The organism is Nisaea nitritireducens (assembly GCF_014904795.1).
GTDB lineage: Bacteria > Pseudomonadota > Alphaproteobacteria > Thalassobaculales > Thalassobaculaceae > Nisaea > Nisaea nitritireducens.
This window is the reverse complement of the sequence record NZ_JACZFS010000058.1, coordinates 1-55178: the sequence shown is the minus strand read 5'-3', so window position 1 is coordinate 55178 and position 55178 is coordinate 1. Positions and strand designations below refer to the sequence as shown.

58 protein-coding genes (1 of these 58 running past the window's edge) are annotated in these 55178 nt (G+C 63.6%); 25 read left to right on the top strand and 33 right to left on the bottom strand.

The features are described from left to right. The 10 genes from IG629_RS18840 to IG629_RS18795 form a co-directional block, all read left to right on the top strand. Nucleotides 1–1409, top strand: the 3' portion of a protein-coding gene (locus IG629_RS18840; protein WP_226886926.1) for a stimulus-sensing domain-containing protein. The gene continues 310 nt to the left of window position 1, outside the view; 1409 of the gene's 1719 nt are visible here — the last part of the coding sequence; its start codon lies beyond the left edge, outside the window; the stop codon is at nt 1407–1409. Nucleotides 1410–1437: 28 nt separating this feature from the next. Continuing rightward, nucleotides 1438–1857, top strand: coding sequence for an HPr kinase/phosphorylase (locus IG629_RS18835; protein WP_193173463.1), 420 nt, complete (start codon nt 1438–1440; stop codon nt 1855–1857). 38 nt (nt 1858–1895) lie between these two features. Then, nucleotides 1896–2795 (top strand): RNase adapter RapZ, encoded by a 900-nt coding sequence (gene rapZ, locus IG629_RS18830; protein ID WP_319025126.1) that lies wholly within the window; start codon nt 1896–1898, stop codon nt 2793–2795. Nucleotides 2796–2861: 66 nt separating this feature from the next. Continuing rightward, nucleotides 2862–3287, top strand: coding sequence for a PTS sugar transporter subunit IIA (locus IG629_RS18825; RefSeq protein WP_193173461.1), 426 nt, complete (start codon nt 2862–2864; stop codon nt 3285–3287). Between the two features lie 4 nt (nt 3288–3291). Then, nucleotides 3292–3585 carry an HPr family phosphocarrier protein gene (locus tag IG629_RS18820; RefSeq protein WP_193173468.1) on the top strand — a complete coding sequence of 98 codons (294 nt, stop codon included), beginning with the start codon at nt 3292–3294 and terminating at the stop codon, nt 3583–3585. Between the two features lie 13 nt (nt 3586–3598). After that, complete coding sequence (gene ptsP / locus IG629_RS18815) at nt 3599–5371, top strand: phosphoenolpyruvate--protein phosphotransferase (protein WP_193173460.1); 1773 nt, start codon at nt 3599–3601, stop codon at nt 5369–5371. 39 nt (nt 5372–5410) lie between these two features. Further along, the gene (locus IG629_RS18810) at nt 5411–6592 is read left to right on the top strand and encodes an aminotransferase (RefSeq protein WP_193173459.1); all 1182 of its coding nucleotides are present in this window, start codon (nt 5411–5413) and stop codon (nt 6590–6592) included. Further along, nucleotides 6589–7059, top strand: coding sequence for a GNAT family N-acetyltransferase (locus tag IG629_RS18805; RefSeq protein WP_193173458.1), 471 nt, complete (start codon nt 6589–6591; stop codon nt 7057–7059). Before IG629_RS18810 ends, IG629_RS18805 begins: the two co-directional genes overlap by 4 nt. A gap of 97 nt (nt 7060–7156) precedes the next feature. Further along, the gene (locus IG629_RS18800) at nt 7157–7624 is read left to right on the top strand and encodes an antitoxin Xre/MbcA/ParS toxin-binding domain-containing protein (RefSeq protein WP_193173457.1); all 468 of its coding nucleotides are present in this window, start codon (nt 7157–7159) and stop codon (nt 7622–7624) included. Then, a complete protein-coding gene (locus IG629_RS18795; RefSeq protein ID WP_193173456.1) occupies nt 7621–8106 on the top strand; it encodes an RES family NAD+ phosphorylase in 486 nt (161 codons plus the stop codon). Before IG629_RS18800 ends, IG629_RS18795 begins: the two co-directional genes overlap by 4 nt. A gap of 17 nt (nt 8107–8123) precedes the next feature. Here the strand turns inward: IG629_RS18795 and IG629_RS18790 are convergent, their stop codons facing one another. Further along, entirely contained in the window at nt 8124–9305 is a 1182-nt protein-coding gene (locus IG629_RS18790) for a pyridoxal phosphate-dependent aminotransferase (RefSeq protein ID WP_193173455.1), read from the bottom strand. A 172-nt stretch (nt 9306–9477) separates the two neighbouring features. Between IG629_RS18790 and ahcY the strand changes: the two genes are divergently transcribed. Together ahcY and IG629_RS18780 are read left to right on the top strand one after the other, a co-directional pair. Then, entirely contained in the window at nt 9478–10779 is a 1302-nt protein-coding gene (ahcY, locus tag IG629_RS18785; RefSeq protein WP_193173454.1) for an adenosylhomocysteinase, read from the top strand. 88 nt (nt 10780–10867) lie between these two features. Further along, on the top strand, nt 10868–11671 hold the full coding sequence (locus tag IG629_RS18780; protein WP_193173453.1) for a DUF3108 domain-containing protein: 804 nt from the start codon (nt 10868–10870) through the stop codon (nt 11669–11671). A 30-nt stretch (nt 11672–11701) separates the two neighbouring features. Here the strand turns inward: IG629_RS18780 and IG629_RS18775 are convergent, their stop codons facing one another. From IG629_RS18775 to IG629_RS18670, 22 genes are all read right to left on the bottom strand, one after another. Next, nucleotides 11702–11938, bottom strand: a complete 237-nt coding sequence (locus IG629_RS18775; RefSeq protein WP_193173452.1) for a hypothetical protein — start codon at nt 11936–11938, stop codon at nt 11702–11704. A 21-nt stretch (nt 11939–11959) separates the two neighbouring features. Further along, nucleotides 11960–12136 (bottom strand): hypothetical protein, encoded by a 177-nt coding sequence (locus IG629_RS18770; RefSeq protein WP_193173451.1) that lies wholly within the window; start codon nt 12134–12136, stop codon nt 11960–11962. Next, on the bottom strand, nt 12136–12384 hold the full coding sequence (locus IG629_RS18765) for a hypothetical protein (protein ID WP_193173450.1): 249 nt from the start codon (nt 12382–12384) through the stop codon (nt 12136–12138). Before IG629_RS18765 ends, IG629_RS18770 begins: the two co-directional genes overlap by 1 nt. A gap of 49 nt (nt 12385–12433) precedes the next feature. Beyond that, nucleotides 12434–13468, bottom strand: a complete 1035-nt coding sequence (locus IG629_RS18760) for a hypothetical protein (protein ID WP_193173449.1) — start codon at nt 13466–13468, stop codon at nt 12434–12436. Then, a complete protein-coding gene (locus tag IG629_RS18755) occupies nt 13468–14319 on the bottom strand; it encodes a hypothetical protein (protein WP_193173448.1) in 852 nt (283 codons plus the stop codon). The genes IG629_RS18760 and IG629_RS18755 overlap by 1 nt, the downstream gene beginning before the upstream one ends. Nucleotides 14320–14325: 6 nt before the next feature. Continuing rightward, the gene (locus tag IG629_RS18750; protein WP_193173447.1) at nt 14326–15834 is read right to left on the bottom strand and encodes a hypothetical protein; all 1509 of its coding nucleotides are present in this window, start codon (nt 15832–15834) and stop codon (nt 14326–14328) included. Nucleotides 15835–15844: 10 nt separating this feature from the next. Further along, nucleotides 15845–18808 carry a coiled-coil domain-containing protein gene (locus tag IG629_RS18745; RefSeq protein ID WP_193173470.1) on the bottom strand — a complete coding sequence of 988 codons (2964 nt, stop codon included), beginning with the start codon at nt 18806–18808 and terminating at the stop codon, nt 15845–15847. 5 nt (nt 18809–18813) lie between these two features. Next, nucleotides 18814–19128, bottom strand: a complete 315-nt coding sequence (locus IG629_RS18740; RefSeq protein WP_449867059.1) for a phage tail assembly chaperone — start codon at nt 19126–19128, stop codon at nt 18814–18816. Further along, nucleotides 19125–19583, bottom strand: coding sequence for a hypothetical protein (locus IG629_RS18735; protein ID WP_051285324.1), 459 nt, complete (start codon nt 19581–19583; stop codon nt 19125–19127). The genes IG629_RS18740 and IG629_RS18735 overlap by 4 nt, the downstream gene beginning before the upstream one ends. Before the next feature lie 32 nt (nt 19584–19615). Then, nucleotides 19616–20785 (bottom strand): phage tail tube protein, encoded by a 1170-nt coding sequence (locus IG629_RS18730; RefSeq protein WP_193173445.1) that lies wholly within the window; start codon nt 20783–20785, stop codon nt 19616–19618. Nucleotides 20786–20827: 42 nt separating this feature from the next. Further along, nucleotides 20828–21220, bottom strand: a complete 393-nt coding sequence (locus tag IG629_RS18725) for a phage tail terminator-like protein (protein ID WP_193173444.1) — start codon at nt 21218–21220, stop codon at nt 20828–20830. An 11-nt stretch (nt 21221–21231) separates the two neighbouring features. Beyond that, complete coding sequence (locus IG629_RS18720) at nt 21232–21594, bottom strand: hypothetical protein (RefSeq protein WP_028467621.1); 363 nt, start codon at nt 21592–21594, stop codon at nt 21232–21234. Next, nucleotides 21591–22061 (bottom strand): DnaT-like ssDNA-binding protein, encoded by a 471-nt coding sequence (locus tag IG629_RS18715; protein WP_193173443.1) that lies wholly within the window; start codon nt 22059–22061, stop codon nt 21591–21593. The genes IG629_RS18720 and IG629_RS18715 overlap by 4 nt, the downstream gene beginning before the upstream one ends. Then, nucleotides 22058–22360, bottom strand: a complete 303-nt coding sequence (locus IG629_RS18710) for a hypothetical protein (RefSeq protein ID WP_193173442.1) — start codon at nt 22358–22360, stop codon at nt 22058–22060. Before IG629_RS18710 ends, IG629_RS18715 begins: the two co-directional genes overlap by 4 nt. Nucleotides 22361–22446: 86 nt before the next feature. Then, nucleotides 22447–23598 carry a P22 phage major capsid protein family protein gene (locus IG629_RS18705; protein ID WP_193173441.1) on the bottom strand — a complete coding sequence of 384 codons (1152 nt, stop codon included), beginning with the start codon at nt 23596–23598 and terminating at the stop codon, nt 22447–22449. 129 nt (nt 23599–23727) lie between these two features. Further along, nucleotides 23728–24345 carry a hypothetical protein gene (locus tag IG629_RS18700; protein WP_193173440.1) on the bottom strand — a complete coding sequence of 206 codons (618 nt, stop codon included), beginning with the start codon at nt 24343–24345 and terminating at the stop codon, nt 23728–23730. Nucleotides 24346–24434: 89 nt separating this feature from the next. After that, on the bottom strand, nt 24435–25229 hold the full coding sequence (locus IG629_RS18695) for a protein phosphatase CheZ (RefSeq protein WP_193173439.1): 795 nt from the start codon (nt 25227–25229) through the stop codon (nt 24435–24437). Between the two features lie 115 nt (nt 25230–25344). Next, a complete protein-coding gene (locus IG629_RS18690; RefSeq protein ID WP_193173438.1) occupies nt 25345–26550 on the bottom strand; it encodes a DUF4055 domain-containing protein in 1206 nt (401 codons plus the stop codon). Nucleotides 26551–26573: 23 nt separating this feature from the next. Continuing rightward, on the bottom strand, nt 26574–27275 hold the full coding sequence (locus IG629_RS18685; RefSeq protein WP_193173437.1) for a hypothetical protein: 702 nt from the start codon (nt 27273–27275) through the stop codon (nt 26574–26576). 74 nt (nt 27276–27349) lie between these two features. Then, the gene (locus IG629_RS18680) at nt 27350–28618 is read right to left on the bottom strand and encodes a DNA-packaging protein (protein WP_193173436.1); all 1269 of its coding nucleotides are present in this window, start codon (nt 28616–28618) and stop codon (nt 27350–27352) included. Beyond that, entirely contained in the window at nt 28575–29072 is a 498-nt protein-coding gene (locus IG629_RS18675; RefSeq protein ID WP_193173435.1) for a terminase, read from the bottom strand. The genes IG629_RS18680 and IG629_RS18675 overlap by 44 nt, the downstream gene beginning before the upstream one ends. Nucleotides 29073–29275: 203 nt before the next feature. After that, on the bottom strand, nt 29276–29692 hold the full coding sequence (locus IG629_RS18670) for a DUF6362 family protein (protein ID WP_193173434.1): 417 nt from the start codon (nt 29690–29692) through the stop codon (nt 29276–29278). 227 nt (nt 29693–29919) lie between these two features. Between IG629_RS18670 and IG629_RS18665 the strand changes: the two genes are divergently transcribed. Beyond that, nucleotides 29920–30636, top strand: coding sequence for a S24 family peptidase (locus IG629_RS18665; RefSeq protein WP_193173433.1), 717 nt, complete (start codon nt 29920–29922; stop codon nt 30634–30636). Nucleotides 30637–30715: 79 nt separating this feature from the next. Next, a complete protein-coding gene (locus IG629_RS18660; protein WP_226886925.1) occupies nt 30716–31126 on the top strand; it encodes a YbaN family protein in 411 nt (136 codons plus the stop codon). Nucleotides 31127–31147: 21 nt separating this feature from the next. Here the strand turns inward: IG629_RS18660 and IG629_RS18655 are convergent, their stop codons facing one another. Continuing rightward, nucleotides 31148–31663: a copper chaperone PCu(A)C gene (locus tag IG629_RS18655; RefSeq protein WP_193173432.1), complete on the bottom strand. Its 516-nt coding sequence runs from the start codon at nt 31661–31663 to the stop codon at nt 31148–31150. A 65-nt stretch (nt 31664–31728) separates the two neighbouring features. Then, on the bottom strand, nt 31729–32151 hold the full coding sequence (locus tag IG629_RS18650; RefSeq protein WP_193173431.1) for a DUF2946 family protein: 423 nt from the start codon (nt 32149–32151) through the stop codon (nt 31729–31731). A 72-nt stretch (nt 32152–32223) separates the two neighbouring features. On the opposite strand from IG629_RS18650, the gene IG629_RS18645 reads away from it, so the two are divergent. Then, on the top strand, nt 32224–33618 hold the full coding sequence (locus tag IG629_RS18645) for a class I SAM-dependent RNA methyltransferase (RefSeq protein ID WP_193173430.1): 1395 nt from the start codon (nt 32224–32226) through the stop codon (nt 33616–33618). Beyond that, nucleotides 33615–33866, top strand: coding sequence for a ribbon-helix-helix domain-containing protein (locus IG629_RS18640; protein ID WP_193173429.1), 252 nt, complete (start codon nt 33615–33617; stop codon nt 33864–33866). The genes IG629_RS18645 and IG629_RS18640 overlap by 4 nt, the downstream gene beginning before the upstream one ends. Here IG629_RS18640 and IG629_RS18635 read toward each other — a convergent pair. Further along, nucleotides 33852–37439 carry an AsmA family protein gene (locus IG629_RS18635; protein WP_193173428.1) on the bottom strand — a complete coding sequence of 1196 codons (3588 nt, stop codon included), beginning with the start codon at nt 37437–37439 and terminating at the stop codon, nt 33852–33854. The two genes, IG629_RS18640 and IG629_RS18635, sit on opposite strands and share 15 nt — an antisense overlap. Nucleotides 37440–37642: 203 nt before the next feature. Between IG629_RS18635 and IG629_RS18630 the strand changes: the two genes are divergently transcribed. After that, nucleotides 37643–38407 carry a sulfite exporter TauE/SafE family protein gene (locus tag IG629_RS18630; protein WP_193173427.1) on the top strand — a complete coding sequence of 255 codons (765 nt, stop codon included), beginning with the start codon at nt 37643–37645 and terminating at the stop codon, nt 38405–38407. A gap of 40 nt (nt 38408–38447) precedes the next feature. After that, nucleotides 38448–38738 (top strand): putative quinol monooxygenase, encoded by a 291-nt coding sequence (locus tag IG629_RS18625; RefSeq protein WP_193173426.1) that lies wholly within the window; start codon nt 38448–38450, stop codon nt 38736–38738. A 7-nt stretch (nt 38739–38745) separates the two neighbouring features. Here the strand turns inward: IG629_RS18625 and IG629_RS18620 are convergent, their stop codons facing one another. Then, complete coding sequence (locus tag IG629_RS18620) at nt 38746–39609, bottom strand: hypothetical protein (protein ID WP_193173425.1); 864 nt, start codon at nt 39607–39609, stop codon at nt 38746–38748. A gap of 263 nt (nt 39610–39872) precedes the next feature. On the opposite strand from IG629_RS18620, the gene IG629_RS18615 reads away from it, so the two are divergent. Both IG629_RS18615 and IG629_RS18610 read left to right on the top strand, forming a co-directional pair. Further along, complete coding sequence (locus IG629_RS18615; protein ID WP_193173424.1) at nt 39873–40286, top strand: DUF350 domain-containing protein; 414 nt, start codon at nt 39873–39875, stop codon at nt 40284–40286. Nucleotides 40287–40291: 5 nt separating this feature from the next. Then, nucleotides 40292–41128 carry a S1 family peptidase gene (locus IG629_RS18610; protein WP_193173423.1) on the top strand — a complete coding sequence of 279 codons (837 nt, stop codon included), beginning with the start codon at nt 40292–40294 and terminating at the stop codon, nt 41126–41128. 23 nt (nt 41129–41151) lie between these two features. Here IG629_RS18610 and IG629_RS18605 read toward each other — a convergent pair whose 3' ends face one another. Next, nucleotides 41152–43287, bottom strand: a complete 2136-nt coding sequence (locus IG629_RS18605) for a protoglobin domain-containing protein (RefSeq protein WP_193173422.1) — start codon at nt 43285–43287, stop codon at nt 41152–41154. A gap of 248 nt (nt 43288–43535) precedes the next feature. On the opposite strand from IG629_RS18605, the gene IG629_RS18600 reads away from it, so the two are divergent. Together IG629_RS18600 and putA are read left to right on the top strand one after the other, a co-directional pair. Then, the gene (locus IG629_RS18600) at nt 43536–44693 is read left to right on the top strand and encodes a PQQ-dependent sugar dehydrogenase (protein WP_193173421.1); all 1158 of its coding nucleotides are present in this window, start codon (nt 43536–43538) and stop codon (nt 44691–44693) included. A gap of 92 nt (nt 44694–44785) precedes the next feature. Beyond that, on the top strand, nt 44786–48673 hold the full coding sequence (gene putA / locus IG629_RS18595) for a trifunctional transcriptional regulator/proline dehydrogenase/L-glutamate gamma-semialdehyde dehydrogenase (RefSeq protein WP_193173420.1): 3888 nt from the start codon (nt 44786–44788) through the stop codon (nt 48671–48673). A gap of 12 nt (nt 48674–48685) precedes the next feature. On the opposite strand, the gene IG629_RS18590 is transcribed toward putA, so the two are convergent. Together IG629_RS18590 and IG629_RS18585 are read right to left on the bottom strand one after the other, a co-directional pair. Continuing rightward, complete coding sequence (locus IG629_RS18590) at nt 48686–49777, bottom strand: enolase C-terminal domain-like protein (RefSeq protein ID WP_193173419.1); 1092 nt, start codon at nt 49775–49777, stop codon at nt 48686–48688. Continuing rightward, nucleotides 49774–50544, bottom strand: a complete 771-nt coding sequence (locus IG629_RS18585) for an SDR family NAD(P)-dependent oxidoreductase (protein WP_193173418.1) — start codon at nt 50542–50544, stop codon at nt 49774–49776. The genes IG629_RS18590 and IG629_RS18585 overlap by 4 nt, the downstream gene beginning before the upstream one ends. Before the next feature lie 168 nt (nt 50545–50712). On the opposite strand from IG629_RS18585, the gene IG629_RS18580 reads away from it, so the two are divergent. The 3 genes from IG629_RS18580 to IG629_RS18570 all read left to right on the top strand — a co-directional run bounded on the left by IG629_RS18580 (nt 50713) and on the right by IG629_RS18570 (nt 53548). Next, nucleotides 50713–51822 carry an S-(hydroxymethyl)glutathione dehydrogenase/class III alcohol dehydrogenase gene (locus IG629_RS18580; RefSeq protein WP_193173417.1) on the top strand — a complete coding sequence of 370 codons (1110 nt, stop codon included), beginning with the start codon at nt 50713–50715 and terminating at the stop codon, nt 51820–51822. Nucleotides 51823–52121: 299 nt separating this feature from the next. Beyond that, nucleotides 52122–53330, top strand: a complete 1209-nt coding sequence (gene gltS / locus IG629_RS18575) for a sodium/glutamate symporter (RefSeq protein WP_193173416.1) — start codon at nt 52122–52124, stop codon at nt 53328–53330. Nucleotides 53331–53404: 74 nt separating this feature from the next. Continuing rightward, nucleotides 53405–53548, top strand: a complete 144-nt coding sequence (locus tag IG629_RS18570) for a hypothetical protein (protein ID WP_449867058.1) — start codon at nt 53405–53407, stop codon at nt 53546–53548. A gap of 227 nt (nt 53549–53775) precedes the next feature. On the opposite strand, the gene IG629_RS18565 is transcribed toward IG629_RS18570, so the two are convergent. From IG629_RS18565 to IG629_RS18555, 3 genes are all read right to left on the bottom strand, one after another. Beyond that, entirely contained in the window at nt 53776–54384 is a 609-nt protein-coding gene (locus IG629_RS18565) for a GNAT family N-acetyltransferase (protein ID WP_193173415.1), read from the bottom strand. Between the two features lie 192 nt (nt 54385–54576). Further along, nucleotides 54577–54930, bottom strand: coding sequence for a cupin domain-containing protein (locus tag IG629_RS18560; RefSeq protein WP_193173414.1), 354 nt, complete (start codon nt 54928–54930; stop codon nt 54577–54579). Between the two features lie 167 nt (nt 54931–55097). Continuing rightward, on the bottom strand, nt 55098–55178 hold an 81-nt coding region (locus IG629_RS18555; protein WP_193173466.1), incomplete at its 5' end, for an SDR family oxidoreductase.

Genomic DNA, 55178 nt, shown 5'->3' with positions numbered 1-55178 from the left:
CCGAAGCAACGCAACTGTCCAAGGAACTGGTACGCCGCATGGTGCGGCATGCCTCGGACCAGTTCGGCACCCGCTTGCGCCTGTTTGCGCCGGATGGTCACCTGATGGCTGACAGCAACAGTTTCGGGCGCTCGGGCGGGGTGGTGCAGATCCGGCCTCTGGCGCCGCCGCGCGAGGCCGGCTTCGATCCCGGCCACTGGGCCGATACGGCCTACGATTTGCTGGTGAACTGGTTGCCCCGGCGCGGCGACTTTCCGCGTTACAAGGAAACGGCTGCCCAGCGGGCGCAAGATTACCCGGAGGCTGTCGACGCATTGCGGGGGCTGCGGGCGCAGGCCGTCAGGACAGCCCCGGATGGCGGCCTTATCCTGACCTCCGCCGTGCCCGTGCGTCGCTACAAGCAGGTGCTTGGCGCCCTGATGCTGAGTGTCGACGGCCACGAGGTCGACAAGGCGATGCGGGACGTGCGGTTCGAGATCCTGAGCGTGTTCGCCTTTGTCTTTGCCGTCACCATTCTGTTGTCGCTCTATCTTGCCGGCACTATCACCCGGCCGGTTCAGCGGCTTGCTGCCGCCGCCGAGCGCATCCGCCGTGACCGTACCCGGGAGACCGAGATCCCGGCCTTTGAAGGTCGCGATGACGAGATCGGCGATCTGGCCCGGGCGATGCGGGAAATGACAGAGGCACTCTGGCAACGGATGGACGCCATCGACCGGTTCGCCGCCGATGTTGCCCATGAGATCAAGAATCCGCTGACCTCTGTGCGCAGTGCTGTGGAGACGGCGGCGCGGGTGCAGGATCCGGAAAAACAGAAGAAGCTGATGGGGATCGTGCTTGACGACGTGCAGCGCCTCGACCGGTTGATCAGCGACATCTCCGAAGCCTCCCGGCTCGATGCGGAACTGTCCCGCTCCGGCGCCGAGACCGTCGATCTGGCGGCGATCCTGGCAACCCTGGCCGAAGTCTATGACGCCGCGGACAACAGCCACGGCGTGCGGGTCGAGACAACCGTGAACGGCTCCACCGATCTCCGCGTCCGGGGTAGCGAGAGCCGTCTTGTGCAGGTGATCCGCAATCTGGTGGCCAATGCGATTACCTTCTCGCCCGAACGCGGATCGGTGCGTCTGACCGCGGGGGCGGACCCGGTGGATGGCCGCGAGGTCATCATCACGGTTGAGGATGACGGGCCGGGGATTCCCGAAAACAAGCTCGACGCCATCTTCGACCGGTTCTATTCGGAGCGGCCGACGGGCGAGAAATTCGGCACCCATTCCGGTCTTGGCCTCAGCATCTCCAGGCAGATCGTCGAGGCGTCTTCCGGTCGGCTCTGGGCGGAGAACCGCACCGGCGTCGATGGCTCTGTCATTGGCGCGCGGTTCGTCATACGGTTGCCCCGCGTGATCAATTGACGGCTAAAGGGACCACGGCGGGGATCCGATGGAACTGGTATATGGCACGACGGTCGCCATTGACGGCCGCGCGGTTCTGCTGCGCGGTCCGAGTGGCAGCGGAAAGTCCGATCTGGCTCTGCGCCTGATCGAAGGCGGGGCCATGCTGGTGTCCGACGATCAGACCCGGCTGGTCCGTGAATCGGGCCGACTCGTTGCCAGCGCACCGGATACGATTGCGGGACAGCTTGAAGTGCGTGGTGTGGGTATCGTGCCCGTGGCCAACACAAGACGGTCGCCGCTCGATCTGGTCATCGATCTGGTGCCGCCGGAGCAGGTTGAGCGTTTTCCGGAGGCCGGAGCCTGCACCTATCTGGAGCTGACGGTTCCTCTGATCGCGCTTGCCCCGTTCGAGGCATCGGCCCCGGCAAAAGTGCGTCTTGCGCTCACTCACTATCCGGCCAAATAATGCGGCCCTCGGAAATGCGCGTTGAGGGGGAGATAGACGTGCAGGCATCCGCTGATGCAACCGGACAGCCGCTCAGGGTTGTTCTGGTGACTGGCCTTTCGGGCGCCGGTCGGACCACAAGCCTTAAAGCACTGGAAGATGCCGAGTTCGAAGCGGTCGACAATTTACCCTTGTCGCTGCTGCCGGCGCTGCTGGCGCCGCGCGCCGAGCCGGGCGGGGATCACCGGATCGCCGTCGGGATCGATACCAGAACCCGTGATTTCACACCGCAGAGGCTGAGCGCCGAGCTGGCGGCCCTGAGACAAAGAGCCGACGTCACGCTGACCGTGGTATTTCTCGACTGCGATACGGACGTGCTGATCCGCCGCTTTACCGAAACCCGGCGGCGCCATCCACTGGCGATCGACAGGCCGGTGGCGGACGGCATTCGCACCGAGCGCGAATTGCTGGCGCCGTTGCGCGAGCAGGCGGACGTGACCATCGACACCTCCCGTCTGACCACCGCCGATTTCAAGCGGGTCTTTGCCGAGCAAGTCGGCATTGCCGGCAGCAGCGGTCTGACGATCACCGTCACATCCTTCAGCTTCCGCCGCGGTGTGCCGCGCGAGGCCGACATGGTGTTCGATGTCCGTTTCTTGCGTAACCCGCATTATGATGATCGGCTGCGCCCGTTCGACGGCCGAAACGCGGAGGTCGCCGACTATGTTGCGGCGGACTCTGAGTTTTCGGCTTTTTACGAGCGCCTCGTCGGATTTCTGACTCCCCTGATGCCGCGTTTTCTGGCAGAGGGGAAGAGCTATCTCACCATTGCGGTGGGCTGCACCGGTGGACGGCACCGGTCCGTATTCGTGGCGGAAAAGCTTGCGAGAGAGTTGAAGGCGGACGGGCTTGCTGTCACTTTGTTGCACCGCGATGTCGATCGCAGCGGGCAGGAATGATCCGCATGAAAAAGAGTCGGCGCGACGGGACAGTGCTTAGAACACTGCAGGCAAGGGGCTAACCAGATGGACGCGGAGGCGAACGAATTGCCGATTGGCATCGTATTGGTAACGCACGGAAAACTCGCGGACGAGTTCCGTTCGGCGGTGGAACATGTTGTCGGGCCGCAGGAGCATCTGGCCACTGTCTGTATCGGTCCGGAGGACGATATGGAACAGCGCCGGGCCGAGATTCTGGAAAGCGTCGGGGCGGTGGATCAGGGAAAGGGCGTGATCGTGCTGACCGACATGTTCGGCGGTACGCCGTCGAACCTGGCCATCTCGATCATGGAAAAGGCGAATGTGGAAGTGCTCGCGGGCGCTAATCTGCCGATGTTGATCAAGCTGGCGAGCGTGCGGAACAGCATGGATCTCGCGGCGGCGGCGAACGAGGCGCAGGAGGCGGGACGCAAATATATCCGCATCGCATCTCAGGTTCTCGCCGGTGAATGACGTGATGGGAAACCGGTCGGCGGCGTCGTCCGCAGTGGAACGGGATTTGACCATCGTGAACCAGCGCGGCCTGCATGCGCGGGCGGCGGCGAAATTCGTCAAGTTGGCTGATACATTTGCGGCGGAGATTTCCGTGACCAAGGGCGACATGACAGTCTCGGGGCGGTCGATCATGGGGTTGATGATGCTGGCTGCCGCGCCGGGCTGTACCATCCATGTCGCTGCCGAAGGGGCGGACGCACAAGACGCGCTCGACGCCATCGCCAAACTTGTGGACGATAAATTCGACGAAGATTGAGGATCTGACCGCCATGGTTAAACGGGTATCCGAAAAAGGCGGGGAACGGATCATTGACGGGGTCGGCGTTTCCGCCGGGATCGCCATTGGCGTTGCTCATGTCGTCGAGACCGGTCTCGGCCAGCTACCGGAATACGAACTGGAGGACGCGCATGTCGAGGCGGAAGCCGAGCGGTTCCGCGCGGCTCTGGTCAAGGCACAGAAGCAGGTCGGCAAGCTGCGGCAAAAAACGGCGAACATGCCGGAATCGGTCGCGGAGGAATTAGCCCCGCTGCTCGACGCGCATGCCGCGATGCTCGGCTCCGGCCGGGTGGGGGCGGGCACCGAGGCGCTGATCCGCAAACGCAAGATCAACGCGGAAGCCGCCGTTCAATCGGTCGTGCATGAAATCAGCGAAGCCTTCGCTGCAATGAAGGACCCCTATCTCGCGGCCCGGATCAATGACGTGCGGGATGTGGCTGGCCGGATTTTGCGAAATCTCGCGGACAAGCCCTATCAGGCCTTTTCCGTCCTGCCGAAAAACGCGGTGATCATCGCGGACGAGCTCAGCCCAGCCGATACGGCGCTGCTTGATCCGACCAGGGTGGCGGCTTTGGTGACAACGACGGGCGGGCCGGAAGGCCACTCGGCGATCATGGCCCGGTCGATGGGGCTGCCAGCGGTTCTTGGTGTGCAGGGATTGCTCGCAAAGGTCCGGTCCGGGGAACAGGTGCTGGTCGATGGCGAGCACGGCCGGATCGTCGTCGCGCCGAGTGACGCAACTCTGGCGGAGTTCGAACGGAAGGCGGAGGCGCGCAAGCGGCTGGAGCGTCAGCTCGCGCGGTTGCGGTCGCTGCCGGCGGAAAGCCGGGACGGGGAGTGCATTTCCCTGCTGGCGAACCTTGAATTGCCACGGGATGTCGAAGGGGCAATGCGGTCAGGGGCCGAAGGTGTCGGCCTGCTGCGCACCGAATTCCTGTTCATGAACCGGGACACGCTGCCAAGCGAGGACGAGCAATATGCCGTGTTGCGGGGCATCGTCGAAGGCATGGGCGGTCTGCCGGTAACGATCCGGACGCTCGATGTCGGTGGTGACAAGATTTCTTCGGCGCTCGGCGGCAAGATCGGTATTTCGCCCAATCCCGCGCTCGGGCTGCGCGGGGTCCGGCTGTCCCTTGCGGAGCCGAAACTGTTCGAAACCCAGCTTGCCGCAATCCTGCGTGCGGGCGCGCACGGCCCGGTCCGGCTGCTGCTGCCGCTGATTTCCTCAGCGGAGCAGATCCGTCAATCCAGGCGTATTCTGACAAAGGTGGTCAAACGCCTGAAGCGCAAGGGTGTCCGTATCGCCGATCCCATACCGCCGCTGGGTGCGATGATCGAGGTCCCGTGCGCAGCCCTGATGGCCGACAGCCTGGCCCGCGAGGTCGACTATTTCGCCATCGGGACGAACGATCTGACCAGCTATGCGCTTGCCATCGATCGCAGCGACGATGCGGTGGCCGGGCTCTACAATCCGCTGCATCCGGCGGTGTTGCGGCTGATCCAGTTCACCGTCGATGCCGGGCACAGGGCCGGTATCCCAGTCAGCATCTGCGGCGAGATCGCGGGCGATCCGCGCTATACGCCGTTGCTGACAGGGCTCGGCGTACGGGAGCTGTCGATGTCCTCGCACAGCATTCCGCGTGTGAAGCAGAGGGTGCGTGCGCTCGACACCGGTGCGGCGACGCGCCGGGCGCTGGCGATCATGGATCAGGGCGATGAGGGCCGGATCTCCGCGCTGCTGGACGATTTCAACGACAGTCTCTAGTCTGCGCCAATTCCCTTCCTGCTCCTTCGGGTGAGCCCCATGACTTTCGTCTTGAATGCCGATGTGCTCAGCGCAATCGAACCGCCGATTGCCGAGTCCCAGACCTGGATTGCCGGCCGGACCTTTCCGGCGGAAAAGCCGCTGCTGGACCTGTCCCAGGCCGTGCCGAGCTATCCGCCGGCAAAAGAGCTGACGGATCATGTTGCCGCCCGCGCGGCCGATTTCGAGACAGCGCAATACTCCATGATCCGCGGCGTGGTGGAGCTTCGTCAGGAACTGGCGGACCACGTCGCGACCCGCTATGGCGGGGTGATCGGGCCGGAGAACGTGCTGATTTCGGCTGGTTGCAACCAGGCCTTCTGCATGGCGGTTCTCGCCATTGCGCAGGCCGGCGATGCCGTGATGCTGCCAGTGCCCTATTACTTCAATCACCAGATGTGGCTGGAAATGCAGGGGATCGACCCGATCCATCTGCCGTTCCGCTTTGACCGGGCCGGTGTGCCTGACCCGGAAGAGGCCCGCAAGATGCTGACCGACAAGACCAAAGCCATCGTGCTGGTCTCGCCGAACAACCCGACCGGCGCCGTCTATCCGCCAGAAGTCATCGCCGAATTCCGCGACCTTGCCGCCGAACGCGGTATCGCGTTGATCTTGGATGAGACCTACCGGGATTTTCTGGAAGACGAGAACGGCCCGCCGCATGACCTGTTCAGGGACGAGAAGTGGGGCGAGACGCTGATCCAGCTCTACAGCTTCTCCAAGACTTTCAGTCTGACCGGCTACCGCGCGGGTTCCGTGATGGCCGGCGCCAAGACCATCGACGCGGTGACCAAGATCATGGACACGATCCAGATCTGCACGCCGCGTATCTCGCAATATGCTGCGCTCTATGGCCTGCGCCATGTCTGGCCTTGGGTGGCTGAGAAGCGGGATATGCTGAAGGGGCGCAAGGAAGCGCTGGAGGCGGCTTTCCGGTCAAACGATCTCGGCTATGAGCTGGTTTCCGCTGGTGCCTATTTCTCCTATGTCCGGCATCCATTCGAGGATCTGAGCGCGAAGCAGGTGGCCCGCAAGCTGGCGGACGAGCAGAATATCCTGTGCCTGCCGGGCAGCTTCTTTGGCCCCGGTCAGGAGCGCTTTCTGCGCCTGGCTTTCGCCAACGCCAAAGCCGAGGATATGCCAGAGCTGGCGAAACGCCTGCGGGCGAGCCTTGCCGCATGACCGGAGCCCGGCCCTATGATCCGGCACGCGACGATCTCGCCGAGATTGTCACTCTGGTTCATCGCGCCTTCGCGCAGTACCGGGGCAAGCTCGAGCCGGAAAGTGGGGCGCTGACGGAAACGGTCGACAGTCTGCGCAAACGGCTGGAAAAGAACCGGCTGTTTCTGGCTGAGGATGACGGCAGGATCAGCGGCGCCGTCTTCGCCACGCAAAAAGGAGACGCTGTTTATCTCGACCGGCTGGCCGTCGATCCCGACGTGCGCTGCCGCGGCATTGCCCGCCGTCTGATTGAAGCTGTCGAGGCCCATGCCCGCGCCACAGGCGCCGCCCGGATCACCCTCGGCGTTCGCCTCGTCCTGCAGCACAATATCGAGTATTTCCGGCGCTGGGGCTTTGTTGAAACCGGCCGTCAGACCCATGCAGGCTTCGACGCCCCGACCTCGATGGATATGGAAAAACGGCTCTGATTCTCCCATGCAATAGGCGTTGAAATGCATGGCAATTGAAGAATCGTCACTTGGCGCTTATATTATCGTCAAATGACGATCACCGGAGGCACATGCCATGGTCGCGCTTGATGTCTATATGAGCCCTGAAAACCTTCCGGGCACAGAAGCCGCCCGGGTCGGGAAACTGCTGGGCTTGAAAGAGTCCGCTTCTCTGGATGATATCCTACTGGCGGACCATGTGGCCTCGGGACTAGATGTGTCGGCGGCCGAGGCTCTTGGCACTCTCCTTGGCCGAGCCAGTATAGTCGGCCCGCTCATCCCGGAAGCGACACTGCGCCGTGCGAAAAAACAGCGCAAAGTGCTTTCGCGGGAAATGAGCGAGCGGCTCTATGAGGTTTCGCGTGTCATTGATGCCGCGAGCCGGCTCTATCGCGGTGACATGCCGGCAATCTCCCGGTTCCTCAATCGGCCCCATCCCCTGTTGCATGGTCGCGCGCCACTCGATCTCGCGCGGTCCAGCTCGGCAGGGACGGATGCTGTCATCAACCTGTTGCGGCGTGCGGAGTCCGGCTTCGCGGTATGACTGCGTTGCGGACATTGCCGGAGCCGTTGACGGGCTACAGGATCGGCGATCCGGACGGCGAATTTCCGATTTGGGATGACGGCGGAGCCCGGCAAGCGTTCGGCCGCTGGCACGAGGCCGGCTCAGGGGTGATTTATGCCTCGGAGCATTACTCGACCGCGATGCTGGAGAAGCTGGTGCATTTCGGCGGTGAGCTGCCGGGCAATCAGCATTTCATCGAAATCACGCTCCCGGCGGGACTCTCCTACGAGGTGATGAATCCGGATCTTCTCGATGGGTGGGCGAATATCTCCGGCATTGCCGCGCGGGAATACGGCCGGAAATGGTATGTGGAGAAACGCTCCGCAATCCTGATTGTCCCTTCGGTTGTCGCGCGTATGGAGCGCAATTTCGTCTTTCATACGGGACATGCCGATTTCGTGCGGGTTGATGTCGGACTGGAAACGCCGGTCTGGTGGGACGACCGGCTATTCGCGCGCTGAGCCCAAACGGCTCGTGTTTATCCGTGCTTCTGGATAAACGCAGACAGTCGTCGTCCCGCTTCATCCAGTGTCTCGTCCGAGGCGCCGAAGCTCAGGCGGAGGTGCCCCGCTAGCATGTCGCCGAAGCCCTCGCCCGGGAGCAGGGCGAGCTTCTGTTCTTCCAGCAGTTTCCAGGCGAAATCGGTGGTGTCCATACCAGTCTCGCGGATATCGAGCATCAGGAACATGCCGGCATCGGGTTTGCGGACCTTCACTTTCGGCACGGCGGACAATGCGTCGCAAACCCGGTCGCGGCGGTGCCGGTAGAGATCGCGAATCCTGTCCACTGTATCGACCGCTTCATCGAGCGCGGTCATGGCCGCTTCCTGGATAAAGGGCGGTGAGCCGAACAGCATTGAGCCCATGACCTGTTCGACCGCGTTGATGGTATCCGGATCGGCGACGATCCAGCCCAGCCGCCAGCCGGTCATCGCATGGCCCTTGGAGAAGCTGTAGACCGACAGTGTGCGGTCCTTCATGCCGTCGATCAGGCGCGGGCTGAAATGCGGCTGATCGTAGGTCATGGAGCAATAGACCTCGTCGGAAATCAGCCACAGGTCGTGCTCGATGCAGATCCGGGCGATCTCTTCCATGGTCCTGCGCGGCCAGACGGCGCCGGTCGGGTTATTCGGCGAGTTGATCACTATCGCCTTGGTTTCCGGGCGCAGGGCGGCACGGATATCGGCCGGATCCGGAACAAAGCTGTTCTCGGGGAGCAGCGGCACCTGGCTCAACGATGCGCCGCGGGCGATCAGCGCGCCTTGATAGGTGACATACATCGGATCGAAGGCGATGACGTGATCGCCCGGATTGAGCGTCACCAGCCCGGACGTAAAGACACCGCACTGGGCGCCTGGAATGACGGCGACATTCTCCGCCGTGACCGTCTCGCCGATGCGTGCGCTGTGGTAGGCGGCAAGCTTTTCCCGCAGTGCAAGGAAGCCGATGCTTGCGGTGTAATGGTGTTTGCCGTCCCGCAGCGCGCTGACCGCTGTCTCAACGATACGCTCGTCGGTGGTGAAATCGTGATCGCCCACTGACAGCACGATGACGTCCGTCTCGCCTGCCCGATAACGCTTGCGGGCCTCGGTATGAATTGCCCAGGCATCGTCGGCGTCGCTTCCGCCCATGGCGGCGATATAGGAGGAATGGTGGGGCATCAAAAAGTCTTTCAGCAGGCAACGGGGCGGCCAGATAAGGCGGGCCGGGTTGCGCTGTCAATGCCACCTCTTGTCCTTTGCCTGCTTGCCCCTATTTTCCCGGACTGATATAGCCCAGTGCGACCGGGTACCGGCAGTGACGCCGGATAGAAAAAGTGCAAGGAGCTGCCGCATGGCTGACGCCGCTTTCACCGACTACAAAGTTGCCGATATTTCGCTCGCCGAATGGGGCCGCCGCGAAATCGCGATCGCCGAAACCGAAATGCCGGGCCTGATGGCGCTGCGCGAGGAAAATGCCGGCAAGAAGCCGCTGGCCGGCGCGCGCATCACCGGTTGCCTGCACATGACCATCCAGACGGCCGTGCTGATCGAGACCCTGGTGGATCTCGGCGCCGATATCCGTTGGAGCTCCTGTAACATCTTCTCCACTCAGGACCAGGCCGCAGCTGCTATCGCGGCTGCAGGCATCCCGGTCTTTGCCTGGAAAGGCGAGACCGAGGAAGAATACGAATGGTGCCTGCGCCAGACCATCAAGGGTCCGGATGGCTGGGCTCCGAACATGTTGCTGGATGACGGCGGCGATCTGACGATCATGATGCACGAGGATTATCCGGAGCTGATGGACGATGTCCGCGGCGTGTCGGAAGAGACCACGACCGGTGTGCACCGCCTCTATGAGATGGCGAAGGCGGGAACGCTCAAGGTTCCGGCGATCAACGTCAATGACAGTGTCACCAAGTCCAAGTTCGACAACCTTTATGGCTGCCGTGAGAGCCTGACCGACGGCATTCGCCGGGCCACCGACGTCATGCTGTCGGGCAAGGTCGCGGTCGTCGCCGGTTACGGCGATGTCGGCAAAGGCTCGGCCGCCAGCCTGCGCAACGGCGGTGCCCGGGTGCTGGTCACCGAGATCGACCCGATCTGCGCCCTGCAGGCGGCGATGGAAGGCTACGAAGTCGTGACGATGGAAGAGGCCGCGCCGCGCGGCGATATCTTCGTCACCGCGACCGGCAACAAGGACATCCTCACGATGGACCATATGCGGGTCATGAAGGACCGCGCCATCGTCTGCAACATCGGCCATTTCGACAACGAGATTCAGGTCGAGCCGCTGCGTAACCTGACTTGGCACAATGTGAAGCCGCAGGTTGACGAAGTCGAATTCCCGGACGGCAAGCGGATCATCCTGCTGGCCGAAGGTCGCCTGGTTAACCTCGGCTGCGCCACCGGCCACCCGAGCTTCGTGATGAGCGCCTCCTTTACCAACCAGACGCTCGCCCAGATAGAACTCTGGAACAATGCCGGCGAATACGAAAAGCAGGTTTACGTGCTGCCGAAGAAACTGGACGAGAAGGTCGCCGCTCTGCACCTGAAGAAGGTCGGCGCGATGCTTTCCCAGCTCTCTGACGAGCAGGCTTCCTATATCGGCGTGACGCAGGAAGGCCCGTTCAAGCCCGAGGCCTACCGTTACTAAAAACAGCATGCACGCGGCGGCGGTACTTGATCCGCCGCCGCGTTCCCTTATTTAAAGCCATACGCAAACACGCACATGAGGGCGGGGCATGCGGTGGCTTTTTTTGGGACTGATCGGCGGCGCTCTATTGGCTTCAAAAGCCGATGCACGCGAGCTTGATCTCTCCTATACGATCTATTTCGGCGGCTTCTCCGTCGCCGCGTTCGATTCAAAAATCGCCGTCGACCGCTCGGCCTACCGGGTCACGACCAACGCCCGTTCCCTCGGCATCCTCGACTTTTTCTTCCCGATTGCCGTGACCAGCGAGGGCACCGGCCAGGTGACCGGCAGTGGCATCAAACCCGAGACATATCGCAGCAATGGAACTTTTGACGGCAAGCCCCGCCGCATAACGCTCACGACCCGTGACGGTGCGGCGCCGTCAGTCTCCATGCACCCGCCGCGCGATCCGGAAAAGCGGGATGCGGTGCCGGAAGATCTGCAACTGGGCACGATCGATCCCTATGCGGCCGTTGTCTCGCTGGCTCTGACGTCCAAGGTCAATCCATGCCAGGAAGAATTGCGGGTCTTCAATGGCCGCACCCGGACGGATTTCCGCTTGTCCCACGCTGGCTCCGATGTTTTGAAGAAGACGGACTACAGCGTTTTCGACGGCCGGGCTGAACGGTGCGAGGTGGCATACGAGACGCTGGCCGGAGGGTACAAGAAGCCTTGGTTCGGCGAGGACAAGACAGATGCCGTGACACGGCTCTGGGTCGCCCGGCTGACGGAAGACGGCTCCTGGATACCGGTGCGCCTGGAGTCGGAAGGCCCTTTCGGTATGATCGTCGGCCATATCACCGGTGCGTCGGAACGCGTCGATCTGGCCGAACGGGTTTTGCTGAAACCCTAGCAAGACCTCAAACGATTTGAGCCGCTCCCCCTATTTCAGGATCAGGGAGTGCCGGATACCGAGCCAGATGGTGGCGAGCCCGGCACTGATGATGCTGGTCAGCACCATCAGCCGGACACCGACGCCGATTTTCTCCGACAGATTCCGCTGATGGCGCAGGTAGGCAAAATCGTGCTGCGCCTGGATCACCCGCTCCGGTGAGGTGACGTCGAGGCCGAGCTCAGTCAATGTCGCCCGCACCACGCGGCGGGCATCGTCCTGGTCCATGGAGGCACTCCCTTTACCGACTTAGCGGTCTCTCGTAAGCATGGCGATCAGGCTCGCGAGGGCGATGCCGACGGCCCCGATTGCTTCACCGATCTCAGGCTCCAGAGATACTCCGGTGGCCGTGAGAAATCCTGTCAGGCCGATCCAGGTGCTTCGTTCACCCAAACGGTCCAGTAGCCAGCTTGTGTTGAAGTTCATCACTTTGTCTCCTGAGGATTGGTTTCGGCGGGGGTGGTGCAGCTGTCCAGAGCGGGGTCGATGTCCCCGGCATTCCGCAACCGTTCCCGGACAGCGGGGGGCAGGGCGCAATAGCCGTCGCGCACGGCATGGATGGCGGCGAGGGCATTGGCTCTGCGGATTTCGATCTCCGCGGCGGCATCGGGATCGGCACATCCCGGCACTGCCGTCAGCAGACTCACGACAGCCAGCATCGATCTGACATGCATGGGAAACTCCTCATCTTGTGGGAAAATTGAATAGGTGGCGCTTGCGGAATTACGGACTTTCTTCCGCTTCCCAGAGCCGGAGCTGGTTGCCCCAGACCTCGGCGGTGACCCGGGTCACAACGCCCGCTGCTTGGCCTGCATAGTTCGGGATTCCGCCGATGCGTTTGACTCCACCTGCGCTGCCGCCGAGGGTCCATGACGGCGCGAACCCTCCGGCGCCGCCCTGGGTGATGAGGAACCGTCGCGTATATTCGAAGCCGAGGCCGAGTGCTGCGAAATCGAAACCGACATTTCCGGTCAGGGTGACGGCAAGGGCATTCCAGCGGGCCGCATCGATGGACACTGTCCCGGTGCCGATTTCTCCGAGGTCTTCGATGCTCATCCGGGTGCCGCGCAGGTTCCCGTCGGCCAGCGCATAGCCCTGAAGATTCAGGCCCATGGTCTTGATTTCGCCGGTTGCCCGGTTGATCTCCAAAGGCCGGCCGGTCCAGGCACCGGAATTATCGAACGTGTGCAGGAAGATCAGGCTGCCGCCCGCCGTATCCGACAGGGGGGTATCGTCGAGGCCGAAATCCAGATGCGGCAGATCATCCCGCATCATCCGGAGGTTGAGGTACTGGCCGGGCGGGGCATTTAGGGCCGGAGAATGGCCGTCGATCTTCAGGGCCCCGGTTATTGTCCCGCCCGCGCGTTCGAGGAACGCGGTGAAGAGCGGGTAGCTCAGCACCCAGTCGCTCCGTTCGGTAGCGCCTTCGGCAAAGCTGACCTCCATGGTAAGGGCCGTGCCGTCGAGCGTTGTGATCGTGCCGGCCATGAGGTGCGTTGCCTCGCCCGCACTGGTGACCCGCAACACCTGTCCGGCCTTCCAGCCGGGCGGCGGAGTGGCCAGCAGGGTGAAGGTGACGGGGCCGGTCGCGGGGGTGAGCGGGGAAGCGGAAAGTCCGGCCGCGCCCTTCAGGACAGCGGTTTCCTCGGCAACCGCACGGACGATGGCGGGGAAGCCGGTTTCTTCCTCGGCATAGGCATTGCCGTCCAGATTGGCGTCGGTGAAAGTGCGGTCGCCGATGGTCACGGACCAGGTCATCAGTACAGCTCCTCTATGACGAATTCCTTGGAATAGCGCGCGTTGAAATCGTTCACGATGGGGGTGGTTTCGGCGATCCGGCCATAGACCGTGCGCCGGTGCAGGTGCGCGGTGTCGTCCGGATCGACCATCGCCAGGATGTCGCCGCCGGTGCCCTTCAGCCGTTCCAACTCGTAGGCGTTGGCCAGCATCTCGTCGATATCCAGATGTTCGATCCGGAAGCGCAGGCGGCGGTATTTCGGCTTGCCGTCGAAATAGGCCTGGCCGCCGCGCGACTTGACGATCCGGCTCTCGTCCACCTGCTCAATGCTCCAGCCATATTGCAGGTTCACGCTGGGCGTCCATGCCGGTGCCAGCAAGGCGCGTCCTGCTTGCAGATAACCGGCGGGATTGTCCGGGTCCTCAAGATCCACGCGCACATAGCGCACGCGCCGCGCCGCGGGCAGGATGGCGTAAGATCCGATGCCGTAAGTCTCCGCCGTCGCGGTATCGAGATGGCCGCCCCACTGGAACTCGCCCCAGTGCCCGGTGCCGAATGGCACCACGCGGGGCCAGATCGGCTCGGCGCCGGTGTCGAGTTCCGGCTGTTCCAACGAGGTATTGAACAGCCGTACCCGCCAGGTGCCGCGCTGGCTCAGATTGTGGTTCAGAATACCGGCGAAACTGACGGGACGCTGGGCGCCGAAATCCACCTCGAACCAGCAGGAAGCCGGATCGGTGTCGACGGTTCGAGCCACCCGGCTCGGGTGCGGGTGGGCGAGATTGTCCAGCGGCAGACCGCTGCTCCAGTCCCCGCCGTCGAGGGCCGCATTGTCCAGATAGTTCCGGTAGACGATCAGCATGTTGCTCATCGATTGCTATCCCCAGAGGGTGAGTTCGGCTTCGTCGAAAGCGCTGTCTTCGGACAGTCCGGCCAGCACCAGGTTGCGTCCCCCGGCCAGCCCGTGGCGCGGATAGGTGATCCGGATGGTGCTGCCGAGGGTGAGGCTGTAGGGCCGGGTTTTTACCCGGACCCTGAAGAGGTCGCGCGCCGTGCCGAAAAGGGCGAGGCGCCGGGCCGCTTCCGTAACAGCGTCCGGTTCGGTTGCCAGCAATCCGTCTTTCTGAATGTCGCCGGCGAGTTTGTGCCGGATCTGGATGGTCGGGTCCGAGGCGTCTGCATAGCGGTGGGACGCGGCCAAATCGCTCCGTGCTTCCGCGCCGAGACCGGCCGCGCTTTCCCCGTCCGAAAGTGGGCGCCAATAGCGGGCGTAACCGAGTTTCTGGCGCCAGAGGGGCAAGGCGGACGGCTCGCGTTCAAGGCTGACGATGGCGCTGTCGTCGAAACTTTCCGTCGCGGTTTCCGCCGGTTCCGTCAGTCTGCCGACGGTGAACTGACCCTGCCGGTCGAAACCGAAATGGGCGCCGATACTGTCCGCGAGGCTGTCGAGAGCGGACAGCATGCCGGTCTCCTGTCCGGCGAAGAAACCGGTGGCCATGGGGGCGGCGAGGGTAAGGTCGGCGAAAGCGCCCCAGTCGATGAGCGTCAGCCCGGAGGCCCGCATGGCAATGCTCAGCATCAGGCTGGCCGCGTCTTCCGCATAGGCGCCGCCCATCGCATCGCCATGGACGTGAGCCGTGACAGGGCCATTTGGCGCGCTGCCGAGCCGGAAGGTGCCGGCGACGAGGTCCACGGCATAATGCGATGGCGCCGGCGGTTCAGTCCCGGCGGTCAAGGCCAGGCCGCTGTCGAATACGGCGTCGATCCCGGAGATCTGGCTGTCATGCACCTGATAGGTCAGGGTGGCCGCATCTACCAGCACCGCCGGAACGTGAAAGCAGCGCCCGTAGCACAGCGGCTTCGGGCGTCCCTTCAACCCGGCATCGCCCTCGCTTCCGCCCGTGCCCAGATAGAGGGTCTGCTGCAATGGCCGCTCGAACAGCACCTGCAGATCGCGGAGATGCAGCCGGATCCGGTCGTCATCGAACTCGATACGCTCTGCCGTGCCGTCGAACACAGTCCGGTAGTCGGCGAGGCGGAACCGGTCGCCGCCGAGCAAAAGCCGGACCCGGCGCCCGTCGAATGCGAGGCCGCGCCAATGGTCGAGGGCTCCGTCCGCGTTGTTGATGTCGAGCGTGCCGAAGCCGGGCACAGACCGGCCTTCAAGCTGACCGCTGCGATAAAGATGACGTTCGAAACTGATGGCGGAGAGCAACCGGGCATCGAAATACTGGTTGCCAGGCACCTCGTCCGGTTCCGTGGTGAAGCCGTGGTCGCTCAGATAGAGCGGAACCGTTGTTTCCAGATCGGAATCATACGGCTCCAGGATTGCCAGATAGCGCCGGATCGAAAATGGATCGGCGATCAACGCGTCATAGAGGGACATCTTTGCTCCTTCAGGCTGTTTGGCGCGAGAAGGCCCGGCCAAGCACGCGGTTGAGCCGTTCGTTGTCGTCCCGGAGCGCGGCGACCTCCCTGTTCAGGCGCTTCATCTCCTGCACAAGCTCGCGGCTGTCCGCCCGTTGCAGGCGCAGTGCGTCCCGCGTCTCACCGATGCCGCCGCTATCGTCGTTGGCGGGCAGACTGAGCGTGACGGGAATGGAGCGCCCGTCCGGCAGGGGCACATAGGCTTCCGGCTGGCTGCCTTCACCGAACAGGGCGACGGACACGTCGCTGGTAATGCCGCCATCGTACGGTGCGGTCTGGGCCGGGCCGTTCGCGGTCATGATCCCGCCGGTGGCGAAGCCCATGGCGGTGACCACCGCGTTCACGGCCGCATTCTCCGCCCGAAGCCGCGTGAGCTGGCCTTCGCCGAACCCGCTGGGCAGGGGAAGTCCGGCGGCATCGAGAGCGGTCAGGATGGCGAGGTTGGTGTCCGGGTTGTAGCCAAGGTCGTACCCGGCAAAGGGCGAGCCGCCGCCTCCGGACTGGTATTGCCCGCCGCCGTCCGACTGGTATTGCGGGGTGCCGTTCGTGGTGCTCTGCGGCTCGAGCCGGTCGCGGATTTCGATCAGCACATCCAGTTGGCGCTCTGCCGCCGTGATCTGGGCTTTCGTCTCGTGCAGCGCGGACGCGAGAACCGCATCGACCTGATAGAAGATATCTGTGTAGGCCTGGCTGGAGGCGTGTACCTCCCGCGCCAGTGTCAAATAGGTGCGGGCGCTGGCCGCCAGGTCCTCCCGCGCCTCCGTATCGCCTTCGGCGGACGCGGCGGCGAGCTCTTCGAACCCGGTTCGCGCCTGTGCCAACCGGTCCAGCGGCGAGTGTGGCGAGAGGGAGCTGTCGAGAGCGAAATCCTGCCGGGCGGAGGTAAGGTTTTCCGCAAGGCGGACGAACTCTCCGACAGCGTTTTCCTGCACTGAGATTTGCCGGTCGAGCCCGGCGGTCGCCGCCTCGATACTATCGGCAAAGGTCTGGACCAGATCGCCGCTTTCGCTGAACGTAAATCCGATCCGGTCGAGTTGCGCGGTGAAGTTCGCCTCGATTTTGCCGAGGATCTCCTGATCCTGACCATAGCCGAGCTGTTCGGCCTGCCGCAGCAGGCTGTCCCGTTCATTGAGCGCCTGTTGTGCGGCGGCCCGTTCGGGAGAGAGCTCTTGCAGGAAAAGCGTTCTGACTTCCGCCCTCAGTGTGTCGGTGGCGGCATTGATCTCGGCGGCGACATCGATGGTCTCAAGCCCGAGCGCTGCCAGTTCCCGATTGAGGGCTTCCAGAGCCGGCACCAGGGCTGTGATCTGGGCCGCCTGCTGTTCGTACAGCAAGGCAAAGCCTTCAAGCGGCGCCTCTGTTCCGGACAGTGAGAGCGTGTCGAGCAAATCACGGGTCATGCCCCGGACGGCGGCGCCTGCCTGCTCGAGACGAAGGCCCGCCGCGGCGTCCGGTGCTTCGCCGCCGCTGAACAGCACGGCCACATCTTCCAGGAACAAACGGATGGGCTCGAACGCATCACCTGCAGCGGCCCGGCCGACTGCGTCGATCGCGGCACGCTGGCCTTGCAGCGCACGCGTATAGGCATCGACGCTTTCGGCGCCGTCCCTGAAAAGGGCGACGGTCTCCTCGAAGCTGGCGAGGAAGTCGATCCGGCGCAGCGATGTCTCGAGACTTTCGAACGGCGCCGCGAGCAGTTTTTCGATACCGGCCTCGAATGTCTGCTGGTTGCGAGAGTCCGCCCCGGCATCGTCCGGCAGCCCTGTCAGGTTGCCGTCGCGGACGGCCTTGGCGAAGGACAACTCGATGGCGCGGGCGATCAACTCCTCTTTACCCTCGATCCCGCTGAGGTCGGCTCCGGTGGCAAAATCGCCGGTGGTCTCCAGACCGCCGACGAAATAGCCGGTCGGCAGGTTGGATTTCCGGCCGCTGGAATAACCGATCTGCAGGAAGTTGCCGGCATTGCCGGAAAAGGCAACACCGAGCCGGTCGGTCATGGCGTCCAGCGCTGTCAGCACCCGGTCCTGCAATTGCAGCAGATCGTCGAGCGGCCCGTCATCAAGCTCAAAGGAACTTTCAGCGGTTGGCGTGCCGCCCTGGATGCCGATGACGGCCTTGGCGAAGGGATAGTCCTTGTCCTTGAAAAGCTCGTTCAAACCAAGCGCGGCAACGGCGGCGATGGCGCCGATCGTGCCCGTACTGCCAAGCGAGCCGGCAATGCCGGTAAGGAAGGAGCCGCCCGCACCCGCTCCAGCGCCAGCGCCGCCCAAACTTGGCAGAAAGCTGGAAAGCAGAGAGCCGCCAGCCTCGAACAGTCCGGAAAATCCGCCGCCGCTGCCACCGAGGGAGCCGAGAATGCTGGAGGCGGCGGATGCCAGACTGCCCGCGCCGTCGCCGAGGATATTGTCCCAGTCGATTGCAGAGATTGCCTGGCCGAGACCGGATGCCATGTTTTGCCAGATCGAGGCGAAGGTATCGGCGCCGTTCTCCGAAATCCCGGCAAAGGCCCGGTCGAAATCTTGGGCGATATCGTCGGAGAGCGTACCCCAGGCCGCGTCGCTGCGCCGGGCGGCGTCCTCCTGTGCTGTGGCAATGTTCTCCGACGCGGTCAGTTGCTCGACCATGGACTCCGTAATCAGGTCTTCCAGATGCAACCTGTCTTCACCGAGGGCGAGCAGGTCCGCTTCGCTCGAGGTGAAGGAGGCGTCCTGAAACTGCGGGATCTGTGTGCCCGGTGACGGCACGGTCGGGCGTAGCCGCTCCAGACTGTCGAGTGCCGCCCCGACCCGGTCGAGTGCGCCGGTGATGCTGCCGGCAAGGCGGTCGAAGGCGGATTCCGCACGGCTCAGGACCGGCGGCATGGTGTCGATGGCCTCCAGCAGGGTGTAGATTCCGGCGGCGGCACCGTCCTCGGGCAGGCGGCGGATCGGCATGGCGATCAGTCCTTTTTCTTTTGCGTGTTTGTGCTCTGTGGGGGAGCCTGCTCCGCGCGGGTGCGGAGATAGGCCTCGTCCATGGTGCGGAGCAGGGGCACGAACTCGTCCGGGTCCGTGATGCCGAAGAGCCCGCAATAGGCAGCGATCTCGGCCAGCGGGATGGCCCCTTCCGCCGTCCCGAACGGCGTGGACACAAGCGGGCGTCCGCGTGTCAGCAGGGCGAAAGCGTGGGCCACCCGCTCAAGATCCGGAAACAACTCGGGTTTCTCGTCGAGTGCGGATGGCTTTGTGCCGCTTTGCTCGGCGAGAAGGGTCAGGAAGTCTTGCCGCCCGCCCCAGGCGACTTGCCAGCGGACGAAGGCGGCAAGTTTTTTTCCGCCTCCTCCTGATCCTGCTGCCGGTAGAGCTCGATATCGGTCGCCATCTCGACGATGAGATCGCGGAAGTCGCGCAGTGCCGGGTCGAGCAGGAGTTCGCGCGCCCGGTCCGGCGAATAGGCAAGCGCCGCGCCGTCCAGCGCGAGATCCTGCCAGTCGAGCAGCACGGTTTCCGCCAGCACCTCGGCAGTCACCCGCTCCGCCGTCGCTTCTTCCAATGTTCCGGCGCGCAGGGCCCGGCGGAACGGTTTCATCCGGCGCTGCATTGCCTCGCGATAGCGCCGGTTGCCGATCCGGGCGAGCTTGACCCGCGCGCCGCTATCGTCGCCGTCCAGTGCAACCCAGACGCCTTCATCCTCGGCGGTGCGGTCGGCCTTGAATTTCGAGAGATCCATTATCTGTCCTTCGGAAATGGGTGCGTTTGTGATCAGGCGGCGATGCGGTCGATCTGGACGGTCGCGCCGGTGGCCGGATCGCGCACCGCCTGGAACTGGAAGTCGGCCATCACGTCCTGGTCCGGCCCGCCGGCGGCGATGCTGCCCCGGGTCAGACGGACGCGCGGCAGGGTGAAGACATAGGCGTTGCCGTCCGCGTCGGTGACCCGGAAGGACAGGCTGGTCGGGGTGCCGTTCAGGTATTTCTCGTACAGCGCACCATCGGCGAAATAGAAGCTGGCGCGGCCGGTCACCTGGCACCGGCCGGTGCCGATATCGACATTGCCGAGACTGCCGACCGCGCCGATCCCGCGCAGACCGTTGGCGAGCGAGATCGAGAGCGATTGCAGGAAGACACCGGAGAGCGGTGCGCCGCCCTCCATCACCTGGCCGATATTGTTGACCGCGTTCAGCACCGGATTGGTCATGGCCGGAATGGCCGCGCCGGTGCCGACCGTGGCGCTGCCGATGGAGGCGGAAGCGCCCATGAAGCCGAAGCTGCCTGTCAGCACCCGGCCGGTCTGGATCTGCAAATCCATGGTGTCAGCGACCATGCCGGTGAAGGCGATATACTGGCCGATATCGGTGAAGGCCTTTTCCAGCGTCAGCGCCGTCTCCGAGACCCCGTTCCGGATCATCGAGCCGTCCACGTTGACGGTGAGACCGGCCGCAGCCTCGTCGCTTGCCGGAGCGGATGCCACGGTGAGGCTGTTCGTGGTCACGGCGCTGACCTGATAGAGCCCGTTATTCTCTCCGCTGTTCGCCGCGAAGCCGCCGACCCGGACCCATTGCCCCGCCTTGATCCCGGCCGCGACGAAATCCGTTGAGGTACTGGTGAAAGCGCTGCCGCTTGCATCCGCCGCGATATCGTCCGCGATGGAGATGGCGAGCGGCGTGGACCAGACCGAGAACAGGGCGCTTTCGATCAGCGTGTCGTAGGCGCCGTAGGACAGCTCCAGATTGACCGCGCCCGAGGCGGAGGCGCCGGTCTGGATCAGGTCGGGGACCTGACGGTCGGCCCGGACTTCGGACGAGCTGGTGGTGGCGATCGTGTAGCCGAGACTCTCGCCGGTGAAGCGAAGTTTTGTCAGGGCCGAGGCCGGGGTCGATCCCCAGAGCGATTCCTTTGCATAGGCGAGTTCCGTGCGGCTTGAATCCGCCATGGTGGTCTCCTTGGGCGTGAGGTTTGGGGTAGAGGTGAAAGATCAGTGGATTTCGTCGCGCCAGAACGGGATCGCCACGGCGGCCCGGTAGGCGCCGTCGATATCCTCGTCCGCGGTGATTTCAGGCGGCAGCAGCACGTGAGCTGGGATCAGTGCGTCGTTGAACAGTGCGGCGGCGGCATCGGCGAGGGCGGTTGCCTGTTGCGCGCCGCCGCCAAGCGGGGTGAAGCAGTAGATCATGATGCGGCCCCGGTAGCGGTGCAGGGCCGGGCTGCCGAGCGCGGCCTGCTCCGATTGCTCATGCAGGATCATCAGCTTCACCCAGCGTCCGTCCTCGGGCGGGCTGAAGGCGACATTCTCGAAGGCGATCGGAGTGAGCAGCCAGTTGGCGCCGAAAAAACTCTCGACCGCGCGCCGGGCACTGGTGAAGGACATCAGTTCTCTCCTCAGCGCCTGACGAGCAGGCGGAACAGCAGGGGCTCGGTGCCGGTGGCGATGGTGGTGACATTGACGACGTCATGCGCTGCACCGTCGATCCGGAGCAGGTCGCCCGGTGCGGGGCGGATGCCGGACAGATCCTCTCCGGCGACGGTGACCAGCAGGTCGCCGTTCTGCATCAGCCCGCCGACAAAGGCCGCCGAGACGCTTTCGACGATGCCCAGCAGGGGATGGTCGGACGGCGTTCCGGTGACGTTTCCTGTCGCCGGGTCATAGCTGGCGGCCTCGGTCTTGCTGAGCACCATTGGGGCGCCGTAGCGGGTGATCAAACGGGCGGCTACGCCCGAGAGAGAAGAGCCGAACGGGGTCATGCGCGTATCACCTCATGGCTCGCGGCCGGCCGCAGCAGCGGCTTCAGCAGCAGATCGATCAAGGGGTAGGACTGGCCGGACACGGCGTCGGGCATGTAATCGACCTCGACCGGGCCGACCTTCTCCCGCAGCACCTTGCCGCCGCGTTCCAATGGCGGTGCCAGATCGCCGGCAAGCGCGATCAGCGACAGCTCGGCTGTGGCATGCTCAACCCGGCGCGGAATGCCGGAGAGAGTCCTTCCTTCGCTGTCCACCGCATCCCGCCGTGGCCAGGAAAGTGGCTGTCCCGGATCGGCGATGCGCCCTCGGAAGGCATAGCTGCCGTCGATATAGGCGGTGGCCTGAAGCAGGGCGGCTTCCCGCGCGACCGATGGCGCCGCCGCCCATCCCGACGCGTTACGGGCGGCGAAATAGGCATCCGCATCCGCGACCGTGAGATAGGTGTCTTCGCCGACCGCGAGGCTCATTTCCGCCTCCCCCGGCGCCGCCGTTTGCCGGAAAGAACGGGTGCGGGCGGAGGCACAGGCACGGGGGGTGTCGATATGGCCAGTGCAGGCGCCGGGGCGGACTGGCTGGGTGCGGAATGGCAGGGAGCGGATTGGCAGGGCGGGGGCTGCACTTCAGGATCGTCGTCCGACAGCAGCCAGTTGCGGAACCGGCCGTCTTTCTCGTGGATATAATCCGCCCGGTTCGCGAGCAGGCGCTGCTCGCCGTAGCGGTGCTGCAGCGTGACGGTTGGCAGCAGGTCGGCTTCAGGCTCGGACATGGAACGGCCCCTTTGGTCTGGCAATGCTGAATAAAAAATCGGCCCGGGCTCCGGCGGACGGAGACCCGGGCCAGGCGGGGAAAGCCCTAGCCGGCGATGCGGACGGCGAGTTCCGGGCGGACCAGTTTCACGCCCCAAAGAACGTCAAATTCCCAGACCGTTTGCTTGTATTGGCGGGAGATTTCCAGCCGCAGGGAGATGCCCGTCTCGGCATCGGTCATGGACAGGATCTGGTTACCGAGCGAAAGATCCTGGGTGCCGGCGCTGAGCGGCCGCATGGCCAGCGCGAAGGCATCCCGGTGGAAGGCCAGATTGACCACATGGCTCGGCGTGACGGCCACAGCCGCATCGGCGGCGACATCCGCTTTCAGGGCAGGATTGATCGCAACGGAGACGCCGCTGCCATCGAGAACCGCGTCCGCCGTCACCGCGTAACTCTGGGCATGCCCGGCAAAGCTGACGATATCGCCCACCTTCAGGGTCGGGCTGCCGATGTCGGATTTCAGGCTGACGCTCGCCGCTCCGGTGCTCGCTACATTGGCGGTGATGGTAAAGCTGCCGCTGTCGCTGGCGGTGCCGGCGGCATGGGTCAGCACGCCGTCATCGGCGTACCACTCGATTCCGAACTTGCGGCCGATCTCGCCGTCGATCTTCACCGATGCGGAGCCGACTTTCTCCGCGTCGGAGAAGGGCGCGAGGGCCAGCGCGTTGGCCTCGGCATCGAAATCCAGCACGGCCCGCCGGTCGCCGCGCGGGGCGAGCTGCTTGTTCAGCAGTTTGCGGGCAGACGTGGCGTCGGATACGTCGGAGCCGAAAGGCGTCACGCCCGCCCCGCCGACAAGGCCGAAGACGCCTTTATATTCGGCATGGACGGAGGCATTGACCGCATTTGCCAGCGCCCGGATCGCCTCGCTCATCTGCATCGGCACGAAACTCTCGTTCCGGTCGATCTCCATCACCTCTTTATCCGTGAGGTAGAAGCCGGCCTTCTTCCACTTGTCCAGAGGTACCTGGACCTTTGAGATGGTGATGTCGTCCGGCTGCGGGGCGGCGTTCGACGGGGTGACGTCGCTTGCCGTGATGGCGCTCGGCAGCGGCACGTCCACCGTGTCGCCCTTGCGGGCGGCGTCGTTCGAATAGTCCGCGTTCACCAGCCGGGGCATGATCGCCTGCTCGCGCAGGGCCAAGAGGCCGCGGGCCAGGATTTTCGGCATGATTTCGGTCATGGCGTTTGCCATTTGGAAGGCTCCTTGATGTGTGAAAAAAAAGCATGTCGATGCCGTGCCGCCCGGCCCGCGCGCAGCACAAAGCGCCGCCGGCCATCCCGGCCGCCGGTTGTGTCAGATCAGAGTGTTAAGTGATTGGTGTTAGCGGGAGACCCGTATCCGGCCGCTGGCGATGGCGGCGATGTTGCGGTCGAGCGCGTTCTGGTCGCTCATCGCGATGACATTCTCGCTGCCGCCTGCCTGTCCGAGGCTTGGCGCGCCGCTGCCGCCGCGTGCGGGAGGCTCGAAGGCCCGGCCATAGACCGGGCTGGCCTGCAACTCGCGCACCAGATCGCGCGGGGTGAGCGGGGTGCCGTCTTCGGGGTTCTCCGCCGGGCTATCGCCCTCGCCCCGAATTGTCACGGAGATACCGGCCTCGCTCTCGGCTAGGATCAGCCGGGGTACGATGACGGGCAGAAGCAGCTCGGCGATACCGTGCTCGGCATGGATCGCCGCGCGGGCCTCGGCGGCGATCAGTGCAGCTTCCAGCTTGACCTGGGTCAAGGAGGCCTCTCCTTCCTGATCGGTGCCTTGCCGGTCGAGTTCTGCTTTCAACTCACGCCGGGCGGCGCGCTCCTTTTCCAGTGCGGATTTCAGGCCGGAGACGTCCTCCACACCGTCCGCATCAAGGCGGTAACGGCCGTCGTCTGTTTCGACATAGAAGGCGCGGGCCGCTTCCGGGACAGCGTCGAGAGAGTCGGTTTCGGCGGGCAAGGGCATGGTTGTACTCCAGTGACGAAAACAAAGGGCTGAAACGAAAAACGCCCCGCTGGGCGGGGCGTTTTGAAAAGTCCGGGAAGGATGAGGCGTCAGTCGAACATGGCGTCGATTTCGTCCTGCGAGATCGCCTGGCCTTCCATCATCGGGCCGCTCAGGGTCAGATCCTCGTCCTTGCGGGTAATGTCTTCCGGCAGCGGCATGGTCTGGAATTCGCGGATATCCCAGGTCGCCATCATCGCGTCGACACGTTCCTCGATGTAATTGAGGACCTTGATCACCTTGTTGATGCGCTGACCGGTCAGATCCTGGAAGTTACAGGCTTCGTAGATCGCCGTGATCAAGTCCGCGATGTCGCCAAGCCGTGAGTTCGCGTATTCGTCCTGGGTGACCGTCAAAAGGTCGGCGACGACTTCCTCGATCTTTTCCGCATTGCCCATGATCCCGTCGGTCGCGCTCTCGGTCTGGCGCACGATCTCGCTGAGTTCCTCGGTCGCTGACTCGAACTTGTCCTCGTTCGAGAGCGGGTGGCGCAGAGCGGCAATCTCGACTTTTGTCGCCTGGATACGGCCGGCGATCTCGGAGATCTCGGTCCGGATCTCCTCGATCTTCTGATCCTGCTTGCCGACAGCCTCTGCTGCATCTCTGTCTTTATCTGTATCTGCTGGCGCCGGTGCAGGTTGGTGCCCGTCGATCTTGCGTTCCAGAGCTCGGATCGCTTCCATGACTTCGGACAGATCGACCTCGGCGGCGCTGACGACACTTTCGGCAACCAGAGCATTTTTGGCACCTTTGGTGCCGAGATTGCTATTGGCACCGTTCTTCGCACCCGCATTGGGTGCACGGCGCGATTCGATGCTGTACGGCGTTTTCATATACCTAGGCAAAGCGATACTCCTCTAACTCGCCTAAGTTCTATCCGATTGAGGTTATCAATCGGTAAAGACGATTTTATTGCATGGCAATGCCACTGCAATCATTGGGTTGCAACGGGTTTCCGGTTCAACTGGTCGAGAGATCCGACGGATCCTTGCGGTGCAATGCGACCCGTCCGGCTTCGCTTCTCGGAACGCCGAGCCAGTCCGCCATGTAACCGAATGCAGTGGTCAGCCCGTCCTCGACGGCATGGATCAGGCCGAGCAGGGACGTGCTGTTTTCCGCCGCGTCGATGGCCCGCGCCGTCGCTGTTGTCGAGCCTGTCCCGCCGCGCCGGGTCATGAGGTCGAGGCCCATGACGGCCATGCGGTCCTCCAGATCAATCAGGTCCTGACGGCCGGCGGCGATGGCGGCACCGCTATGCTCGACAAAGCGCAGATCGGCGCTCTCGCCCTCGCCCGTGATAATCCGGTTCGGGCCGAGCGCCAGGCCGTCTTCGGGTAGCGCAAGGTTCCGGCCGAACAGGATCGGCACACGGGCTACATGCAGGATGTGTCGCTGGTCGCTCGCCGATTGCCAGTGCGCAAGATTCAGCCAGGCAAGATCCATCAGTGGCGGGTGGGCCGTCATGAAACCTGCACGGTTGGCATAGATGGTAACCAGGGGAATGCAGCCGAGGCTGCTGTCCCCCGCATCGTCGCGGCGCCAGGGGCCGAGCCCGTCATCGCCGCGCCGCCAGATTTCGAAACGGCCGGGATAGAGTACCCGGATCTGGCGTTCTGTCTTGTCTTCCCATGTGCCGGACGCCCGGTTCACGGTTTCGCGGATGCGGACCCGCGTCAGAGCGCTGCCGATGCCGCTCTCCTGACCGCGCCAGCCAATCAGGTCCGATGCCTGAATATGGACAAGATAGGGCCGGGCTGTATCCTTTCCCCCGTCACCGATCCGGGGATGGTCGACCAGGATATGCGTGAGGCCATCCGTCAATGCGGCCTGCATCACATCGCGGGCGAAGACCGTGAGGTTGCGGCCACCCAGATCGACATTGTCCGCCAACGCCGCCAGGGCGTCCGGCGGGGCGCCGGTCAGGCTGGCCGGACGGTGGAACGGTTTTCCGAGCAAGGTCTGTATCGTGCGCTGCAATCCGTTGAACAGTACGCTGCGGTTCAGTCGGATTGTATAAGCTTCGCGGCTCTCGCCGGGCTCCCTGGGCAGCCATTTTTCTCCGCGCTGCCGCATGATGCGGGTGCCGCCGAGCAAGTCGTGGATCAGCTCCCAATCGGTGGCCATGTCCTGATAGGCGGCATTCGGAGTCGCGACATCGGAACTCATTTTTGGACCTTTCTGCGGACTAGTCATCCGTCATGCCTGAGCCAGAGTTCCTGGCAGCCGGCATAGTCTATCTGTTCGGGCGCTAGCCCCCCGACGGGCCGGGTTTCCGTCGCGACGAGGGACCATATTGCTTCGGGGACCGGGCTGTCGGGCTGCTCCGAGGATGTCAGCCGGGCTTGTTCGGTCAGCCATTTCAGGCCGTGAAAATGCACCCGGACACGCTGTATCCGTGGGGCGCGGTCTTCCGGTGCAGGAAAACGGATCAGGAAGCGGTGTCTGTCGAACACCCGTTCAGCGAGAGCGGCCAGCCGTCGGCCGAGAACTGCGTCGCCCTCGTAGCCAAGGGTGCGCAATTTCGCGGTCATCACGCCCAGAACCTGCTCGCCGCAATGGGGCGGGATATAGAGGCTGGCGGTGCCGGAAATGGCGCGAAGACCGGCGAGAACAGGGGCCGTTGCTTCCCGCAAACACTGGAATGTCACGGAGGCCGGCGAGATCATCGCCCGGATATCGTCTCCGGCATCGTCGAGCAGGCCGAACTCTTCCTGAAAACGGTTGATGGCATCCAGCAGCGCATCGCTCGCCAAGCCATCGATCCTGTCAGACCAGTAAGGGCGCCCGGACAGATCCCTGATATGTGCAAGCAAGGCCTGAACGAGGGCTATATCGTGCGGCTGCCCGATGCCGGGCCCGACGCTTGTTTCGAGGTACGCGATTACAGGCATCTCCCACCTCCCCAAGTGGTTGGCCTCAAGTGGCTGGCCCAAAGGCCATGCGTTCAGGTTCGGTTCGATTGGGCTCAAACCAGGAATTGCCCGGTCTGAGTCCGGTTTCGGCTCAACAAGAGTTCCGTCAGGGCCCAGACCAGCGCATCCACCCGGTCCGGAGAGCCATTGGCTCCCGATGCTCCGGTGAAGCTGCACATCTGATCCTCGAGTAAATCCAGCTGGCCGATATGACGGACGCGGCCCTGTTCGTAGAGAGCGGCGACCGGTTCGGCCCGGGTCTGTTTGCCGCGGCTGGCGCGTACTAGTCGCAGCGGCACGGACGGATCGACACTGCGGAGCACCTGCTCCACCATTTCTCCACCCTGATTGACCTCGGCGACAATGCGATCCGCGTCATGCCGGCGATACGCGTCGATGGCGCGGACAGCCCAGTCGTTCGGGGCGAGACGTCCGGAGAGATCCTCCAGCACAAAGGCGGTTTCGGCGGAGCGGCCGGCGACCAGAATGCCGGTCTCGTTCGAGGCGGCATGGTGGCTCGCCGCCGGATCGATGGCGACAACGATGCGGTCCAGAACGGGCTGCTCGCCCGGCGTCATTCGGGCGGCTTCCAGTTGCTCCCGGCGCCACAATGCGCCCGGCACGTCGGTCAGGAATTCACCGTCGAGTTCCTGCCGGCCCAGCCTGGTGCCGCCATAGGCAGTCTCCATCGCGGCCAGGAAGCCCGGGGCAAGGTTGAGCCGGTTTTCCGTGCTGCGGCCCTGGGCCAGCACCGTGCCGTCAGCTTCCGCGATACGTTTCAGCCAGTCCTTCGGACGTGGTGTCGTGGTGGCAATGCATTGTGGTTCAGGCCCGAGCCGCAGGGCCATCATCAGGTTGTGCCAGGCCTCTGGCTGGGGCCAGGCTGCAATTTCGTCGGCCCAGGCGATGTCGAACTGATGCCCGCGGACCTGATCCGGATCGTCGGCCGACAGCAAGGTCGCGACGCTGCCGGATTTCCAGGTCAGCCGTCGTTTCGACGGCTCGTAGTGTGGCCGTTCCCAAGGCGGGGCGATGGCCAGCAGGCCGCTCTCGCCCTCGACCATGACGTCACGGACATCTCCGGCGGTAGCCCCCATGATTGCGGCACGCTGGCAGCGGCCGCTTTCGAGTGCCGTCCTGATCCATTCAGCGCCGGTTCGGGTTTTCCCGAAACCGCGTCCGGCCAGGATCAGCCAGACCCGCCAGTCGCCATCGGGCGGTAGTTGCTTCTCCCGGGCCCAGAACGGCCAGTCATACAGCAGGAGGGCTGCTTCGGCGTCACTGATCCCGCTCAGGAACCGGGTCCGCTCCATCGGGCTCATGCTCCCCAACGAGAGAGGGGGCCGAGTGGGAGGTGGCGGAGAGGGACTCAAGGCGGGCGGCGAGTTTTTCCTTTGCGCCTTTGAGGTGGCGCTCCAGGTCTTCTGATCCGGCATCTCGGCCCTCCCGGAAGGTTTCCGGGCGGTGTGCCCGCAGCAGGAACATCAGGAGCGAGTCCGAGTATTTCCGGACCGTCCCGCAGATCCTGCCCTGATGGAAACGCGGTTGCTCCACGCCTTCGACAGCCCGACTTCGGGCCTCGGCCTCAAGCATGTCGACGGCCATGTCGAGTGCGTCGTCCCAGGCATCGGCGAAGGCCTGATCCTGGCGTCTTATCTGATAGGCATTGCTGCGATCGAGCCGCGCCTTGCGGGCGGCTTCGCTGACATTTCCGGTTTCGGCGAGAGCTTTCAAAAAGTGCCGTTTCTTACGTGTCCGGGCTGCGGATTCGGCCATGCGTTTCACCCAAAGAAAAAGGCGCCCTGCGGGGTGTTCCCACAAGGCGCCGACGATAGAATAGTATTTAGCCGATTTTATAAACCTTGTAAAGCGGTTTTTTCCGATAGTTTGTCATTTGTTTGTATGCGGATTTAAAGGATCGCGGCAGTTAACCACTTTAAATCAATGTGTTATTGTTTTCATTAATCGGAAAAAACCGATCAATCTGGCCTGCGAAAAACGCGTGGCGGGGGTGTTTTCCGAAGCCGGTCGCGGATCGCGGCAAGGCCCCGGTCCTCGATCCGCCGCAACGTGACATGGCTGCGCCCGTCAATATCCTCCAGTTTTCGCCAGGCGACGCCGCAGGCCCGGGCCCAGACCACGATCCGTTGTTCCTGGTCGCAGGCGAACATCCACCCCAAACTTTCGTCGAGTCGGTCTATGGCCGCCGGGCTCGGGGAAGCCGGCCGTGTTTTTCCCGGCGACAATTCATGCGCAAAGCTGTTTTGCGCCACGTCCGGCCACCCTGTGAGCCGGGCCTTGGCATATGCCCGTGGTAATCTGTGCAAAGTGTCCGCTGCTTCTTTCAGGTAGTGTTTGATCCATTTTGGATCCGGCACAATCTGCGTGCTCGTCATTGACTCCCTCCAATCGGAATCGATCAGCGTCGCGATGAATGGGGCGTCGTTAAAAGTGTGGGTGTGGCTTTTCTGCGCCTATGGCGCTAAATTGCGACGAGATCGGATTTTCCCGGTCAAAAAATACCTTTGCCACTGACGCTTAGGTTGTTCTAGGCGAAAGATGAAATTCCGGCAATAGGAAAAAAACTCTTGATCATCCGATTGTGTATGTCTAGGTTCCGATTATGAAGCTCGATATCCAGCGAAAGCGCATCCTGGAATTGGTGGCGCATCGTGATCCTCCAACGGATCTGAAGAAAGCCTCGCTGGCTTGCGGCAAGAATCACGCCTACCTGCACCAGTTCATAAATCGCGGAACACCCCGGAAATTGCCGGAAGACGTGCGGTATGCCTTGGCCCGCCATCTTGGCGTCGACGAAGCTGTGCTGCGACCGGAACAGGGGGCGGCATCTTTACCCGCTCCGGTGCGTCGGGCCGGGCCGGCCATATCGCCTTTTCCCGGCTCCGGGCTGATCGATCCGACGAGAGTCACTGCGGTTCCGGAAGTCCGGATTTCGGCGTCGGCCGGTGGCGGAGCCAATCTCGAACAGGAGCCGGGCGGTAACGACTGGTATTTCGATGCGGGCTGGCTGCGGTATGAGCTGCGGGCGTCGGCCCGGGATCTCCGGGTGATTTCCATCGACGGCGATTCTATGGAGCCGGTGCTGTATTCCGGCGACAAGGTGATGATCGATCTCAGCCGCACGGCCCCCTCACCGCCGGGCATCTTCGTGCTGCATGACGGCATTGGCCTGGTGGCAAAGCAGCTCGAATATATTCCCAACAGTGATCCGCCAAGGGTGCTGATCCGCTCCGAAAGCGCGCGTTATCAGGATTACGAGCGGACGATTGAGGAAGTGAATATCGTCGGCCGCGTGATATGGTTCGCCCGTCGCCTCTAGGCATATGCCGAGGCAGTACTAAATCTTATCGGATCGAATCCATTATCGGCGCGCAAGCGAGAATGCGCGGAGACGAGAGTTGAGCGGACAACCAAAAACCATCTGTGGCCCCTGGCGCTATGTGTTGCTCTGTGTCGGCATCCTGTGCACCGCCCTGGGCATCGCCGGTATCATACTGCCGGGATTGCCGGGGACGCTGTTCTTGCTGATCGCGGTCTGGGCTTTTTCCCGCTCTTCCGAACGGTTCCACCTCTGGCTCTACAATCATCCGCACTTCGGCAGTGGCGTGCGCGCCTGGCATGAGTATGGGGTGATCCCGCCGCGGGCCAAGATCGCCGCCGTGACGATGATCGGCTTTTCCTTCGCGCTGCTCTGGGGATTTGTACTGGAAGATTGGCGGCTGGCGGCGGCGACAGGTGTCGTGCTTGCTCTGGTCGCAACATGGATCGCGACCCGCCCGGGAGCGATCAAGCAGGAAGATCCCGCCTGACCGCTTCCCGCGCGAGATAGGTCAGTTCTTTTTCATGCCGTGGCCATGTTTCATGCCCGTATTCCCGGCGCCCGCGCCGACGGACTTGACCATGACGTTGATCGTTACCGAGCCGGATTTCTCGAAGGTCAGGGTCAGCGGAAACATCTCGCCTTCCACCAGCGGTGCCTTCAGGCCGATCATCATGACGTGAAAGCTGCCAGGCTGCAGCATCGCATGCCCATGCGCCGGAACCGGGATCGGGCCGCTCGGGCGCATTTTCATCACGCCGTTCTCGTGCAGGTGGGTGTGCAGTTCGACCCGATTGGCAACGTCGCCGGATGCCGCCATCAGACGGTCATCCGTCCCGCCGTGATTTTCGAGCTTCATGAAGGCGGCGCCGTTTTTGGCGCGGCCGGGCGTTGCCCGTGCCCAGGGATGCTCGACCTCGATTTCGCCCGCCTTGTATTCGCTGGCGCATGCGAGGCCGCCGAGCAGCGGCAGGGTGACGATGGCGACTGTAAGAACCCGTGCCGCGGTTTGTGCAAATCTGATCATTTTCGTGTCTTTCAATTCTCGGGATGCGGCGGTGGTGCCGCGTGTCATGAGGATGAATCGAAAGCTCAGAGGGGAGGTGCCCGGGGATTGCTTAACCGGATGAAGCTCTGACGATAGGCTTGATAAGGCCCGGCCGCGAGATGGCCGGACGCGGTGACCTTCCAGGCCGTGTTCGGACTGTCTGAGGGCAGGGCCGTAGCGGCTGACACGCCACAGAGCGTACAATGCTCGCAATCAGGTGCGTATTCCTGGCTGCTGTCTTCCCGGCCGCCGCTGGCATCGTCGATGGCGCCGAGGCACAGTTTGGCGAGGTCGGCCGCGAGGCTGCCGGGAGGCGCCGCTGTCATGGCTGCGGAGGCGCCGAGAGTAAAGCCGGCCTGGGTCAACAGGGCCAGAATGCCAAAAACAGCCGCAATCAGCCGACGCCGGACATGGCTGTGTCCCGCCGGATATCGCAGTTCGGTTGTTGTCAGCGTAGCGCGTCGCATGTCATCACCATAGCAGGCGCCGTTGGCAGTAGTTAGGCGCTATACGTCGCATGCAGAAAGGGCGGACGCTTTATGGGCCGAGGACGGCAGGGAAGCAAGCGGGGACGGCCGGCAAAACGGTCTGCCCAACGGCCGGCGCAACGCCGGGGGTATGCGGCCAATGCGCCGCTCCTCGACGTCGTTGTCGAGCGGCTCGGCGGCCGCGGCGACGGGCTGGCCCAGGCCGAGATCACGACCGGCTATGTCAGCGAGACCCGGCCGCTTTTCATTCCCTTCGCCCTGCCCGGTGAGCGGGTCCGGGTGCGCCCGGTATCCGATCGCGGCGAGGGCGTTGTCTGCGATTTGGTCGAGTTGGTGGAGCCGGCGCCCGAGCGTGTCGATCCGGCCTGCGAGCATTTCATGACCTGCGGCGGCTGCGCCGTGCAGCATCTCGAAGCGGCCGCCTATCAGGCCTGGAAGCGGGATCAGGTGGTGCAGTATCTCGGCCGGGCCGGGCTCGGCGAGGTTGAGGTCGCGGTATTGCGGACCTGCGCGCCCGGTGCCCGGCGCCGGGCCGATTTCGTACTCCGGATGACCGGCAAGAAGCTGGTCGCCGGATTTCATGAGCGCGGCAGCAACAGGATCGTCGAAGTCACCGAATGCCCGGTCTTGCGGCCGGCCATCTTCGCCTTGATGCAACCGCTTCGGCAGCTTTTCGCGGGCAGGCTGGAATCGGGGCAGTCCGTCGATTGCGTGGTGAACGAGCTGGATAACGGGCTCGATCTGCTGCTTCGCTTGCCGGACCATCCCGATCTCGATTTCCGGGAGCGGCTTGCGGCCTTTGCCGAAGAGCAGGACCTGACCCGGCTTTCCTATCATGCCGAGGGCGACACTCTGCCGGACCCTGTGCCGCTGGCTCAGCGCCGGACGCCGAGGATCACGTTCGGTCCGGTTTCCGTGACGCCGCCGCCGGGCGCGTTCCTGCAGGCGACGGTGGATGGCGAGGCGGCGATCCAGCAGTTGGTGCGCGAAGGCACGGACGGTGCCCGCACCGTGCTCGATCTTTATGCCGGATGCGGCACCCTGTGCCTTGCGCTGGACGGGACAGCGGAGCGGCTCGCGGTGGAAGGCGATGACGGTCTTTTGGCTGCGATCCGGGGCGGAGCCGATGCGGCCCGGCTTGGCGGGCGCGTCCGGACAGAGCGGCGGGATCTTTCCCAGCGCCCCTATGCCGGCAAGGAGCTCGGCAAGTTCGATGCCGTGGTGCTGGACCCGCCCCGTGCCGGTGCGCGGGAACAGGCGGCGGCGCTGGCTGAGTCGAAGGTGCAGCGGATTGTTTATGTCTCCTGCAACCCGGCCACCTTTGCCCGGGATGCTCGGACGCTGGTGGATGGCGGCTACGACTGTTTGCAGGTCACGCCGATCGACCAGTTCCTCTGGACACCGCATATCGAACTGGTCGCCCACTTCGTCCGGCGGGGTTCATGAATGTGACGGAAGAGCAGGACCCGGCCCGCATTCGCAAGCGAACCGTGACGGTTTCCGGTCACGTCACTTCGGTGTCGATGGAAGAGGCGTTCTGGGATGCGCTGAAGGAGATTGCGGCAGCCAGGGATCTTTCGATCAACGGGCTGGTGTCCGAGGTGGATGCCACGCGCAGCGGTAATCTTTCGAGTGCGCTGCGCGTGTTCGTTCTGTCGGAGTTGCTGAGCGGCAGGCCGTCAGTTCCCGAGTAACCCTTTCAGCACGCCACGCAGGGCCTTCTGCGGATCGACTTTCTCGACCGGCTGGCTCGGTGCGGAGTCGGGCGTCGTCGTGGTCGTGCCGTCGCTGCCCGAACTCGTCCCCTTGTTGAACTGCCGCAGGATGCCGCGTTCGATCACCCGCTGCAGCACGTAGGCCTGCAGCTTGTTGGCATCCAGGATCTGGCGCGGATTGTCGAGTGGGCCGGTGAGGCGCAAGCCGATCGGCGGCGAGTTCGGATGCTCGCTGAGCCAGAACTGGGTGCGGACATCCATTTCCTGCGGCGGCAGGTTGACGACGGCGGTGCCGCGGCCCTCGGCGGTCGTGGATTTGAGCGAGATGTCTTCCGATTGCAGCACGCCGTTGGTGATCTTGTAGGTCGCCGTCAGGCTTTCAAACGGCGTTGTGCCGCCCTGCATGGCCCGCTGGGCGAGCACCAGGAAATCGACGGAACGGTCGAGCTGTTTCAACTGGTTGCTCACCGCCGGCAGATCGAAACCCTCGACGGTGCCATCGTTGACCTTGATCGAGCCGTTGCCCTGGAGCCCGGAGACCAGCGCGTACTCGCTGCGGCCCGCGGTATTGAGGCTGGTCTCGTAGTTCAGGGTGCCGGTCACCTGTGCTGCACCTGAGGCCGATATGGCTGCCTCGCGCACATCGGCATTCTTGACGGAAAGCGTCAGGCCGCCCGTGGGTGTGGTGCCGTGCTTGAGAGAGGCCGTGCCATCAAGTGTGCCGCCGAACAGACCGGAGGTCAGGCGCGATATGGTCAACGCGCCATTGTCCAGTGTGGCGCCCAGATCGAACGTGTCGAGCTTGTAGGCGCCGTAGAGAACCTGCTCCGCCTTCAGCGCGATATCCGCATCGGCGGCGAGTAGCCCCGACGTGTCGATTGTCTCCCGCGACCAGGTCCGCGAACTGCTTTTAACCGGGACGGCCGGGGCCACGCCGCCAGCGGGCGCGGCACTGCCCTTGGGCAGCCAGGGATCGATGGCGATGGTGCCAGATTCAGCGGCAAGCGTCAGTTTCGGCCGTGGGCCCGCAAGGGCGAGCGAGGCTGTGCCTGTCAGGGAAACCGGGCCAAGGCCGAGCCGCAATCCGTTGATCTTCAGGTTGTCGGTATTGCCTTCCAGGCGGCTTGCCAAAGTCGCCGGGCCGAGATCGCGCTTCGACGGGGTATAGCCCGGGGACAGTGCGCGTATCAGGGCAACCACATCCGGATGGGAGTAGCGGGTATCGAGTGCGACCGCCGTTGTCTCCGGGCCGGGGGCGACCGTCCCTTTCAAGCCGAGCTGTCCGCCGCCGAGATCCATCGTTGCGTCCAGCCCATAGGCGCCGTCCGGTGCCGACATCACGGTCGCCGCGAGTGCCAGGGAGCCGAGCGTTACGTCCTTCGGGAGGGCATCCGGAGCCAGGGTAGCCGCGAGCTTGTCCGCGCTCGGATGCTGCAGCTTGACCGCCAGATCGACGTTCAGCGGCTGTGCCAGCGGGTGCACGATACCTTTGACCGAGGCGGTGGCGCCGACGGCCTTTGCCGTTGCGTCGACGGTCAGGGCGGACAGGTCGCCGAGGATGCTGCCATTGAGCGTGGCGGCGCCGATACGTTGCAGCGTCTCGTCCGGCTCAAGGCCAGCAAGCCGTGCCAGCCTCGCAACCGACTTGGCGGCGATTTCAAACTCTAGCTTCGTGTTCGGGTCGGAGACGGCTCCGGCGAGCGAGCCGCTCAGATTGACTTTCGCGCCGCCGAGATCGGCGATGGCGAGCTTGCTGACGGAGAGCGCCCCGTTCTGGATGCGCGCCTCTAGCTGACCGCCGATGATCGGGGTCTTGCGGAGCGTGATTTCGTCAAATCCGATCCGTACATTCGCATCGAAACTGTTCAGGGCAACGGCGGCCTGCTCCATCGGGGACGGGCCAGCCGGCGCGGTCTTGTCCGCGTCAGATGCCGGCTGTGCCGTGCCGGTCTGCCCTTCCGGGGGCAGATAGGCATCCAGATTGATCTTGCCGAGATCGAGCGCCAAGCCGAATGCCGGGCGGTCGCGCAACAGCAGGGTAAGGCCGCCCCTGATGCGGGTGGTATCGAGGTCCATGGTCCAGTTGGTCAGCTGGATCTGTTCCGGGCTTGCGGCAATGTCAGCGCCGATGCTTCCCTTGCGCAGGCGGTCGGCGGCGACGGAATCGATGTCGATACCGAGCCAGCCGAGCGTTCCGCGCAGATTGTCCGAAACAAAGTCGGCACGACCGGAGAATTGCGGGCTGCCGTTTGCGCTTTTCGCGGTGCCTGACAGACTGAGGTCCGAGCCGCCGGGCATCTGTGCGCTGAAGACCTTCAGTACAGCAGCGCCGTTGGCGAGCGAGGCTTCGAGCCGGGGGTGGCGAATCACGCCGCCGCGATAATCGACCGCATCGGCGGTCAGGACCAGGTCGGCGTCGATCCCGGTCGGGAGGGCGAATTCCGCGGTGCCTGTATTTGCCGGCGCCGGTGTGGCGGAAGGCGCATTCGCTGGTGCGTCCGTCCCGGTGGCCAGTGCCGCCAACACGTCATCCAGCACGAACCGGTCAAGGGCAAGTGCCGCATCGACAGCGACGCCGTCGGCAAGAAGGGCGGTGACGGCACCCTTCGCGGAGATCCCGCCGGCGGTCACGGCAAGCTCGCTCAGTTTGGCTTCCTCGGCAGAAGCTTCCAGCTTGGCGGACAGTTTGAACGGCCCGGCGAGCGCGGGCGGAAGAGCGTCGGTGCCCGTGCCCAGCGGCGCCATCGCTGCGCCGGCGGCGACAAGATCCTTGGCTGTGGCGCCAATGGTTCCCATCAGCCGCGGCATGTCACCAAGCACGAGGGTGCCGCTATAGCTCAGCTCCGCCGCCTTGTTGCCGAGAGTGACGATGGTTTCGAGCGGCGTCGCCCGGCCGGCGTCTATTGTCCCGGTCGCGGCGGACAGTGTGATCGGAACATCCTTGTAGACAAAATCACCTGTCAGTTTGAACGGTCCGTTCAGACTGCTGGCGCTGAGGGCGGCATCCAGACCGGTGACGGTATGGGCGGTTCCCGTTCCGTGATCGAGAAAGGAGATGCGGCCGTTCGCGATGGTGGCGCCATCGAGGCTGAAATCGATATCCCCGCCGCCGGCGGCGCTGGTATCCCCGTCTGCACCCGCCGTCTCGTCCGTCTTGCCGGCAGGGGCGCTGAACGTCCAGTTGTTGCGCCCGTCGGGAAATTGCTCAAGCGCGACGACCGGATCTTTCAGGGTAACGGATGCGACCTTGACCTTGCCGCTCAGCAGCGGCGCCAATGCGACATGGATCTGCAGCGCGCTTGCGGAAACGAAAGTGTCGGCGCTGCCGCCTTCCACATTCGCGAGCTTCAGCTGTTCCACTGAAAGCCTGGGAGCCGGGAGCACCTGGAAGCTGATATCGCCGTCAATGTCGAGCTTTCGGCCGGTCTGTTCCTCGACAGTCCGGCTGATCTCGGCCTTGTAGCTGTTCCAGTCGACGAAACTGGGTCCGACGAGGACGACCACGCCCAGTACGACGATCAGCGCCAGAACCGCGAGAACCAGTTTCTTCAAGAGGGGTCTCCAATTGGTGTCGTCTTCGGGAAGACGGTGCCCGGTTGATCCAAAAGCATGGCAGTAATATGCCCGCAATCGGCTTCTCACTCTACATGGCGCGTACTCTGGCACAAGTCACCAAAGCGATAGGGTGGCGGCGAGGCGGCGATGGGTTAAGCTGCGCCCGCTTTCCGTAATTCCTGCGTTGGGGGACGCCGTTCGTGGTTGAAGCCTTGTTGCCTGAGTCCGTGCCGTTATGGGCTTGTATATCGCTGATCCTTTTCAGCTATGTGACGTCCGCGGTGACCGTGACCTTCGGTCTTGGGGGAGGGGTCATGATGCTGGTTGCGATTGGCTCCGTGCTGCCGCCGCTGGCGGTGATCCCGGTGCATGGCGTTGTGCAGTTCGGCTCCAATGCCGGGCGAGCCTATGTGATGCGTGAGCACACGGAGCGGAAGCTCTTCTGGTTTTTCCTGATCGGGGCTCTGATCGGTGTCGCGCTCGCGGCGCAGATTGTCGTCTCCTTGCCGCAGGCGGCCCTGCAGGCGGTGTTGGCCTGTTTCATCCTTTACACGGTCTGGGGACCGAAGCTTGGCAAGCACAAGGTGCCCGCGGCGGGCTTTATCGGGGTCGGAGCGGTGACCAGTTTTGCCACGATGTTCGTCGGCGCGACCGGCCCGCTGCTGGCCGCTTTTCTGCCACCGGATCGCTATGGCAAGATGGTCACGGTCGCGACCCACAGTGCCTGCATGACGGTGCAGCACGGTGTGAAGGTCGTCGCATTCGGCATCGTCGGCTTCGCCTTTCCGGAATGGATACCGTTGATCGTCGCCATGATCGCGACCGGGTTCCTCGGCACGGCAACCGGCAAGAAGGTGCTGGAATGGATGCCCGAGCGCGCCTTCGCGATCGGGTTCAAGACGGTCCTGACGCTGCTGGCGGCGCGTCTGCTCTGGGTCGGTGTCAGCAGCCTGATCGGGTCCTGATCCGGACCGATACCACTCTGCCCTTGGAGGGGCGAAAGCGATGTACGTCATCACTGTCGAGTTTCATATCCGGCCGGCCATGGCGGCGGCGTTCAGGGAGGCCATGCTGGAAAATGCGGCTGCGTCGCTGAAGTTCGAGCCCGGGTGCAATCATTTCGATGTCTGCTTCGATCCGCAGGATCCGGCGCATTGTTTCCTCTATGAGCTCTATGACGACGAAGCGGCCTTCAAGGCCCATCTGGCAACCGACCATTTCAAGGCCTTCGACGGTCACGTCGCGCCGATGATCGAGCAAAAGAATGTGACTGTCTGGGAGCGTGCCGAAGTCTGACCGGCGGCTATTCCGCCGGAACCGGTTCCGGAGAGAGGCCCTCGACGCCGGTCGGCGTTTCCGGTGAGTCTTCTGCGTCGATACCTTGCACCGCAGCCACGACTGCCGCCGGTGTCAGCGGCATCGGGCGCACCACCGGATGCATCTTGATCGAGCGGATCTTGAGATCGTGGATCGCATCGCGGGGCACGTATTCCACGGCGATGCGCGCCAGTTGCCGACGGAGCTGCGGCAGACGGATCTGCCAGACCGCGCTATCGACCAGACGCTGGATTTCTGTCTGGCAATGCAGCGAGATTGCTTTGGACTTTTCGCGGATCACCTGGGCGCTGGCCGTGCCCGGCGCGGTGAAGATGACGTCGATCACGAATTTCTGGTCGAGTCCGCGATCGCTTTCGAAATAAACCTCGATCGGCGGTGTCAGCCGAACCGGCTCGATCCGGATATAGCGGTTCGGGTCGCGGCTGATGATCGGGTCGAAATGCAGCACGCTCATCATCGCCGTGATCAGGCATGTGCCCATGGTGATGAAGCCGAACAGGTGAGCCCAGGGCATGTGGTCAAGGGTGATCGGGATCATCGGGTAGGTTACCAGCCGATGATAATAGTCCGGGTCGACCCGCCAGTTGAAAATATTGACGTGCAGCAGGAAGGAGAAATCGCCCCAGTCATTCAGGGTCGGGCCGATACCCAGGATGGCCGCGTTGTAGAGGGCGACAACAAGGCCGGTCAGAAAAATCATCCCGAGGGCGGCGACCAGCCCGGTGCACAGATGCCACTTCATCCAGTACGCAGCGACCTCGACGCGATAGCGGTGCATGACACGCGCTTCACGTTCGGCCTGCTCGTCGAGGATGATGTAGCGTGGCATCAGCGGAATTCGTTTCCTTTTGAAGGTGTTTTCAAAATTTAGATTCTAATCTTAAACCATTTTCGATCAATTGACTTAAAATATCAAACCAAACCTATAATTGTCCAGATGCGCGTTTACTATAAACCGAAATTACGATGAATATCCTTAAAATTTGGAATATTTTGTGGCGCCTGCGCACGCTCGCGCGCACATGTCGTGGTTGACGGGGACTCTCGCGTAGAAGCATCCTCGGCGGGGTTGTTTTAGGTTAGGGGCGAAAAATGTCGGGTGTCTTCAGCAGTTTGATGGCCGGTCTTCCGTATCTGATCGCGCATTTCGCGGCGAGTTTGGGAATGCTTCTGATCGGAACCTTGATCTATATGCGGATCACGGCGCATGACGAGATGAAGCTGATCCGGGAAGGCAACGCGGCGGCTGCGCTGTCGCTTGCCGGAGCCGTTCTTGGCCTGGCGATCCCGCTTGCTTTCTGTCTGGCGGCCAGCGTCAGCCTGCTCGATATTCTGATCTGGGGCACGGTGACGCTGGTGATCCAGATTCTGGTCTTCAGGGTGACGGATCTCGCCATACGCAATCTTTCCAGGCGCATTGAAGAGGGCGAGATCGGGGCCGCGACGCTCCTGGTTTCGATCAAGCTCTCGGTCGCCGCCCTCAATGCGGCGGCTGTTTCGGGCTAACGGGAATGCGCTTTCTTCCGTCAGATGGGGCCGTCATCTTCCTTGTCATGCTCGTCATGGCCCTGGCGTTGCTGTTCGAGACAGGCGGGCAACCTGCACCGGAAGGGCAGGCGGGTCCGGGGGGTGAGGCAGCGCTCGGCCGGACGCCGCGCCGGCCTTTGCCCGCTCCGGGCCTGCGCGATATCAAGCTGCAACTCGAAGAGCGTGAAAAGATCGGGAGCGGCGTCGGAACGGCGTTCGTTGTCTCCCGGGGTTACTGGCTGACCGCGCGGCATGTCGTTGAGGGGTGCGACCGGCTGGGTTTCGTCGTCGATCGTCGGCAAGTGACGCCCATCAAGGGTTCTGCGGTTTCGCATCCGGATGCGGACATCGCGCTCGTGCGCGCGGATGCCGGGCGGTCCCCGGCTCTTTCCCTCGGTCCGCTACCGGATATCGGCGATGCCGGATACCATTACGGCTTCCCCGGAACGGGTAAGGGGCGAGTTTCGTCAGCATTGATTGGGCGCGGTGAGCTTCACGGAAAGTCCCTGCGCGGCGTAGGCCGTCTTGTTCTGGTCTGGGCCGAGACCGGACGCGAGGGGGTGGCGCCGGGCAGCCTCGGCGGGATCAGCGGCGGGCCGACGCTGGATGCCTCGGGGCGTTTGGTCGGCATCGCCATAGCCTCGAACACAAGGCGCGGTCGCGTATCGACGGTCGCGCCTTACACCATCAAGCAGATGTTGAAGAGCGAAAAAGTTCAGGCCGAGGATGAGGCGCAGACCAGATGGGTCAACGCCCCGTCCTTCTCCGAGTTGGAGCGGATCGGGACTGTTCGGCAGCTCTATTGCAAGGTGGGCAGCTGACCTCGGCCCTGACCCCCGATGCCTCAGGGAACGAAGGCGCAGCGCATGTTGCCCCAATGGCGTCCGGACAGGGTGATCGGTGCGTCGATCTCCTTCAGCAGCACTTTCTTTCCGCCGCCCATATCCCGGAGATAGGTCTGCAATTGATGCGGCTCCTTGTTGCCCGCCGCCAGCAGGCCCGCCCGGTCGTCGAAGATCCGACGGTTGCGGCAGTTCGCGGCGTTCCAGACCGGATCGTCCGGGCGCTGTGGCTGCGAGACCGCGGCGTTGTGCGTGCCGATATAGCCGTTCCTGTCGGTCGCGCAGAGCAGGCGGATACGGTCGTCCCGGTCCTTGTGATGTTCCTGTATGGGCGTCAGCAACTCGTCGGTCAGATCGACGAACCTGGTTGAATATTGCGGCGGGTTGGTGCCCGGCATTGCCGCGTATTGACTGTCGAACATGTCTTCGATGGAAATCCGGCCCGCGCTGATGGCGGCGGCGAGGGCGTTTTCGGCTTCGCTCGCGGCTGTCACGCAGATGTCCCGGAAAACATCGTTTTCGCCCATGGCCTGCTCGATCATGGCGCCAACCATTTCGGCTGCCATGGCGTCGATATTCTCGAACGCGGCATGGATGCCAAGAGATGTGGCGGCAACGACGCGGGCCGGAATGCGGACCCCGTTGGCGAGGGTAACGCTGCCGAGCGTTGCCGGCTCTGCGGTTTCCTGCCCGTCGCACAGCAGCAGGGCGCCGCGTGGCGAGAGATCGGCGATGAAGCCCTCTGTGTTGATGGCGCCGAACTGGATCGTCCCGTTGATCACGGTCGGGATCCGGTCGCTGCCCCGGCGGTTCGTGTCCTCTCCCGCCCGCACGACGATGCCGAGCCGGCGTTTCATGTCGCTCACATTCGTGCTGACATTTTTCGCCAGGGTCTCGATCGCGGTTGCCGACTGGCTGGTGCGATCCGCATGCTCGGCCACCTTGGCGATGGAGGCGGCGACCTGTCCGGTCATCTCCGATGCCTCGTTCGAGGAGCGGCCGATTTCGCTGGTTGCCGCCAGTTGCTCCTCGACGGCGGAGGCAACCCCCGAAGAGATTCCATTCACTTCCGCGATCTTCGAGGCGATCCCGGTGATGGCTTCGACGGAGGACCGGGTCGCTGACTGGACGCCGGCGGTATGCTGACTGACATCCTGAATGGCGTTTTCGGTCTGCTGCGCCAGCGATTTCACCTCGGAGGCGACGACGGCGAAGCCTTTCCCGGCCTCCCCGGCGCGGGCGGCCTCGATCGTCGCATTCAGGGCGAGCAGCTTCGTCTGGGCGGCGATGGAGTTGATCAGGTCGACGACGGAGCTGATGTTCTTGGTGGCTTCTTCAAGGGCGGAAACCCGCTCGCGCGCGCCTTCGGCGCTGTCTGTCGCTTCGGCCGTAAGGCGCGCGGAATCCGAGACCTGCGTGGCGATTTCCTGGCTTGAGGAGCTGAGCTCTTCCGTTGCGGCGGCGACGGAATTCACATTGCCTGCCGTGATGTCGGTCGCGCCGCGCACCTCGTTGACCAGTGACGCCATCTCGGTCGCGGCGGCGGCAAGGCCGTTTGTCAGCTCGGCAACCCGGCCGGCCTGCAGCATGACCTCTTCCACGGTCTGATCGATTTCCCGCTCAAGGGTGTCGGCGAGGTTGAGGACCTGTTGTTTGAGCTTTTCTGTCTCGTCCGATGACCCAGCGGCATCCTGTGCAAGATCCATGTCCAGCGCGATGGCCTTTGCCACGGCGCTGCAATACCGCACCGTATCGTCGGCACGTTTGTGCTTGCGGGCGATCAGGCTGAAAAGGCGTGGCTGGATGAAGGCGGCGGCGGCGGTATGCCAGCGCGGGCCGAGGCCGATCCCGGCATGAAGTTCGCCGATCTCCCGGGTATGCGCGAGATAATCGTCGTTGAACCCGTCATTGAAGAGCGATTGCCAGAACCGGGTCTGGGCCTGCTTGAGGATGTCTGGGTCCGGGCCCTGTTCCAGGTTTGCGGCGATTTCCGGGTCGGAGGCGATATGGCGGTAGAATTGATCCAGGATGGACGGCAGCCCCTTTTCGACAAGAGGCCAGATTTGCTTGAGGGCCAGCAGGGCCCCTTGATCGATTTCGGTAAATGCCTGCCGTGAGGTTTCAGTCTGTTCCGCCATGGGTTGTTTCCCCCTTGTTATTCCGGTTGGCCGTTGATCCGGCCTTGCCCCAAATATATTGATTTTCCTCAGTCTGAGATTGATTTCGTAAATAGTACAATAATGTTCCGGATATTTTTCGGAAATTTGTTCGTAGCTTCCCGAATTCCCGATGTGACCGCGCATTTCCGGCCCCGACGCCCCGGCTGGCCCTTGCTGGAAGGCGTTGCGGCGCCATCTAGATGTCAGGTGACCGAACGGAGGAAGTCATGGGATTGGATCTGTGCTCTCGATTGTTTCGAGTGTCGTCGCGGCTTGCCGCAAATGCTCTCCTTTTCGGTGTGGCGGCCTGCACGGCAGGTGCCGATGTGCCGGTGGCCGAGCGGTCCGATGTCCATGATTTTCGGGTGACGCAGCTGGCTGGCGGCCTGGACCACCCCTGGGGACTGGCCTTCCTGCCGGACGGCCGCATTCTCGTCACCGAGCGGGAAGGGGCGTTGCGGATCGTCGGACCGGACGGGCTGGAGCCGGAGCCGGTGCGCGGCACGCCGAAGGTTTATGCCTCGGGCCAGGGCGGATTGCTCGACGTGGTGCTGCACCCGGACTTCAGCGAAAACCGGCTGGTCTATCTGTCCTTTGCCGGGCGGGGCGACGGCGGTGCCGGAACGGAAGTCGCCCGGGGCCGCCTGGTGGATGATGCCCTTGTCGACCTCGACGTGATCTTCCGGCAAAGCCCGAAGGTCGGTGGCGGCAGGCATTTCGGCTCCCGGCTGGTTTTTGCGCCGGACGGCACGCTGTTCGTCAGCATGGGCGACCGGGGCAGTTACATGAACGAGGCGCAGAACCTCGGCACGCATATCGGCACCATTGCCCGGATTATGGATGACGGCTCGGTGCCGGCGGACAATCCGTTCGTCGGCCGGTCGGGCGCGCTGCCGGAGATCTATTCCTACGGGCACCGGAATGTACAGGGCATGGCGCTGCGGCCGGGCACTTCGACCATTTGGGCGCAGGAGCACGGCCCGCGCGGCGGTGACGAGGTGAATATCCTCCGTCCCGGCCGGAATTACGGCTGGCCCGCGATCACCTACGGCATCGATTACAGCGGCGCGATCATTTCCGACAAGACCGAGGCGCCGGGCATGGAGCAACCGGTGGTCTACTGGGTGCCCTCCATCGCGCCGAGCGGGATGGAATTCTATAACGGCGACAAGTTTCCGAACTGGCGCGGCAATCTCTTCGTCGGCGCGCTGGCGCACATGCATCTGCGGCGGCTGGTGCTCGATGGCGACAGGGTGACCGAGCAGGAAGTGCTGCTGGAGGATCTGGAAGAGCGCATCCGTGCGGTGAAGCAGGGGCCGGATGGCTATCTCTATGTTCTGACGGACAGCTCCGCAGGCGATCTGCTGCGTCTGGAACCGATGTAATCGGCTCGGGTTACCCTTTGAAAGAATCAGGTTGCACCTGTGTGGTGTTGTCGGTGTAACCTTCGCCTTCGGATCGATCCAGGGGGGCGGTAATGGCGGCACAGACCATAGGCGTGAAAGTCAGCGAGGACTTGCGGGCGCGGCTGAAGACCGCCGCCGACAGGATCGGCCGCACGCCCCACTGGCTGGTGAAGCAGTCTCTCGTCGGCGCCATCGAGCGGATCGAACGGGGAGAGCCGCTGGACGGTTATCTCGCCGGCGATGCGGATCTCGACCTGGATGAAAGCACGCCTGCCGGCGAACAGCTCCCCCGGCCGTTTCTGGAATTCGCACAGGGTGTGCAGGCCCAGAGCGTGTTGCGGGCCCGGATCACGGCCGCCTATCGCAAGCCGGAGATGGAATGCCTGCCGTATCTGATCTCCGAGGCATCCCTGACGCCTGCCAAGCAGCAGGCGGCGGCAAATCTGGCCCGCACCCTGGTGGAAGAGCTGCGCGAGAAAAGCGTGCGCGGCGGCGTCGAAGGCCTGATCCACGAATATGATCTTTCCAGCCAGGAAGGCGTCGCGCTGATGTGCCTCGCCGAGGCGCTGCTCCGGATTCCCGACCGGCAGACCCGCGACGCGCTGATCCGCGACAAAATTTCCAATGGCGACTGGAAATCCCATCTCGGTCATTCCCCGTCCATGTTCGTGAATGCCGCGACCTGGGGTCTTGTCGTCACCGGCCGGCTGACCGCGACCCAGAGCGAGGACAGTATGGGGGCGGCCCTGACCAAGATGATCGGGCGCGGCGGCGAGCCGCTGATCCGCAGCGGTGTCGACGTCGCCATGCGGATGATGGGGGAGCAGTTCGTCACCGGGCAGACCATCTCCGAGGCGCTGGCCAACAGCCGGGCGATGGAGAAGAAGGGTTTTCGCTACTCCTACGACATGCTGGGCGAGGCGGCGACGACGGCCGAGGACGCCGCCCGGTATCTGAAGGAATACGAGCAGGCGATCCACTCCATCGGCAAGGCCTCGAAGGGCCGTGGGATTTACGAAGGTCCCGGCATCTCGATCAAGCTCTCCGCCCTGCATCCGCGCTATTGGCGGATGAAGCAGGACCGGGTGATGGAGGAGCTGCTACCGATCCTCAAAAGTCTGGCTGAGCTCGCCCGTTCCTACGATATCGGCCTGAATATCGACGCCGAGGAGATGGACCGGCTGGAGCTTTCCCTCGATCTGCTTGAAGCGGTCTGCTTCGATCCGGATCTGGCGGACTGGAACGGTATCGGCTTCGTTGTGCAGGCTTATTCCAAGCGCTGCCCCTTCGTGCTCGACTACCTGATCGACCTGGCCCGGCGCAGCGGCCACCGGTTGATGATCCGGCTGGTGAAGGGCGCCTATTGGGACAGCGAGATCAAACGTGCACAGGTGGACGGGCTGGAGGATTTCCCGGTCTTCACCCGGAAGATCCATACTGATGTTTCCTACCTCGCCTGCTCCAAGAAACTGCTGGCGGCGCCGGACGCGGTCTATCCGCAATTCGCCACCCATAATGCCCAGAGCCTCGCCGCCATCATGCAGATGGCCGGGCCGAACTATTACGCGGGTCAGTACGAATTCCAGTGCCTGCATGGCATGGGCGAGCCGCTTTATGAGGAAGTCGTCGGGCGGGATAAGCTGAACCGGCCCTGCCGGGTCTATGCTCCGGTCGGCAGCCACGAGACCCTGCTGGCCTATCTGGTCCGGCGTCTGCTGGAGAATGGCGCCAACACCTCCTTCGTGAACCGGATCGCCGATCCTGCCTTCTCCATTGACGATCTGATCGCCGATCCGGTGGCCGAGGCGCTGAAGGTCGAGCCGGTCGGCGCGCCGCATCCGAAGATCAGCGCGCCGCGTACGCTCTACGGCCCGGAACGGCCGAACGCGCAGGGTCTGGATCTGTCGAACGAGCACCGGCTCGCCTCCCTTTCCGCCGCTCTGCTCTCCAGCGCGGAGACCTTCTGGCAATCGGCACCGACGGTGGAAGGCGCCGCCGAGACCGGCCCGGTGCGCGAAGTGCGCAACCCGTCGGACCGGCGCGATCTGGTCGGCACCGTGCGCGATGCGGACGAGGCTGTGATCGGCAAGGCGTTCGAGATCGCCGAGGCAGCGGCGCCGGTCTGGGCCGCGACGGAGCCTGCGGAGCGTGCCGCCCTGCTGATGCGGGCCGCCGATCTGATGGAAGCCCGCATGCCGGTGCTGATGGGCATCTGCGTCCGCGAGGCCGGAAAGACTATGGTCAATGCCATCGCAGAGGTGCGCGAGGCCGTCGACTTCCTGCGCTACTACGCGATGGAGGTGGAGACGAAATTCAACATGGACAGCCATCGTCCGCTTGGTCCGGTGGTCTGTATCAGCCCGTGGAACTTCCCGCTGGCGATCTTCACCGGGCAGATGGCGGCGGCGCTGGCTGCCGGAAACCCGGTGCTGGCGAAACCGGCGGAGGAAAGCCCGCTGATCGCCGCCGAGGCTGTCCGGCTGCTGCACGAGGCGGGGATTCCGGAGGACGCGCTGCAACTGGTCCCTGGAGCGGGTGAGGTCGGCGCGGCGCTGGTCGCGGATGCCCGGGTGCGCGGCGTCATGTTCACCGGCTCTACCGAAGTCGCAAGGCTGATCCAGGCCGGCCTCGCCGGGCGTCTCGCGCCGGACGGCACGCAGATCCCGCTGATCGCGGAGACCGGCGGCCAGAACGCCCTCATCGTCGACAGCTCGGCCCTGCCGGAACAGGTCGTCGCAGACGTCATCATGTCCGCGTTCGACAGCGCCGGTCAGCGCTGCTCGGCACTGCGTGTGCTCTGCCTGCAGGAAGACGTGGCCGACCGCATGCTGGAGATGCTGAAAGGCGCCATGCACGAGCTGGCCATCGGTAACACGGACCGGCTTTCTACCGATGTCGGCCCGGTCATCACGGCGGAAGCGCAGGCGGGCATCCGGACGCATATCGAGAGCATGCGGGAGCGCGGCAACAAGGTCGAGCAACTCGACCTGCCCGCCGACACAAGACACGGCACCTTCATCCCGCCGACCCTGATCGAGATCGGCAGCCTCGCCGAGCTGGAGCGCGAGGTGTTCGGCCCGGTCCTGCATGTTGTCCGCTTCAAGCGGAACAAACTGGATGCGCTGGTGGACGATATCAACGCCACCGGTTACGGCCTGACCTTCGGGGTGCATTCACGGATCGACGAGACCATCGACCGGGTGACCCGCCGGGTCGGTGTCGGCAATGTCTATGTGAACCGGAACATCATCGGCGCCATCGTCGGCGTACAGCCGTTCGGCGGACGGGGCCTTTCCGGCACCGGCCCGAAAGCGGGCGGCCCGCTCTATCTCACCCGTCTTCTGGCCCGCCGCCCCTTCACCTCGGCCATCTCGGACCGGGCGCCGGATGTCGGCCCGGAGCCGGCGCACCAGCTCGAAGCCTGGCTGCGCGAGGCTGGCCGGACGAAGGAAGCGGAGATGACGGCGGCCTATATCGCCCGCTCGCCGCTTGGCACCGATCTCGACCTGCCCGGTCCGGTCGGGGAGCGGAACCGCTATCTCGTTCATCCGAAAGGGCGCGTTGCGGCGATTGCACAGGGCGAGGCCGGTTTGCTGCGGCAGGTCGCGGCCATCCTCGCGGCGGGAGACGAGGCCGTGCTGCAGACAAACGATGCGGCCAGCGCGTTGGTCGGCAGCTTGCCCGCCGATCTGAAGGACCGGGTGCACCTGACACCGGACTGGCACGCCGAGCCCGATCTGGCCGCCGTGCTGTTCGAGGGCGACGCGGACGCGCTGATCGACGTGCAGAAGCAGGCGGCGGATCGCGACGGCCCTCTGGTCGGCGTGCAGGGCATCTCGTCCGCAGGGCTCGCGTCCGGCCGGGAGGATTACTGCCTCGACTGGCTGGTCGAGGAGCAATCCATCAGCATCAACACGGCGGCGGCCGGCGGCAATGCCAGCCTGATGTCGATTGGCTAGGCGGTCTGGCGGCTAGGCCGCGTATTCCGCGATCGCCTTTTCGTCCCAGACGATCCCGGCACCGGGCAGGTCGAGCGGGCTGACCATCCCGTCCACGATCTTTGGTCGCTCAGCCATGATCCCTGCCGCGAGGTCGAACCATTCGAGGATGTAGCCGGTTGGCGTCGCCGCCAGCAGGTGCACGGAATGATCCGGGAAGAGGTGACTTGAGACCGGGATGTTGTGCGCGGCGGCGAGCCCCGCGACTTCCATCCAGCCCGTAACGCCGCCGATCCGCATGGCGTCCGGCATGGCGTGGTCGAGCGCGCCGGCCTCCAGCATTTTCGCCATGTCGCGGGCGCCGTACCAGTTCTCGCCGCTCTGCACTGGCGTTGAGATCGCCGCGCGAACATTCGCGTGCCCCTCGAAATCGTCCCAGGCCACAGGCTCCTCGATCCAGGCAATGCCTTCATGATCGAGCAGATGCATGCGCTTGACGGCTTCCTCGGCGGTGAAGGCCTGATTGAAGTCCATCGCCGTCCAGGCGTCGTCTCCGGCGACCGATTTGATCGCGCGGGCAACGGCGACATCGACCCTCGGGTCGGGATCGCCCGACTTGACCTTGAAGGCGCGGAAGCCGTCCTTCAGGGATCGCTCGATGTCCCGGGCGGTTTCTTCCGGTCCCATCTGGCCGAGACTGTCATAGACCCAGACCGGGCGCGGCGCCGCTCCGAGAAGCGAGGCGAGCGGCAATCCGTGCGCTTTCGCCAGCGCATCCCAGAGCGCCATATCGATGCCGCCGACGGCGCAGGCCATCAGGCCCGGATATCCGGCGAGACGGGTGCGGGTCTTCAGTATGGTCCAGATATCGCGCGGCATCAGGGGCTGGCCCTTTATCAGCTCCTCGAGTTCAGAGACCAAAAGCGCGAGCGGACGGAGGAAAAAGGCGGCATAGGGAAACAGATAGGAGGAGCCGGTGACGCCCGCATCGGTCTCTATATCCAGCAGCACCAGCGGCGCTGCATCCAGTGTCCCTGACGCGGTCTTGTGCGGCTGCGGCAGCGGCGCCGTGACGGTGCGGACACGGAAAGCGCCAATCCTGATGTCCTTTGTTCCGCCGGTCATTGGGCGGCCACCCGATAGGCGGCATTATGCAAACCCGCGCCCATCCAGCCGCCATCGACGCCGATGGATTGGCCGGTGACGTACGAGGCCTTGTCGCTCAAGAGGAAGGATGCCAACTCGGCGACTTCCTCCGGCTCGCCATAGCGGCCCATGGGGATGCCGACCATCCAGTCGGCGACGGCCTGCTCGTCCTGTACGCCCTCGATCAGCGGTGTGTTGATCGGTGACGGACAGAGTGCGTTGACCCGGATCTTGTGCTGGGCGAGCTCGATGGCGGCGGTTTCAGACAGGTTGATCACCCCGGCCTTGGCGGCGCCATAAGCGGCCCGGTCGGCACAGCCGCGCACACCGCAGACGCTCGCCAGCGTCACGATGGAGCCGCCGCTTCCCTGCTCGACCATGACCAGTGCCGCTGCGCGGAGCGTCGAATAGACGCCGGTCAGGTTGATGGACAGGACACGTTCGAATTCGTTTGTGTCGGATTCGAGGATCGGCACCCGGTAGCCGATCCCGGCGCTGGCGACACAGGCATTGAGCCCGCCCATGAATTCGGCCCCGGCCCGGATCGCGATATCCAGTGCCGCCGCATCGCGCACATCCGTCGCGGCGGTCATCACCCGGTCGCCGCCGAGACTTGTCTGCGCGTCCGCCAACGCCTTCTCGTTCATATCCAGCAGGCAGACGGCGCCGCCGTCCGCGAGGATCTTCTTCGCGGTGGCATATCCAATGCCGCTGGCCCCGCCGGTAATCACTGCTTTGATGCTCATTGTCCGGTCTCCTCCCATTTTTATTGTTGCCTCTATCTTTCCCTGCTTTTTCGAACAGGTCGAGAGCGGTGGCGGTTTCAGTATGCTCGGAGACGCGCATTGCAAAAGCGGGACTGATGAAAGACTGTATGCCTCCAATTCCGATAGAGGCACGAGAGGGAGCATCCCATGGAAACCAAAGCCGCCGTTGCATTCCAGGCCGGCAAGCCGCTCAGCATCGAGACCGTCACGCTGGACGGCCCGCGCGCGGGAGAAGTATTGGTCGAGATGAAGGCGACCGGCCTCTGCCACACGGACGAATTCACCCGCTCGGGCGACGATCCGGAAGGCATTTTCCCGGCGATCCTCGGCCATGAGGGCGCGGGCGTGGTGGTCGAAGTCGGACCGGGTGTGACCAGCCTGCAAAAGGGCGATCATGTCATTCCGCTCTACACCCCGGAATGCCGTGAGTGCGAGTACTGCCTCAACCCGAAGACCAATCTTTGCCAGAAGATCCGCACCACCCAGGGCGCGGGCCTGATGCCTGACGGCACCAGCCGGTTCTCCATCAATGGCGAGAAGATTTTCCATTACATGGGCTGCTCGACCTTCGCGAACCATTCGGTGATGCCGGAGATCGCGCTGGCGAAAGTCCGCAAGGACGCGCCGTTCGACAAGATCTGCTACATCGGCTGCGGCGTGACCACCGGCGTCGGCGCGGTGGTGAACACGGCCAAGGTGGAGCCGGGCTCGAACGTGGTCGTGTTCGGCCTCGGCGGCATCGGCCTGAACGTGATCCAGGGCGCCCGTATGGTCGGCGCCGACAAGATCATCGGTGTCGATCTCAACCCCGCCCGCAAGGACATCGCCGAGAAATTCGGCATGACTCACTTCGTCAACCCGAAGGAAGTCGAAGGCGATCTGGTGCCGTATCTGGTGGACCTCACCGGCGGCGGCGCCGATTACAGCTTCGAGTGCATCGGCAACGTGAACACCATGCGCCAGGCGCTGGAATGCGCCCACAAGGGCTGGGGCGAAAGCATCATCATCGGCGTCGCCGGTGCCGGCCAGGAAATCTCCACCCGCCCGTTTCAGCTGGTCACCGGCCGGTCCTGGCGCGGCACCGCCTTCGGCGGCGCACGGGGCCGGACGGACGTGCCGAAGATCGTCGACTGGTACATGGACGGCAAGATCGACATCGACAGCCTGATCACCCACACCATGCCGCTGGAAGACATCAACAAGGGCTTCGACCTGATGCATGCGGGCAAAAGCATCCGCAGCGTGGTGGTTTACTGATCGGGGGGTAAGCCCTCCCAAGTTCGTCATCCCGGACTTGATCCGGGACCTTTCGAAGGAGTTCGCTCCACGTTCGACAAGGTCCCGGCTCACCGGCCGGGATGACGCCCAGAGGTGGCCGACGGCCTCGCCCGCAATCGCTCCGTCACCGTCACCCCGCTTCCTCATCGTCTTCCCGACGCAGGTCGGGATCCATAGCTCTACGACCGAGCATGGATACCGTTTTTCAACGGGATGACGTTTAGGCTAGGATTGAAGCGAGTTCCCGAAAGCAACACGCAGGGAGGCGAGAGTCCGGCATGATCGAGGTACCGGCACTGCCCGCCGTCACATTGGGGATCGTGGTCTTTTTCCTTGGGGCTTTCCTGACGCGGAATGTCCGCTTCCTGCAGGAATTCAGCATCCCCGAGCCGGTTTCGGGCGGGCTGGTCGTGGCGCTGGCGACGTGGCTGATCTACGCCACGCTTGATATCAAGATCACGTTCGACCTCGCGGCCCGGGACGAGTTCCTGGTGATCTTCTTTGCCACGGTCGGCCTGAATGCCCGGGTGAAAGACCTGGGAAAAGGCGGCTTTCTGCTGGCGACGCTGTTGATGATCGCGATCTTCCTGATGGTGGTGCAGAACTGCATCGGCGTGCTGGGCGCCTTCCTGTTCGACCTGCCGACCCCCGTCGCGGTGCTGATCGGCTCGGCATCCCTGATCGGCGGGCACGGCACTTCGATCGCGTGGGGCACCACGATTGCGGAGACGACCGGCTTTACCGCGGCGCCGGAGATCGGCATCGCATCGGCAACGCTCGGTCTCGTTGCGGCCGCCCTGCTCGGCGGGCCGATCGCGAAACTGCTGATCGAACGAAATGGCCTGGAAGGCGGCTCCGAACGTGTGCTGACCGTCGGACTTCCTCATCCGGACGAGGAAAACGACGGTCCCGAGCCGAGGATCAATCACATTTCGATCATGCGGGTGCTGCTCTGGACGAATGTGGCTGTGATGCTTGGCTATCTGCTGGATGAGAGCCTTCAGACGTTTGGCATCAAGTTGCCGCTTTTTGTCTCGTGTCTTTTTGTCGGCATTGCGCTGTCGAACCTGGTTCCGCTGATCTTCCGGAAGATCCATTTCCCGTCCCGGACCCGGGCCATGGCGATCGTTTCCGACTACACCCTTTCAATTTTCCTGGCGATGTCGCTGATGAGCATGCAGCTCTGGACGCTCGAGGGACTCGGTGGGGCCTTGGTATTCGTGCTCGTCTTGCAGGTGGCTGCAGTCGCCGTCATGACCGTGTTTCTGTTTTTCCGTCTTTTGGGACGCGATTATACGGCTGCTGTTCTCTGTGCCGGTCTCGCCGGCTTTACACTCGGCGCGACCCCAACGGCCATGGCCAATATGTCCTCCGTGACCAAATTCTATGGTCCAGCACCGTTGGCTTTCATCGTTCTGCCGCTTGTCTCGGCCTTCTTCATCGACATCGCGAATGCAGTCGTAATCAAGCTCTTCCTGCTACTTTAGAGGCGCGGGTTCCCAATTGTTTGCGTCGATCACGGTGTGGCACCGCTCTTGACTAAACAAGGGGCCGGACGGACGTGCCGAAGATCGTCGACTGGTACATGGACGGCAAGATCGACATCGACAGCCTGATCACCCACACCATGCCGCTGGAAGACATCAACAAGGGCTTCGACCTGATGCATGCCGGCGAAAGCATCCGCAGCGTGGTGGTCTACTGATCGAGGGGTAAGCCCTCCCCAAGTTCGTCATCCCGGACTTGATCCGGGACCTTTCGAGGAGTTCGCTCCACGTTCGACAAGGTCCCGGCTCTCCGGCCGGGATGACGTCCAGAGCTGGCCGACGGCCTCGCCTGCCATCGCACCGTCACCGTCATCCCATTTACGCATCGTCATCCCGACGTAGGTCGGGATCCACAGCTCCGACGTTGGAGCATGGATCCCGTTCTTCAACGGGATGACGGCAGGGTAGAGGCTTGCCGGTTCAGCCAGGTCGCACGGTCGATGCTGAAATGGTTGAACAGGCCGTGACCGGCGGCGACCGAGCCGCAATAGTCGATCTGCCCGCGCAAACGCATCCCGGCTTTTTGCAGAACTCTTGAGGAGCCGAGATTGATCGTTGGATGGCAGACGGTTTCAGCCTGTCTGGTCTCTGTTTCCTGAAACAGGAAAGCGAGTGCCGCCGTGGCGGCCTCGGTTGCGATGCCCTGTCCCCAACGTGCCTTGGCAATGCCGTAAGCGAGTTCGTGGTCTTCTATCGGCGGGTCGGGATCGAAGAAACCGCAAAAACCGAGGAAAGGGTGTTCCGAGGTGACGTTGCCGTCCCGCGGTTGGATCGCCCAGGCGCCCCATCCCTTTGCGGCCCAGTTGCTGTTCGCCTCCTCGATCCAGTGTGCGGTGGTCTCGAGTATTGCATCGGGGCTGCTCGTATCCGCGACGAGGCCGAACCGCCAGCCGATATCCGGATCGCCGAAAATGACTTCCGCCATGTGCGCCGTGTCGGAGGCCTGAAGAGGTCGAAGAATAAAGCGCTGTGTCTGAAGAGTGGGGCGGTTCATGGAATGCGGTGAGCCTTCTTGCGATCATGTCTCGATCGAACCAGCCATACCAGTTTTCAGCGTCACCCCGATGACGGTTAGACTCTACTGCTCCGGAGTCAGAGCCATGGATCCCGACCTGCGTCGGGATGACGCTGAAGGAGGTGGCTGGGCGTTTGAAGATTGACCGGTCCAGCATCGCCGGCCGGGTCTTCAGATCGCTTCTTTCACCGCCGCTGTCGCATCGTCGCCCGTGTTCGGCAGGCCTGCCGGTTCGATCAGCAGCAGATGGGCTTCCTCCTCGGCGACCGGGCGGTGTTTGACGCCGCGCGGGACGACATAGAGTTCGCCCGGATTGAGCGTGACATTGCCCTGCTCGGTCTCGATCCGGATGGAGCCTTTCAGGACGAGGAAGAAATCGTCACTGTCGGCATGGTCGTGCCAGTTGAACTCGCCTTTGACCTTCACGACCATGATGTCGTGGCCGTTGAAGCCGGAGACGATTTTCGGCGACCAGTGGTCGCTGAACTTGGTGAGTTTTTCGGCGAGGTTAATCGCTTGAGGCATTGCTTGCTCCTGTTGTGCGGGGGTGGAAACCATGGCCCCTCATGTCCAACCCCGCCCTGGGCGTCATCCCGACGCAGGTCGGGATCCATGGCTCTGACGCTGGAGCATGGATCCCGTTCTTCAACGGGATGACGATGTGAGTGGGGATGACGATCTAAGGGTGAGACCTACAGGTTCTGGCCGCCATCGACCGCGATGGTCTGACCGGTGACCCAGCGTGCGGCGGGGGAGAGCAGGAAGGCGGCGAC

Excerpts from the sequence above, each read along its gene's own strand:
- IG629_RS18835 (WP_193173463.1), top strand. The coding sequence starts at position 1,438 with ATGGAACTGGTATATGGCACGACGGTCGCCATTGACGGCCGCGCGGTT.
- IG629_RS18825 (WP_193173461.1), top strand. The coding sequence starts at position 2,862 with ATGGACGCGGAGGCGAACGAATTGCCGATTGGCATCGTATTGGTAACG.
- IG629_RS18820 (WP_193173468.1), top strand. The coding sequence starts at position 3,292 with ATGGGAAACCGGTCGGCGGCGTCGTCCGCAGTGGAACGGGATTTGACC.
- ptsP (WP_193173460.1), top strand. The coding sequence starts at position 3,599 with ATGGTTAAACGGGTATCCGAAAAAGGCGGGGAACGGATCATTGACGGG.
- IG629_RS18810 (WP_193173459.1), top strand. The coding sequence starts at position 5,411 with ATGACTTTCGTCTTGAATGCCGATGTGCTCAGCGCAATCGAACCGCCG.
- IG629_RS18805 (WP_193173458.1), top strand. The coding sequence starts at position 6,589 with ATGACCGGAGCCCGGCCCTATGATCCGGCACGCGACGATCTCGCCGAG.
- IG629_RS18800 (WP_193173457.1), top strand. The coding sequence starts at position 7,157 with ATGGTCGCGCTTGATGTCTATATGAGCCCTGAAAACCTTCCGGGCACA.
- IG629_RS18795 (WP_193173456.1), top strand. The coding sequence starts at position 7,621 with ATGACTGCGTTGCGGACATTGCCGGAGCCGTTGACGGGCTACAGGATC.
- IG629_RS18790 (WP_193173455.1), bottom strand. The coding sequence starts at position 9,305 with ATGCCCCACCATTCCTCCTATATCGCCGCCATGGGCGGAAGCGACGCC.
- ahcY (WP_193173454.1), top strand. The coding sequence starts at position 9,478 with ATGGCTGACGCCGCTTTCACCGACTACAAAGTTGCCGATATTTCGCTC.
- IG629_RS18780 (WP_193173453.1), top strand. The coding sequence starts at position 10,868 with ATGCGGTGGCTTTTTTTGGGACTGATCGGCGGCGCTCTATTGGCTTCA.
- IG629_RS18775 (WP_193173452.1), bottom strand. The coding sequence starts at position 11,938 with ATGGACCAGGACGATGCCCGCCGCGTGGTGCGGGCGACATTGACTGAG.
- IG629_RS18770 (WP_193173451.1), bottom strand. The coding sequence starts at position 12,136 with ATGAACTTCAACACAAGCTGGCTACTGGACCGTTTGGGTGAACGAAGC.
- IG629_RS18765 (WP_193173450.1), bottom strand. The coding sequence starts at position 12,384 with ATGCATGTCAGATCGATGCTGGCTGTCGTGAGTCTGCTGACGGCAGTG.
- IG629_RS18760 (WP_193173449.1), bottom strand. The coding sequence starts at position 13,468 with ATGACCTGGTCCGTGACCATCGGCGACCGCACTTTCACCGACGCCAAT.
- IG629_RS18755 (WP_193173448.1), bottom strand. The coding sequence starts at position 14,319 with ATGAGCAACATGCTGATCGTCTACCGGAACTATCTGGACAATGCGGCC.
- IG629_RS18750 (WP_193173447.1), bottom strand. The coding sequence starts at position 15,834 with ATGTCCCTCTATGACGCGTTGATCGCCGATCCATTTTCGATCCGGCGC.
- IG629_RS18745 (WP_193173470.1), bottom strand. The coding sequence starts at position 18,808 with ATGCCGATCCGCCGCCTGCCCGAGGACGGTGCCGCCGCCGGAATCTAC.
- IG629_RS18735 (WP_051285324.1), bottom strand. The coding sequence starts at position 19,583 with ATGGATCTCTCGAAATTCAAGGCCGACCGCACCGCCGAGGATGAAGGC.
- IG629_RS18730 (WP_193173445.1), bottom strand. The coding sequence starts at position 20,785 with ATGGCGGATTCAAGCCGCACGGAACTCGCCTATGCAAAGGAATCGCTC.
- IG629_RS18725 (WP_193173444.1), bottom strand. The coding sequence starts at position 21,220 with ATGTCCTTCACCAGTGCCCGGCGCGCGGTCGAGAGTTTTTTCGGCGCC.
- IG629_RS18720 (WP_028467621.1), bottom strand. The coding sequence starts at position 21,594 with ATGACCCCGTTCGGCTCTTCTCTCTCGGGCGTAGCCGCCCGTTTGATC.
- IG629_RS18715 (WP_193173443.1), bottom strand. The coding sequence starts at position 22,061 with ATGAGCCTCGCGGTCGGCGAAGACACCTATCTCACGGTCGCGGATGCG.
- IG629_RS18710 (WP_193173442.1), bottom strand. The coding sequence starts at position 22,360 with ATGTCCGAGCCTGAAGCCGACCTGCTGCCAACCGTCACGCTGCAGCAC.
- IG629_RS18705 (WP_193173441.1), bottom strand. The coding sequence starts at position 23,598 with ATGGCAAACGCCATGACCGAAATCATGCCGAAAATCCTGGCCCGCGGC.
- IG629_RS18700 (WP_193173440.1), bottom strand. The coding sequence starts at position 24,345 with ATGCCCTTGCCCGCCGAAACCGACTCTCTCGACGCTGTCCCGGAAGCG.
- IG629_RS18690 (WP_193173438.1), bottom strand. The coding sequence starts at position 26,550 with ATGAGTTCCGATGTCGCGACTCCGAATGCCGCCTATCAGGACATGGCC.
- IG629_RS18685 (WP_193173437.1), bottom strand. The coding sequence starts at position 27,275 with ATGCCTGTAATCGCGTACCTCGAAACAAGCGTCGGGCCCGGCATCGGG.
- IG629_RS18680 (WP_193173436.1), bottom strand. The coding sequence starts at position 28,618 with ATGAGCCCGATGGAGCGGACCCGGTTCCTGAGCGGGATCAGTGACGCC.
- IG629_RS18675 (WP_193173435.1), bottom strand. The coding sequence starts at position 29,072 with ATGGCCGAATCCGCAGCCCGGACACGTAAGAAACGGCACTTTTTGAAA.
- IG629_RS18670 (WP_193173434.1), bottom strand. The coding sequence starts at position 29,692 with ATGACGAGCACGCAGATTGTGCCGGATCCAAAATGGATCAAACACTAC.
- IG629_RS18665 (WP_193173433.1), top strand. The coding sequence starts at position 29,920 with ATGAAGCTCGATATCCAGCGAAAGCGCATCCTGGAATTGGTGGCGCAT.
- IG629_RS18655 (WP_193173432.1), bottom strand. The coding sequence starts at position 31,663 with ATGATCAGATTTGCACAAACCGCGGCACGGGTTCTTACAGTCGCCATC.
- IG629_RS18650 (WP_193173431.1), bottom strand. The coding sequence starts at position 32,151 with ATGCGACGCGCTACGCTGACAACAACCGAACTGCGATATCCGGCGGGA.
- IG629_RS18645 (WP_193173430.1), top strand. The coding sequence starts at position 32,224 with ATGGGCCGAGGACGGCAGGGAAGCAAGCGGGGACGGCCGGCAAAACGG.
- IG629_RS18640 (WP_193173429.1), top strand. The coding sequence starts at position 33,615 with ATGAATGTGACGGAAGAGCAGGACCCGGCCCGCATTCGCAAGCGAACC.
- IG629_RS18625 (WP_193173426.1), top strand. The coding sequence starts at position 38,448 with ATGTACGTCATCACTGTCGAGTTTCATATCCGGCCGGCCATGGCGGCG.
- IG629_RS18620 (WP_193173425.1), bottom strand. The coding sequence starts at position 39,609 with ATGCCACGCTACATCATCCTCGACGAGCAGGCCGAACGTGAAGCGCGT.
- IG629_RS18615 (WP_193173424.1), top strand. The coding sequence starts at position 39,873 with ATGTCGGGTGTCTTCAGCAGTTTGATGGCCGGTCTTCCGTATCTGATC.
- IG629_RS18610 (WP_193173423.1), top strand. The coding sequence starts at position 40,292 with ATGCGCTTTCTTCCGTCAGATGGGGCCGTCATCTTCCTTGTCATGCTC.
- IG629_RS18605 (WP_193173422.1), bottom strand. The coding sequence starts at position 43,287 with ATGGCGGAACAGACTGAAACCTCACGGCAGGCATTTACCGAAATCGAT.
- IG629_RS18600 (WP_193173421.1), top strand. The coding sequence starts at position 43,536 with ATGGGATTGGATCTGTGCTCTCGATTGTTTCGAGTGTCGTCGCGGCTT.
- putA (WP_193173420.1), top strand. The coding sequence starts at position 44,786 with ATGGCGGCACAGACCATAGGCGTGAAAGTCAGCGAGGACTTGCGGGCG.
- IG629_RS18590 (WP_193173419.1), bottom strand. The coding sequence starts at position 49,777 with ATGACCGGCGGAACAAAGGACATCAGGATTGGCGCTTTCCGTGTCCGC.
- IG629_RS18585 (WP_193173418.1), bottom strand. The coding sequence starts at position 50,544 with ATGAGCATCAAAGCAGTGATTACCGGCGGGGCCAGCGGCATTGGATAT.
- IG629_RS18580 (WP_193173417.1), top strand. The coding sequence starts at position 50,713 with ATGGAAACCAAAGCCGCCGTTGCATTCCAGGCCGGCAAGCCGCTCAGC.
- gltS (WP_193173416.1), top strand. The coding sequence starts at position 52,122 with ATGATCGAGGTACCGGCACTGCCCGCCGTCACATTGGGGATCGTGGTC.
- IG629_RS18565 (WP_193173415.1), bottom strand. The coding sequence starts at position 54,384 with ATGAACCGCCCCACTCTTCAGACACAGCGCTTTATTCTTCGACCTCTT.
- IG629_RS18560 (WP_193173414.1), bottom strand. The coding sequence starts at position 54,930 with ATGCCTCAAGCGATTAACCTCGCCGAAAAACTCACCAAGTTCAGCGAC.